Annotated in this window: 54 protein-coding genes (1 of these 54 only partly in view); 45 read left to right on the top strand and 9 right to left on the bottom strand. The window is 45.3% G+C overall.

The features are described 5' to 3' along the window. Positions 1-201 precede the first annotated feature (201 nt). From desA to AC1DOV_RS29250, 5 genes are all read left to right on the top strand, one after another. A complete protein-coding gene (desA, locus tag AC1DOV_RS29270; RefSeq protein WP_477551714.1) occupies positions 202-1,257 on the top strand; it encodes a Delta(5) desaturase DesA in 1,056 nt (351 codons plus the stop codon). A 155-nt stretch (positions 1,258-1,412) separates the two neighbouring features. Beyond that, on the top strand, positions 1,413-2,531 hold the full coding sequence (locus AC1DOV_RS29265) for a sensor histidine kinase (protein WP_477551713.1): 1,119 nt from the start codon (positions 1,413-1,415) through the stop codon (positions 2,529-2,531). 31 nt (positions 2,532-2,562) lie between these two features. Continuing rightward, positions 2,563-3,162, top strand: a complete 600-nt coding sequence (locus AC1DOV_RS29260) for a response regulator transcription factor (protein WP_339207155.1) — start codon at positions 2,563-2,565, stop codon at positions 3,160-3,162. 138 nt (positions 3,163-3,300) lie between these two features. Further along, positions 3,301-4,743 carry a nicotinate phosphoribosyltransferase gene (locus AC1DOV_RS29255; RefSeq protein ID WP_477551712.1) on the top strand — a complete coding sequence of 481 codons (1,443 nt, stop codon included), beginning with the start codon at positions 3,301-3,303 and terminating at the stop codon, positions 4,741-4,743. 203 nt (positions 4,744-4,946) lie between these two features. After that, positions 4,947-5,972, top strand: coding sequence for an S-layer homology domain-containing protein (locus AC1DOV_RS29250; protein WP_477551711.1), 1,026 nt, complete (start codon positions 4,947-4,949; stop codon positions 5,970-5,972). Between the two features lie 46 nt (positions 5,973-6,018). Here the strand turns inward: AC1DOV_RS29250 and AC1DOV_RS29245 are convergent, their stop codons facing one another. Together AC1DOV_RS29245 and AC1DOV_RS29240 are read right to left on the bottom strand one after the other, a co-directional pair. Then, on the bottom strand, positions 6,019-6,897 hold the full coding sequence (locus tag AC1DOV_RS29245) for a tetratricopeptide repeat protein (RefSeq protein ID WP_477551710.1): 879 nt from the start codon (positions 6,895-6,897) through the stop codon (positions 6,019-6,021). Positions 6,898-6,924: 27 nt separating this feature from the next. Then, entirely contained in the window at positions 6,925-7,890 is a 966-nt protein-coding gene (locus AC1DOV_RS29240; RefSeq protein WP_477551709.1) for an ATP-binding protein, read from the bottom strand. A gap of 224 nt (positions 7,891-8,114) precedes the next feature. Here AC1DOV_RS29240 and AC1DOV_RS29235 point away from each other — a divergent pair, with 224 nt between their 5' ends. From AC1DOV_RS29235 to AC1DOV_RS29210, 6 genes are all read left to right on the top strand, one after another. Then, positions 8,115-9,026 carry a Gfo/Idh/MocA family protein gene (locus tag AC1DOV_RS29235; protein WP_477551708.1) on the top strand — a complete coding sequence of 304 codons (912 nt, stop codon included), beginning with the start codon at positions 8,115-8,117 and terminating at the stop codon, positions 9,024-9,026. A gap of 14 nt (positions 9,027-9,040) precedes the next feature. Continuing rightward, complete coding sequence (locus AC1DOV_RS29230) at positions 9,041-9,835, top strand: alpha/beta hydrolase (protein ID WP_477512493.1); 795 nt, start codon at positions 9,041-9,043, stop codon at positions 9,833-9,835. Positions 9,836-10,051: 216 nt separating this feature from the next. Then, entirely contained in the window at positions 10,052-10,420 is a 369-nt protein-coding gene (locus AC1DOV_RS29225; protein WP_076271901.1) for a GntR family transcriptional regulator, read from the top strand. Beyond that, the gene (locus tag AC1DOV_RS29220) at positions 10,417-11,295 is read left to right on the top strand and encodes an ATP-binding cassette domain-containing protein (protein WP_477551707.1); all 879 of its coding nucleotides are present in this window, start codon (positions 10,417-10,419) and stop codon (positions 11,293-11,295) included. Before AC1DOV_RS29225 ends, AC1DOV_RS29220 begins: the two co-directional genes overlap by 4 nt. Beyond that, positions 11,295-12,041 (top strand): hypothetical protein, encoded by a 747-nt coding sequence (locus tag AC1DOV_RS29215; protein WP_477551706.1) that lies wholly within the window; start codon positions 11,295-11,297, stop codon positions 12,039-12,041. Before AC1DOV_RS29220 ends, AC1DOV_RS29215 begins: the two co-directional genes overlap by 1 nt. A 152-nt stretch (positions 12,042-12,193) precedes the next feature. Then, positions 12,194-14,113, top strand: a complete 1,920-nt coding sequence (locus tag AC1DOV_RS29210; protein WP_477551705.1) for an ATP-binding protein — start codon at positions 12,194-12,196, stop codon at positions 14,111-14,113. 41 nt (positions 14,114-14,154) lie between these two features. Here AC1DOV_RS29210 and AC1DOV_RS29205 read toward each other — a convergent pair whose 3' ends face one another. After that, complete coding sequence (locus AC1DOV_RS29205) at positions 14,155-14,400, bottom strand: NHLP leader peptide family RiPP precursor (protein WP_477512489.1); 246 nt, start codon at positions 14,398-14,400, stop codon at positions 14,155-14,157. A 115-nt stretch (positions 14,401-14,515) separates the two neighbouring features. After that, positions 14,516-15,448 carry a hypothetical protein gene (locus tag AC1DOV_RS29200; RefSeq protein ID WP_477551704.1) on the bottom strand — a complete coding sequence of 311 codons (933 nt, stop codon included), beginning with the start codon at positions 15,446-15,448 and terminating at the stop codon, positions 14,516-14,518. A 374-nt stretch (positions 15,449-15,822) separates the two neighbouring features. Between AC1DOV_RS29200 and AC1DOV_RS29195 the strand changes: the two genes are divergently transcribed. The 15 genes from AC1DOV_RS29195 (at position 15,823) to trhA (ending at position 32,911) form a co-directional block, all read left to right on the top strand. Further along, complete coding sequence (locus tag AC1DOV_RS29195) at positions 15,823-16,392, top strand: C40 family peptidase (RefSeq protein ID WP_076269627.1); 570 nt, start codon at positions 15,823-15,825, stop codon at positions 16,390-16,392. A gap of 85 nt (positions 16,393-16,477) precedes the next feature. Beyond that, positions 16,478-17,560 carry a Gfo/Idh/MocA family protein gene (locus AC1DOV_RS29190; protein ID WP_477512487.1) on the top strand — a complete coding sequence of 361 codons (1,083 nt, stop codon included), beginning with the start codon at positions 16,478-16,480 and terminating at the stop codon, positions 17,558-17,560. 239 nt (positions 17,561-17,799) lie between these two features. Next, entirely contained in the window at positions 17,800-19,251 is a 1,452-nt protein-coding gene (locus AC1DOV_RS29185) for a polysaccharide deacetylase family protein (RefSeq protein WP_477551703.1), read from the top strand. A 27-nt stretch (positions 19,252-19,278) separates the two neighbouring features. Further along, positions 19,279-20,592 carry a nucleotide sugar dehydrogenase gene (locus AC1DOV_RS29180; RefSeq protein ID WP_477512758.1) on the top strand — a complete coding sequence of 438 codons (1,314 nt, stop codon included), beginning with the start codon at positions 19,279-19,281 and terminating at the stop codon, positions 20,590-20,592. Between the two features lie 21 nt (positions 20,593-20,613). Further along, complete coding sequence (locus AC1DOV_RS29175) at positions 20,614-22,485, top strand: glycosyltransferase family 2 protein (RefSeq protein WP_477527900.1); 1,872 nt, start codon at positions 20,614-20,616, stop codon at positions 22,483-22,485. 38 nt (positions 22,486-22,523) lie between these two features. Further along, the gene (locus AC1DOV_RS29170) at positions 22,524-24,185 is read left to right on the top strand and encodes a polysaccharide deacetylase family protein (RefSeq protein ID WP_477512760.1); all 1,662 of its coding nucleotides are present in this window, start codon (positions 22,524-22,526) and stop codon (positions 24,183-24,185) included. A gap of 37 nt (positions 24,186-24,222) precedes the next feature. Beyond that, entirely contained in the window at positions 24,223-25,317 is a 1,095-nt protein-coding gene (locus AC1DOV_RS29165; protein ID WP_477551702.1) for a glycosyl hydrolase family 18 protein, read from the top strand. 153 nt (positions 25,318-25,470) lie between these two features. Then, positions 25,471-26,334: an iron uptake system protein EfeO gene (efeO, locus tag AC1DOV_RS29160; RefSeq protein ID WP_430057374.1), complete on the top strand. Its 864-nt coding sequence runs from the start codon at positions 25,471-25,473 to the stop codon at positions 26,332-26,334. Between the two features lie 4 nt (positions 26,335-26,338). Then, a complete protein-coding gene (efeB, locus tag AC1DOV_RS29155) occupies positions 26,339-27,646 on the top strand; it encodes an iron uptake transporter deferrochelatase/peroxidase subunit (RefSeq protein WP_477512762.1) in 1,308 nt (435 codons plus the stop codon). A gap of 66 nt (positions 27,647-27,712) precedes the next feature. Beyond that, positions 27,713-29,524: an FTR1 family iron permease gene (locus AC1DOV_RS29150; RefSeq protein WP_477551701.1), complete on the top strand. Its 1,812-nt coding sequence runs from the start codon at positions 27,713-27,715 to the stop codon at positions 29,522-29,524. Positions 29,525-29,710: 186 nt separating this feature from the next. After that, positions 29,711-30,040 (top strand): LapA family protein, encoded by a 330-nt coding sequence (locus AC1DOV_RS29145; RefSeq protein WP_339207192.1) that lies wholly within the window; start codon positions 29,711-29,713, stop codon positions 30,038-30,040. 27 nt (positions 30,041-30,067) lie between these two features. Beyond that, positions 30,068-30,985 (top strand): TRM11 family SAM-dependent methyltransferase, encoded by a 918-nt coding sequence (locus AC1DOV_RS29140; RefSeq protein ID WP_477551700.1) that lies wholly within the window; start codon positions 30,068-30,070, stop codon positions 30,983-30,985. 32 nt (positions 30,986-31,017) lie between these two features. Next, positions 31,018-31,221 (top strand): hypothetical protein, encoded by a 204-nt coding sequence (locus tag AC1DOV_RS29135; protein WP_179089865.1) that lies wholly within the window; start codon positions 31,018-31,020, stop codon positions 31,219-31,221. Between the two features lie 273 nt (positions 31,222-31,494). Further along, the gene (locus AC1DOV_RS29130) at positions 31,495-32,190 is read left to right on the top strand and encodes a lipase family protein (protein ID WP_477551699.1); all 696 of its coding nucleotides are present in this window, start codon (positions 31,495-31,497) and stop codon (positions 32,188-32,190) included. Between the two features lie 73 nt (positions 32,191-32,263). Further along, positions 32,264-32,911: a PAQR family membrane homeostasis protein TrhA gene (gene trhA, locus AC1DOV_RS29125; protein WP_477551698.1), complete on the top strand. Its 648-nt coding sequence runs from the start codon at positions 32,264-32,266 to the stop codon at positions 32,909-32,911. A 100-nt stretch (positions 32,912-33,011) separates the two neighbouring features. Here the strand turns inward: trhA and AC1DOV_RS29120 are convergent, their stop codons facing one another. Further along, positions 33,012-33,827, bottom strand: coding sequence for a lipase family protein (locus AC1DOV_RS29120; protein ID WP_477512767.1), 816 nt, complete (start codon positions 33,825-33,827; stop codon positions 33,012-33,014). A 150-nt stretch (positions 33,828-33,977) separates the two neighbouring features. On the opposite strand from AC1DOV_RS29120, the gene AC1DOV_RS29115 reads away from it, so the two are divergent. Further along, positions 33,978-34,946: a Gfo/Idh/MocA family protein gene (locus AC1DOV_RS29115; protein WP_477551697.1), complete on the top strand. Its 969-nt coding sequence runs from the start codon at positions 33,978-33,980 to the stop codon at positions 34,944-34,946. Positions 34,947-35,017: 71 nt separating this feature from the next. On the opposite strand, the gene AC1DOV_RS29110 is transcribed toward AC1DOV_RS29115, so the two are convergent. Then, positions 35,018-36,208 carry a magnesium transporter CorA family protein gene (locus tag AC1DOV_RS29110; RefSeq protein ID WP_441877422.1) on the bottom strand — a complete coding sequence of 397 codons (1,191 nt, stop codon included), beginning with the start codon at positions 36,206-36,208 and terminating at the stop codon, positions 35,018-35,020. 193 nt (positions 36,209-36,401) lie between these two features. Between AC1DOV_RS29110 and AC1DOV_RS29105 the strand changes: the two genes are divergently transcribed. Next, a complete protein-coding gene (locus AC1DOV_RS29105) occupies positions 36,402-36,956 on the top strand; it encodes a hypothetical protein (protein ID WP_477512769.1) in 555 nt (184 codons plus the stop codon). A 149-nt stretch (positions 36,957-37,105) separates the two neighbouring features. Here AC1DOV_RS29105 and AC1DOV_RS29100 read toward each other — a convergent pair whose 3' ends face one another. Further along, positions 37,106-38,335, bottom strand: a complete 1,230-nt coding sequence (locus tag AC1DOV_RS29100) for an NAD(P)/FAD-dependent oxidoreductase (protein ID WP_477551696.1) — start codon at positions 38,333-38,335, stop codon at positions 37,106-37,108. Positions 38,336-38,436: 101 nt separating this feature from the next. After that, positions 38,437-39,306: an AraC family ligand binding domain-containing protein gene (locus AC1DOV_RS29095; protein ID WP_477551695.1), complete on the bottom strand. Its 870-nt coding sequence runs from the start codon at positions 39,304-39,306 to the stop codon at positions 38,437-38,439. 205 nt (positions 39,307-39,511) lie between these two features. On the opposite strand from AC1DOV_RS29095, the gene AC1DOV_RS29090 reads away from it, so the two are divergent. The 4 genes from AC1DOV_RS29090 (at position 39,512) to AC1DOV_RS29075 (ending at position 44,011) form a co-directional block, all read left to right on the top strand. Beyond that, positions 39,512-40,684, top strand: coding sequence for a galactokinase (locus AC1DOV_RS29090; protein WP_477551694.1), 1,173 nt, complete (start codon positions 39,512-39,514; stop codon positions 40,682-40,684). Positions 40,685-40,727: 43 nt separating this feature from the next. Further along, a complete protein-coding gene (gene galE, locus AC1DOV_RS29085; protein ID WP_441877407.1) occupies positions 40,728-41,714 on the top strand; it encodes a UDP-glucose 4-epimerase GalE in 987 nt (328 codons plus the stop codon). 33 nt (positions 41,715-41,747) lie between these two features. After that, positions 41,748-43,337: a UDP-glucose--hexose-1-phosphate uridylyltransferase gene (locus tag AC1DOV_RS29080; RefSeq protein WP_477551693.1), complete on the top strand. Its 1,590-nt coding sequence runs from the start codon at positions 41,748-41,750 to the stop codon at positions 43,335-43,337. A 221-nt stretch (positions 43,338-43,558) separates the two neighbouring features. Further along, positions 43,559-44,011: a hypothetical protein gene (locus tag AC1DOV_RS29075; protein ID WP_477551692.1), complete on the top strand. Its 453-nt coding sequence runs from the start codon at positions 43,559-43,561 to the stop codon at positions 44,009-44,011. A 115-nt stretch (positions 44,012-44,126) separates the two neighbouring features. Here AC1DOV_RS29075 and AC1DOV_RS29070 read toward each other — a convergent pair whose 3' ends face one another. Beyond that, positions 44,127-44,354, bottom strand: coding sequence for a DUF1128 domain-containing protein (locus AC1DOV_RS29070; RefSeq protein ID WP_441877401.1), 228 nt, complete (start codon positions 44,352-44,354; stop codon positions 44,127-44,129). A 110-nt stretch (positions 44,355-44,464) separates the two neighbouring features. Here AC1DOV_RS29070 and yyaC point away from each other — a divergent pair, with 110 nt between their 5' ends. From yyaC to AC1DOV_RS29005, 13 genes are all read left to right on the top strand, one after another. Next, positions 44,465-45,085, top strand: a complete 621-nt coding sequence (yyaC, locus tag AC1DOV_RS29065; protein ID WP_477551691.1) for a spore protease YyaC — start codon at positions 44,465-44,467, stop codon at positions 45,083-45,085. Between the two features lie 14 nt (positions 45,086-45,099). Then, complete coding sequence (locus AC1DOV_RS29060; protein WP_477551690.1) at positions 45,100-45,963, top strand: alpha/beta fold hydrolase; 864 nt, start codon at positions 45,100-45,102, stop codon at positions 45,961-45,963. A 21-nt stretch (positions 45,964-45,984) separates the two neighbouring features. Continuing rightward, positions 45,985-46,647, top strand: coding sequence for a DUF6483 family protein (locus AC1DOV_RS29055; protein ID WP_441877392.1), 663 nt, complete (start codon positions 45,985-45,987; stop codon positions 46,645-46,647). A 53-nt stretch (positions 46,648-46,700) separates the two neighbouring features. After that, a complete protein-coding gene (locus tag AC1DOV_RS29050; protein ID WP_477551689.1) occupies positions 46,701-47,888 on the top strand; it encodes a class I SAM-dependent methyltransferase in 1,188 nt (395 codons plus the stop codon). A gap of 124 nt (positions 47,889-48,012) precedes the next feature. Then, positions 48,013-49,689, top strand: coding sequence for a histidine kinase N-terminal 7TM domain-containing diguanylate cyclase (locus tag AC1DOV_RS29045; RefSeq protein ID WP_256710986.1), 1,677 nt, complete (start codon positions 48,013-48,015; stop codon positions 49,687-49,689). 121 nt (positions 49,690-49,810) lie between these two features. Continuing rightward, positions 49,811-50,893, top strand: coding sequence for an HD-GYP domain-containing protein (locus AC1DOV_RS29040; RefSeq protein WP_441877386.1), 1,083 nt, complete (start codon positions 49,811-49,813; stop codon positions 50,891-50,893). 201 nt (positions 50,894-51,094) lie between these two features. Next, positions 51,095-51,964 carry a YitT family protein gene (locus AC1DOV_RS29035; RefSeq protein ID WP_076269656.1) on the top strand — a complete coding sequence of 290 codons (870 nt, stop codon included), beginning with the start codon at positions 51,095-51,097 and terminating at the stop codon, positions 51,962-51,964. A 237-nt stretch (positions 51,965-52,201) separates the two neighbouring features. Further along, positions 52,202-53,305, top strand: coding sequence for a thiamine-phosphate kinase (gene thiL / locus AC1DOV_RS29030; protein WP_477551732.1), 1,104 nt, complete (start codon positions 52,202-52,204; stop codon positions 53,303-53,305). Positions 53,306-53,318: 13 nt separating this feature from the next. Further along, positions 53,319-53,807, top strand: coding sequence for a tRNA (adenosine(37)-N6)-threonylcarbamoyltransferase complex ATPase subunit type 1 TsaE (tsaE, locus tag AC1DOV_RS29025; protein WP_076269657.1), 489 nt, complete (start codon positions 53,319-53,321; stop codon positions 53,805-53,807). Next, a complete protein-coding gene (tsaB, locus tag AC1DOV_RS29020; protein WP_477551688.1) occupies positions 53,804-54,622 on the top strand; it encodes a tRNA (adenosine(37)-N6)-threonylcarbamoyltransferase complex dimerization subunit type 1 TsaB in 819 nt (272 codons plus the stop codon). The genes tsaE and tsaB overlap by 4 nt, the downstream gene beginning before the upstream one ends. Further along, complete coding sequence (gene rimI, locus AC1DOV_RS29015; protein WP_339207222.1) at positions 54,619-55,107, top strand: ribosomal protein S18-alanine N-acetyltransferase; 489 nt, start codon at positions 54,619-54,621, stop codon at positions 55,105-55,107. The genes tsaB and rimI overlap by 4 nt, the downstream gene beginning before the upstream one ends. A 38-nt stretch (positions 55,108-55,145) precedes the next feature. Continuing rightward, positions 55,146-56,189 carry a tRNA (adenosine(37)-N6)-threonylcarbamoyltransferase complex transferase subunit TsaD gene (tsaD, locus tag AC1DOV_RS29010; RefSeq protein WP_144376825.1) on the top strand — a complete coding sequence of 348 codons (1,044 nt, stop codon included), beginning with the start codon at positions 55,146-55,148 and terminating at the stop codon, positions 56,187-56,189. Positions 56,190-57,152: 963 nt separating this feature from the next. Continuing rightward, positions 57,153-57,671, top strand: the beginning of a protein-coding gene (locus AC1DOV_RS29005; protein ID WP_441877373.1) for a 2-isopropylmalate synthase. 1,047 nt of this gene lie beyond the right edge of the window; the window shows 519 of its 1,566 coding nt (coding positions 1-519); the start codon lies at positions 57,153-57,155; its stop codon lies off the right edge, out of view.

Raw genomic sequence — 57,671 nt, 5'->3', positions numbered from 1 at the left:
TCTTCCCGGTAGCTTTTTTCTGTTTTATGGGTTCTTTTACTTAAATAAGACAACTTCCCAGATGGCTATATGACAAATGTCATGCCATCGTATTGACGTTTATGACTACAATGACCTGACAGTTTTCTTTACAATAAAGTTAGAATACTGCGTTAGACGTCCGGGATACTCTCCAAGCGTCATATTGAGGAGGAAAATGCGATGACAGAGCTTAAACATGCTCACTTGAAAAAAGAAGTTGCCCCATTTGAGAAAACGGATTTAAAGTCGAGTATCAGACAGCTTATTAACACCTTAGTGCCACTCGTTCTGCTCTGGTATGCCTCTTACTATAGTCTTTCCATATCGTACTGGCTTACTGTTCCGTTGGTGCTGCTTACTTCTGGTTTCGTCATTCGTACATTCATCATCTTTCATGACTGCTGTCACGGATCGTTTTTCAAAAGCAAAAAAGCAAACGATATCATAGGTACAATTACAGGCGTCATTACGCTTGTCCCTTATAGACAGTGGAAAAATTCACATTCTATCCATCACGCAACAAGCAGCAACCTCGATAAACGGGGCGTTGGCGATTTGTGGATTTTAACGGTGGAAGAATACGCAGCAGCGCCGCTTATGCGCCGGTTTGCCTATCGTATGTATCGTCATCCGCTAGTTATGTTTGGACTTGGTCCAATCGGTGTTTTCCTTATTCAATACCGCTTTAATATTAAAGGTGCTAGACGCAAGGAACGGATGAACACTTATTTAACAAATGCTTTGATCGTAGGCTCTTACGCGCTGCTTATCTGGGCAATCGGTTGGCAAGCATTCCTGCTTGTTCAAGGTCCTGTGTTTTTTGTATCGGGTCTGCTCGGCATATGGTTGTTTTATGTACAGCATCAATTTGAGGATTCTTATTTTGAGAATGAAGACGAGTGGAGTTATGTGAAAGCTGCTGTTGACGGAAGCTCTTACTACAAGCTGCCTAAAGTGCTGCAATGGATTACAGGCAACATCGGCTTCCACCACGTTCATCATTTGAGCCCAAAGGTTCCGAACTATAACTTGGAAAAAGCGCATAATGCAACGCCGCCGCTTCACAAAGCGACGACGATTACGATCAGCGAAAGCTTAGAATCACTCCAGTTTCGTCTTTGGGATGAATCAGACAAAAAATTTGTCAGCTTCAAAGGGATCAAGCATCGTCTTCGTAAAGCAAAAGCATCATCTGAGAAAATAAAAGCGACACAAGCAAGCTTGAAATTTAAATAACTCCATATAAACATACACCAGAAGCCACGCCCTTACAGGCTGGCTTCTAGTGCATACAGCATCAAGGAAAATAAATACTTGAAATGTTGTATATGCTAAAATGATTATAAAATAATCATAACCATCGTATGGCATGGGATAAAGGATGGACGACCATGAACAAGTGGTATCAGATTTTTCAGAAAAACACAGGTCTAAGCCCATATGTGTGGGTCGTCTTCTGTATTTTGCCTTTTTATTTTATTTTTCGTTCGTCTTCCCCTTATGAAGCCGTATCCGGTATCATCATGATTATTTTGTTTTTTATTTGTTACCGGCTATCGTTTGTCTCTAAGGGCTGGCTAGTGTATTTCTGGACGAGTGTGCAAATTATTATATCGATTGCGATGACTTTATTGTTCAGTTACGTTTATTTTTCGATATTTCTAGCTTTTTTTATCGGACATATTCAGAATCGAGCTGGATTTTTTACTTTGTATACGATTCATATTGTCAGTACGTTCGTAACGGTCAATTACGGATTTGCTACACAGAACACGTTGTTTTTTACACAGTTTCCGTTCATACTCATTAGTCTCATCGTCGTTATCCTGCTTCCCTTCAACACGTACAACAAAAACAAGCAGGGTCAGCTCGAAGGGCAGCTTGAGGACGCGAATAAGCGGATATCGGAACTTGTGAAGCTTGAGGAGAGGCAGCGAATCGCGCGTGATTTGCATGATACGCTGGGACAGAAGCTGTCGCTAATCGGTTTGAAGAGTGACCTCGCGGGCAAGCTGATGGTCAAGAACCCAGCGCAAGCCCAAGCGGAAATCAATGATGTTCGCCAGACGGCGCGAACCGCGCTTAAAGAAGTGCGGGAAATGGTTACGCAGATGCGCGGAACAAGAATTGAGGATGAAATGTTTCGGGTAAAGCAGATTTTGAAGGCTGCCGAAATTGAATTCGAGCTCGTGGGAGAATTGAAGCTTGGTACTGCGAATTTGCTCACTGAAAATGTTCTCAGCATGTGTTTGAAGGAAGCGGTAACGAATGTTGTCAAACACAGCGGGGCAACGACGTGCACCGTAACGATTCAATCAGCGCGGACAGAGCTGTTGCTGAAGGTGCAGGACAATGGTGTAGGAATTCCTGAGGAAGCTAGAAACTACGGAGGCCATGGTCTTCAAGGCATGAAGGAGCGTCTTGAGTTCGTGAACGGAAGCCTAGATATCATTTCGAATGATGGAGCGACGCTCATTATTAAGGTGCCAACCGTTATTAAACAAATGTAATGATTTATTAAAAAGGGGATTGAGGGATAATATGATCAGAATCGTCATTGCCGAGGATCAGCGCATGCTGCTGGGCGCCCTCGCTTCCTTGCTTGATTTGGAAGAGGATATGAAGGTCGTCGGAAGAGCAAGCAATGGAGAACATGCCATAAGTCTTGTGCATGAGCACAAGCCTGATATTTGTATTATGGATATTGAAATGCCGGCCAAGACTGGGCTTGATGCTGCTGAGGAGCTGAAGGGACAGGGCTGCAAGGTCATTATTTTGACGACATTTGCAAGATCCGGTTACTTTGAGCGTGCTCTCAAAGCGGGAGTTAGTGGCTATTTGCTTAAGGACAGCCCAAGCGAGGAGCTTGCCAATTCGATTCGTAGCGTCATGGCTGGACGACGGATCTTCGCATCGGAGCTTGTAGATGAGGCATACGGACAAGAAAATCCGTTAACAGAGCGCGAGAAGGAAGTGCTTGTGCTCGTAGCAGATGGGAAAAACACGAAGGAAATTGCAAGCGAGCTGTTTATTACGACGGGTACCGTTCGCAACTATATATCTGTCATTCTTGATAAGCTTGACGTCAGCAACCGCATCGAGGCGATTACTCGGTTTAAAGAAAAGGGCTGGTTCAAATAATGTACCAGTACAAGAGCACCGAAGTGAAAATATGATGCGTTATTGAGCGGAGTTATTCGATCTCAACGGCGCTTTTTTTGTTTTCAAGAGTTAAAGGAACGGGTATTGGAGAGAGTACTAGGGAAGGGAGTTAATGGGATGAGTTATACAAATTTGACACTTCATACAGATAAGTACCAAGTAAATATGATGTACGCGCATTGGCTGCAAGGAAGCAAAGATGAGAGGGTTGTATTCGAGGCGTATTTCCGCAAGCTTCCCTTTAATAACGGCTTTGCTGTATTCGCAGGTTTGGAGAGAATTGTGGAATACATTCAGTCTCTTCATTTCGGAGAAGAGGAAATTACATATTTGCGTACGCAAGAAGAGAACTACAAAGAGGAGTTTCTTGATGAGCTGCGCAGCTTTCGGTTTACAGGCAATATTTATTCGGTAGAGGAAGGAACGCTCGTTTTTGCGAATGAACCATTGTTCTGCGTTGAGGCACGCGTATTTGAAGCACAGCTCATAGAAACGGCTATCCTCAATATGATGAACTATCAGACGTTGATCGCGACGAAGGCTGCTCGAATTAAGCAGGTTGCTCCAGATGACGTATTGCTTGAGTTCGGAACGAGGCGTGCGCAAGAGGCAGATGCAGCGGTTTGGGGAGCAAGAGCTACTTATATTGCGGGCTTCCATGCGACTTCTAATATGAGGGCTGGCATGCTGTTTGGCATTCCTGCCAAAGGCACGCATGCCCATTCTTGGGTGCAGGGGCATGATACGGAGGAGGAAGCATTTCGAGCTTATGCGGAATCGCTGCCTGACTATGTAACTCTGCTGGTAGATACGTACAACACGCTCAAAAGCGGAGTTCCCAACGCGATTAAGATCGCCCATATGCTAGAGAGCCAGGGGAAACGAATGAATGCGATCCGCCTTGATAGCGGCGATTTAGCGTATTTATCACAAATGGCGCGGAAAATGCTCGATGAAGCTGGCCTGCCTTATGTGAATATCGTTGCCTCCAGTGACTTGGACGAAGCTATTATTTCTAACCTAAAGTCGCAAGGCGCAAAGATTGATGTATGGGGTATCGGTACGAAGCTGATTACCGCAGCGGATCAGCCTTCACTCGGCGGTGTGTACAAGCTTGTCGCGCGTGAGAAAAACGGGAGCTACGAGCCGGTTATCAAAATTTCAGCTAATCCAGAGAAGATATCCACACCGGGGTTCAAGCAGCTTTACCGTATCATTAACACATCAACTGGAAAAGCAGAAGCGGATTATATTACGCTGAGGGATGAGCAGCATGTAAACAGGGGAGAGCGAATTAAACTGTTTGACCCAGTTCATTCTTATATCCATAAATTTATTACTCATTATGAGGCGATAACATTATTAAAGCCGATTTTTGCAGATGGCGAATTAGTATATGATATGCCGAGCTTAGATCGAATTCGCAGCTATCATATGGGACAATTTGAACTATTTTGGCCGCAATATTTGCGTAAGCTCAATGCGGAAGCATACCGCGTTAATTTAAGTGAAGCGACGTGGGAGCTAAAGCGGGAATTGATACAGAAGCACCAGCAGTAGCTGACTTCTTAGAAAATAGGGTGCTATTTATTAATAAAAGACATTTGTTGCACACTCGTGCACAAATGTCTTTTGCTGTTTATGGCAGCGCAATCTTAATGACTAACATGATAAATGAGGAGATTTGTCGAAAATAAAGGAGATTACACCTATATTGTGGAAATAGTAGCAGTAACAAAACAACATAATTTGGAGGTAAGGATATGAAGAAAGGTAAAAAAACGATACTTATATGGCTGACAGCATGTTTAATGCTATTTTCTTTCGTGATGCCGGTGGCTGCTGCTTCTGAAGTTTCGAAGGATAAGTATACGTATTCGTTATCGAAGAAATTTGGCGATGTAACGGAATCGCTGACGTTCAATGATTTGGGAGAAATTTATGAGGATGAAGTGGTTACTTCAACACTCGTTCCAGAAAATGCAGTCTTAAGTTTCACAGCGAAGGTTAACACTAGCGTTGTTGTGTTAGGCTATAAATTGGATAAAGGGATGTTGGTTTCAGAACCAGTACCTTGGACGATAAACGGCAAAAAAGAGCTAATCAGTGAACTAGCTGCGAATACGACGGGAACTGTAACTTTTGAATTTGGCGCTCCTTATTATGAATTATTTATTTGGGATGAAGCAACCGGTGACATGACAAGCTACTTCTTAAAAATTGATAAGGGTGCAGCTACAGGCGAGCAGCCCGATGCTTGGGCGAAGGAGGAAGTAGACGCAGCTATTGCTGCTGGGCTTGTACCGACGGAGATGCAAAACAACTACAAAAAACAAATAACGCGTGCAGATTTTGCAAAAATTATTATTAGATTGCTCGAAGTTAAAACGGGTCAAACAATTGACGACATTTTATTGGAAAATGAGGTCAGCCTCAGCGATAATCCATTCACGGATACAAAGATTAAGGAAGTAATTGCCGCTAATCTGATGGGTATCGTAAACGGCAAAGGAAACGGCAAGTTTGATCCAAGCGGCAGCATAACAAGGCAAGAGGCAGCCGTCATGCTCGCGAACACGGCAGAGGTGCTTGGTTATGAAGTTGCAGCGGATGTTTCGGTGTTTGCTGACAACAGCAGTATAGCTAGCTGGGCTATGCTAAGCGTTGATTTCGTATCGATGTACGATGTTATGAAAGGCACCGGAAATAATATGTTTAGCCCGAAGGGCACATATACACGTCAACAAGCTTATATGACTATAATGCGTTTGGATTCCGTGCTTGAATAACATCTAAGCGTGCCCATAATAAAAGAAGAAGGTGAGCACATGCTGCTCACCTTCTTCTTTTCCAGCCAAACACTTTTACATGCACGAGCAACCTTGTTATCCAGTGTGTGGCGACATAGAGAATGATAAATAAAATAACGAGTGGTCTAAATACGATCCATAACACAATCCAACAGAGAAGAACCTGCCAAGGCTTTAGCTTCTTCAATAGATTCCCAGGCAAGAGCATAAAACGATAGAATTTATAATTTTTTTGTAGACCTTCGAGAAACTCTTGGCGAATTTGCTTGTCTTCAGGGTCTAGTCTGATGGCATTCTTGAGCATGAGCAGATAGTCGTCGTAGTCGTTCCGTCTTTCCGCTGACCATGCCAAATATAAGTAAACCATATCAGACTCGACATCGAGCCGCAAAGCTTGATTAGCCAGCATTTTTGATTCGGCAAAATGATTCAATAACGCTTCGTTATAGCTTAAATTAGCGAGATACAATGAATTTTCAGGAGAGATTTCAAGTCCTTTCAATAGCAAATCCCGGGCTTCTTCATACCTTCTCGTTTTATTGTATATGTTAGCCAGTAAGAAATAATAATGTGGTTCATAAGGATCAATTCGCTGCCCTTCGGCAATCGATTCCAAGGCTGCTTTCCAATTTTCCATCGAATAAAAAGCATTGCTGCGAACAAACCAGGCTAATTCATTTTCCGGGTCGCGTAGAAGCGATTGTTCTGTCCAGTGAAGGGCTTGATCCAGATTATCCATGTATAGACTAACCTGCCCGAACAGTGCATAGGCATAGGGGTCCTCTGGAGTATCCTGAATTAGCGCAAGCGCCTCAACAGAAGCTTCCTTAAACTTTTTCCAACCCATGAGCTGTTGTATTCGCTCGTATCGTTTACTGGTCATTTCCTCTTCTATTTCCATCATAACTATGTCTACCTCGCTATATCGGATTTATTTCAAACCGCTTTGTTTCATATAATCGAGAACGATTTGATAGTCCTGATTAATATCGCTGAACGTAGCATAGTTTTTGGCTGTGGCAAACCAATCGAGAGTGGTCGCCTTTCGATGTTTTGCAGCTTTTTTCAAATCGTCCTGCGATATGGGCTGAATTTCTCCAATATCGAGTGTACGCTCCAGTGCGCTCTCAACGGCATCCTTCACGATTTGCTCCAGATCCGCTCCAGAGAAATGTTTGGTCTCCTTCGAGATTTTATTTAAATCAAGCGAGGAAAGCGGCTTTCCAGCTAGCTTTAGCTGCAGGATGGTTGTACGCTCCGATTCTTCAGGCGGCGGTACAAAAATCATATGGTTAAACCTTCCGGGTCTGCGCAGCGCGGAATCAAGGTACCAAGGCGTATTCGTCGCTCCGATGACAAATACTTGATCATTGAACGTACGAAGTCCATCGAGCTCCATCAGAAGCTGATTGACGAGTATGCGGTCATGATGCTGACGCATCTGATTGCGGCTGCCGCCCATCGCGTCAAGCTCATCAATAAAGATGACGCACGGTTTATTTTCCCGAGCCTTCTCAAAAATGTCATGCAAATTGTTTTCGCTTTGACCGACGTACATGCCTAGAATAGCCTGCAGCTCAATGTGCATGAAATTAGCATCTATTTCTCCGGCAACCGCTCGCGCAAGAAAGGTTTTGCCGCAGCCTGGAGGCCCGTACAGCAGAAGGCTGCCGCCCGCTTCCTTGCCGTAGGCTGCAAACAGCTCAGGCTGCTTCAATGGTAATATGAAATTCATACGTATTTTTTTCTTAACATCCTCAAGCCCGCCTACGTCCGCAAAGGTTTCATCAGGCTTTTCGGATTCAACTAAATCTTTACCGTTATTATCAAATCGAAGCACCTTCAGCTTACTGCGGCGTCGATCAGCAAGATCATCACGGTCGTTATGATCGGACATGGTCATCATCCTTTTTTAAAACAAATTTGCTACTAGTGTACCAAATTTTGAGAGTTTACAGTGTGTTTTTATATAGAAATGTATTTATTCAGGTACTATAATTTTCGTATTCAAATGCCAGCCCACGCAAATAAGTGTATAGTTTAGGAAGCGAGTTAAATGGATTATTGCTAATAGCTTGAAGTAATCCTGTTAATAATGAAACTATGAAGAGGTGGTTTAAAATGACCAAACCGCGTATTGGTATGGTTGGACTTGGAGGAATTGCACAAAAGGCCTATCTTCCTATTTTATCGAAAGCTGTAGACTGGAATTTTGTTGGTGCTTTTTCACCTAATGCAGAGAAGCGTGCAGTAATTTGTGAGCAGTACCGAATTTCATCCTATGGAAGCTTACTTGAGCTGGCTGACCGCTGCGATGCTGTTTTTGTACATAGCGCTACTGACACTCATTATGAGGTAGTGTCAACTCTGCTCAAACAGGGTAAGGATGTATATCTGGATAAACCGCTGGCAGCTACTTTGCATCAGGCAGAGCAGCTTGCGGAGCTCGCAGAAAAGTTTGGCCGGAAGCTGATGGTTGGCTTTAACCGTCGTTTTTCTCCTTTATACATAGAAGCAAAGAACCGAATGACAGACACGGCATGGGTTCGGATGGAGAAACATCGGACGAATTCAGTTGGTCCACAAACCGCAGATTTTACGATGCTGGACGATTATTTGCATGTAGTTGATACAGCACGCTGGCTTGCAGATGGGAAGGCGACTGTGATGAACGGCGTCGTTAATGTTAACGAGCATAATCAGCTGCTTTATGCACAGCATCACTACAGTACATTCGGTGGTTACACGTTATCGACTGCGATGCACCGACATGCAGGAACGAACTTGGAGCAGCTCGAAATTGTATCGGCAGGCGAAATTATTCGTGTAAAAAATATGAGTTTGCTCGAAGTAGAGCGTGACGATACAGTAACACAAACGTTGCCGCCATCTTGGCAAACGACTCTGAAACAACGAGGTTTTGAGGATGCTGTTCTTCACTTCATTCAATGTATCGTACAAGATAAGAGTCCAAGCGTGAATGGTGAAGAAGCTCTGGAATCACAAAAGCTGCTAATGAAGATGCTGGAATAAAGGGAGTGCACGAAATGAGTCACGATTCAAAGGCATTGGCAAAACCGAAGCAAGCGCGAAAAAAGAGGGTGCTTATATGGACGTTAGCCATTGTTTTGGTATTACTATTGTCACTGGCTGTCGCGTATCAAATGATGGTTTATTCACCATCTGCTGAGGCAAAAGCTGCCATGAAGAGCGATGAACAAGTTACGGTCAGCATTGGACAAGCAGGCTATCGCTTTGAACCGACCGCTGGAGCAGCCGGGATTGTTCAGCCTAATGTTATTTTTTATCCAGGTGGATTAGTAGATCCAAAAAGCTATGCACCTTTAGCTCACAAGCTCGCTGACGCTGGCCACCGTGTATACATTGCAAGTATGCCGCTTAATCTTGCTTTAATGGGGCAAAATAAAGCGGATGATTTTATTGCTGAGCATCCAGAGGAAAGTTACGTTATAGGCGGCCACTCGCTTGGCGGTGTTTTTGCTTCACGATATGCTGCGGAGCATTTGGATCAACTTAAGGGTATCTTTTTCCTTGCGGCCTATGCAGAAAAAGCTGGAACTCTTGAAGATGCTAAGCTGCCAGTATTGCAAGTCACTGCGTCTAATGATGGCGTGTTGGATTGGGAGGCATGGGGCAAAGGAAAACGGTATATGCCTAGCTCAACGCAGTATGTCACGATTGAAGGAGGGAATCATGGTCAATTTGGTTCCTATGGCACGCAAAAAGGGGATCGACCAGCAAGCATTAAGCCGGAGGAGCAGCTGGAGCAAGTAAGCAAGGAGCTGATCGGATGGATGAAGGGAATTCAAGCAACCAAATAACGGACTGTCCAGTTACTCGGACAAACGTACTGCTTATCATAAGAGGACAAGAAGCTGTCTCACGGTTAATACCCGGAGGCAGTTTTTTTTGTTCTCAACGTTTAGCCTCAGAGGTCTGTATCACATGCTGTAATGAAATAGGCTTGACATTTATTGGTCACGGTTGTATGGTTAGTTATATAACTAATGAACCATGTAACCTAAAGGGGTGATGACGTGTTTGATGATCGAAGTCCCATTTACCAACAAATAGCAGACAAAATTAAAGACGACATCATAAGCGGCATTTTGCAAGAAGATGAGCAGGTCATGTCAACAAACCAGTATGCTGCGTTTTATCGTATAAACCCTGCTACAGCAGCGAAAGGCTTTCATTTATTGACGGAGGAAGGCATTTTGTATAAGAAAAGGGGAATCGGCATGTTTGTAAATGGCGAAGCTAGGCAATTGCTGCTGGCACAGCGCAGAGATCGTTTTTTCGAAGAGGTCGTCGATCAAATGCTTGCGGAAGCTGAGAAAATTGGTGTCCCTCTTGCAGATATCATTGGTCGCATCGAACAAGTGAAAGGGAGGACTGACGTATGACGCTAGGTATCGAAGTGAATCAATTGGGGCAGCGTTATGGATCATTTTCAGCGCTACACAATATTTCGTTCAAGCTCGAGGGTGGCAAAATATACGGTTTGCTCGGTAGAAATGGTTCTGGAAAAACCAGTCTATTATCGATCATAGCATCCTATCGACAGCAATCAGATGGTGAAATATCGATAGATGGTGAAGCGCCATTCGAAAATGCACGCATCATGGAGCAAGTATGCTTTATCCAAGAAAGCGGCCATATGCCGGACACTTTATACGTTCGTGACGTATTAAAGCTTTCGGCTAGCTGCTGGCCCAATTGGGATGCAAACTATGCGGATCGACTCATTCGTCACTATGAGCTCCCGATTAAGAAACGTATATCTACCCTTTCGAGAGGAATGAAGTCGGCGCTTGGCGTGACGATTGGCCTTGCTAGCCGCGCACCGGTTACGATTTTTGATGAGGCTTATCTTGGCATGGATGCTCCGTCCCGCTATACCTTTTATGAAGAGCTGCTTAATGATTATATGGAAACGCCTCGTACTTTCATTTTATCTACGCATTTAATTGAGGAAGTAGGCAATTTGTTTGAAGAGGTGCTTATTTTGGATAAAGGTCGCCTAATCATGCATGAGGAAACAGATGCGCTGCGGGCGCGCGGCTCATCTATAACTGGACCGAGTGAAAGCGTGGATCGTTTTGCAGAAGGATTGACGGTGCTTGGGGAGCAGAAGCTTGGTAAAACGAAGTCAGTTACTGTGTTCGGAGAGCTCACTGATGTGAAGCGCAAGCAAGCATTAGCAGCAGGGCTTGAGCTTGGTCCTGTATCACTGCAAGATTTATTCGTTCATTTGACGAAGAAAAGAGGGGATGAATAATGAGCAGCAAGAGAAAACATCCCGTGCTTAATGTGGCACAGCATATGATGTACACCTTTCGTTGGACGATCTTTTTTTATTGGGTCATATTTATTCTGATCTATATTGGTATAGGCATTTTAACGAATGCTGAGGCTATAGTAGGACCTGATTTTGAAGGGCAAGAGGTTTGGGAAAGCACGACCATATCCCCGAGATTATTTCTGCTTGTCATTGGCATACTGCTGACCCCTGCATCGCTTGCAAGCTTTGTTTCCAGTGGAGTAACGAGAAAGCACTTTATTGGAGGCGTGAGTTTAGTACTAGTCCTATTTTCAGCCATATTCGCCCTTATATTAACGATAGGGTATCCCGTCGAGCAGTTCATTTATGACAAAAACAATTGGACATTAGAGCTGAACAATCCGCATTTGTTTTCTTCTTCTTTAGAGCTCGGCTGGATCTTTTTTGAATATTTCTGTTTGTTCTTTGCCTACTTTGGCAGCGGTTGGCTCATTGGCTCCGGATTTTATCGATTTAATTGGAAGATAGGCGTACTAATTTCAGTTGCTGCCCTGCTGCCAATGATGGCGATGGAGGCTGTTCTATCGTCAGACTGGATAGGCAATCTATTGCAAACGGGATTAGAGGTAGAACGAGCATCGCTAGCAGCAGTCATTATTCTTGCCTTTGCTGTCATGCTGTGTATTGTAGCTTTGAATTTTATGATGCTTCGCCGTGTATCAATAAGAAAAAAGTTATTTTAATCCAAGTATTCAAGCCGTTTCCAAAGATCGTAATGATCTTTGGAAACGGCTTTATTTATTTTGTCAACAACCAAATTTTTGAAGGAGGCTTATCGAACATTGTCGAAATATAGTATGATATGAGCATTAACATTATCGAGTTTTTGAGGTGTATGATGAAAGTACTACGTAAATTTTTGTTGATCTTCGTGTTTTTGCTCTGTATTGTTACTCCTTTTTTTGCTACGGCTTCTTATGCTGCTACTTTCCAAGCATTAACGAATGAACCAAATATCAGGATAACAGAATGGGAAATGATCTGGGAGGAGAATCCATCTGGAATTTCGGATCATAGTGAATTTCTGGAGAAAAAAGGCGCTTGGATCCCGTTTACCTACGGCGATCCATTACCTACTAAGCCTGCTAATATTACATCGGCATGGTTGAGATTTAAACTACCTGAATTTTACTTTTCAAGACCCGCTCTAATGATTAGCAGTCTTACTGCGAAGGATGTAATGATTTTTATTGATAATGAACTCGTATATAAGTCTGATCGTAATTATCCATATAATAGGAATGAGATTTTATTATCTTTAAGCTCGTATGAATCTAATAAAATGGTATACGTCTTTCTTCATACAGATGCAGACTGGCTAGGATTAAAGAAGCAAATCTTAGTTGGCGAGAATCAAACGCTCAGTAAAGATTTTTTGAAGCACGATATGCTGGATGTTGTATTGGGAGCAGCCCTTTTGTTCGTTTCATTGGCTATGTTCCTTATTATTATTTTTTTGAGAAAACCATATTTAGCTGGATGGAGTTCACTGTGCGTAGTTATTTTATCAATCGGTTTAATGATTCTCTCATATTCACCTTATCTACATACTATTTACGGGGAGTATGGATTTTATATTTACTATCTATTCGATTTAGCATCAAGCCTATTGATGCCTGCTATTTATTTCTTTTTCGAAAAGATTTTTGGAAGAGGCCCTTATGGGTTAATATTATTGTTTAGAAGGCTCCAGGTTATTATTTTAATTATAACAGTTATATTATTGTTTGCTTCTTTTATATCAGTTGAGATCAAAACTATGTATACTATGGTTACTATAATATCTTTCGGTGGCTCAATAATAATTGGGAATTTGCTTCTCGTCGGCTTGCTTATAAATTATTGTTTTCAAGGAAATAAAGAAGCTATTGTTTTAACGACTGGCTTCGGAATCTTCTCAGCAGTCGGGGTATCCGAAGTTATTTGGTATTTTATCAAGGGTATGAGCTATGATTTGTTTTTCTGGAAATGGGGCATTCTTAGTTTTATTGCTGCACTTGTTGTGATTCTTGCAAGGAGAATTTTAGAAAACTACGAACAGGTTGTTAAATATTCAAAACAACTTGAAGTGTTTAACAATGATCTTCAACGGTCTGAAAAAATGGAAATCATTAGTCAGTTAGCAGCTTCAGTAGCTCATGAGGTTAGAAACCCGTTGCAGGTGACGAGAGGTTTTTTACAACTTCTTCGTGAGAAAACTACGAACGATAAGGAACAAAGTTTTATGGTACTTGCAATAGATGAATTAGATCGCGCATCAGAGATCATAACTGATTTTCTTACGTTCGCCAAACCACAGCTTGAACAAACAACGCTTTTAAATATTTCAGAGGAGCTTCAACAAATTGAAGGTATACTGGTTCCTCTTGCTACAATGCAAGGTGGAGTAATCAATGTTGAGTTGGCAAATGACTTATTTGTAAGAGGTAATTCATCAAAATTTAAGCAGGCTCTAATAAATATTATTAAAAATAGTATTGAAGCACTGGACAAAGAAGGTGTTATATTAATTAGAGCTTATATGGATAATTCTAATAATGTCGTTATTTGTATAAAAGACAACGGTGAGGGAATGAATGAGGCTGATCTCGCAAGATTAGGAGAGCCGTATTATTCGAAGAAATCAAAAGGAACTGGTTTAGGGCTGATGGTTACTTTCCGAATTATAGAGGTAATGCAAGGGAAGCTTGAGTTTTTTAGTAAGAAAGGTTTAGGAACCGAAGCAATAATTCATATCCCATCTGCAGAAAAATAGCGCTGGTTGCTTTTAAAACCAGCGCTTTTTTTTATTTTTATTTATTGCCACATAGCGCCTTGTGCTTGGATCGCTTCTTCTTTAATTGTTGTTGGGTTTTCTGGAATTACCAAGTAGTATTTATTAGCCGATTCTTCCACAACCTCTACTTCGATTGTATCCGGAACATCGATTCCGAAAGCTTCTTTTATTGCTTCTTTCGGATTGGCGATAAGTTGTTTCTTGAATTCGGCATCTTCCCAAGCTTTTTGAATGATTTGATCTTTTAACGATTGTACATTGGACACAATAATCACCCTTCCGAATATGTATAAGTTTACCATACTCAGTCTATCATGCCCGTTCGACAAATTCTATATGAATTTTCAATTATTCGACAATTAATAGATTATATAGTACCTATTAAACTGAAATTTTAGACAAAAAGTAGTTAAATCCGCCCTCCAGCAGCAACTTTTTATTTGATTCTATCGTCTCATGGGTATGGTTCAAATGTTTTAGTATAAAACTATGGAATGCGACTAGCTCACTAGATCCCACTTCCAATTCGATTAGTCGTTTTTCATTATCAATTGCAAGCTGAACATAAGGTCCGAGGCATCCTCGAATAAAGATTTCATTTTCAACCTTTTGTTCAGTTAATGCTTCTTCCGCAGTTCTATTTGCGGTGATCATCGCAAGCAGGCCATTATAGCTGCCTTCAGCCAGATCTTCTTTCCAATCCTGATAGTCGTCAGACATCTGAAGCGACATCAGCACAATATCGATGGCGAGCTCCATCTTCTCAATGAGCTCTGGGCGTTCTGCTAACAACAACGCGCCAGTGCTTGCGATTTTGACGGGACCTGCTTTGCCAGCTGTGCGGATAGGGTCGTTTATAAAGTAATCATCGCGATCCTCGTTGGTTACACTCTCGGCCCAGTTCGTTACATAATGGTCGTAATACGCCCAAAATGGTGAAGCTGAAGGGAACAGCTCACGGAATACACGGAACATTTCGAGCATGAGCAGGTTGCCTAGAGCAAGCTGTTCCTTCCAATTTGATGCCGGCATGCTGTCCATCACGTCATCCTGAATAAAAAAATAAAGCATTCCATATACATTAGCTAATGCAAGCGCTTCGCATTGCGAATCATTAATTCCGCTCGGCTCTTTCATCCAGAAGGGGAGAAGGCTGCATATGTAATCCTTATTGCTGTCATGCTTCACAGGATTGAACTTATGCGCATAGGCCAGACCAAGGCTGCCGAGCGGTGCCGGGAAAGCTGCAATACGTTCTTCGGCTTTGGCATAAACAAGTTCCAGCTGTGTGGTATAGCGAGTAAACCATTCCATTTAAATGTCCTCCGCTGCAATAGAATGTAAGCCAAACGACCATACTAAATTAAGATTTGGTGCATATAAATAGTATATGAACGGTGTCAATCTTTTCCTACTATATCATTTTTGGAAAAAGAAAATCTTAACATATTTTTAAGCATGAGGAAGAAAAAAACGAAGTCTGTATTGAGTAAAAGCAGAAAATCCAGTAAAATGGATTAAGGTTATAAAAATAGGTGAAGTTAGTAGATGATCCTCTGTCACGCTATGCTTACAGAACTGGACTTAGGTCGGGGATGAATCTATTACCTGAGCAGGTTTAGAATTTAGTTCTCCTGCATTAAAGTTAATACCTAGATGAGAGTTCTTTAATGTGGAGGTAGTATGGCATGAATAGAGATGTTGAAATTTATGTTCTCTTAACGAATACGGGAACCTTATTTTCCAAGACAATTAGATGGTACACTAAAAATATGCTGAATCACGCTTCAATCGCATTTGACAGAGACTTGAATGAGGTTTATAGCTTTGGCAGAAAAAATCCGAACAACCCATTTTTTGCGGGATTTGTGAAAGAGGATGTACGAGGCGAGTTTTTTGAGAACTCAACCTGCGCTTTGTATAGATGCACGATTAGTCATTGCGCCTATATAAACATACGAAATCAAATTCATTACATGGAGAAAAATCGCGATCAGTATAAATACAATTTGCTAGGCATGTTAGGCATCATGCTTAATATTGAGATGAAACGAGAGTACGCATACTTTTGCTCGCAGTTTGTAGCCTCTGTTTTTGAGGAAAGCGGCGTAAATCTTGTTAATAAACCTTCCTTGTTCGTAACACCTGCTGATTTGGAGAATACAACGCTGCTGGAGCTCGTTTACCATGGTAAGCTGCAAGCTTATACAGGTGTTCAAGAGGAAATAAAGGCAACTGGAACCTTCCGCACTGCGTAAAGAAGATCTCACGTGTTGAGATCTTTTTCTTTTTTATAATGATCATTATGACGAAAACGGATTACATCCAGGAGGCTGGTTCACGATGTCTATTATTAGCTTTGGAATAGTTGGCGGAGGCTGGCGCGCAGAGTTTTACATACGTATCGCCAAAGCATTGCCGGAGAAATTCAACATTCATACGATACTTGTTCGTGACGAGGAGAAGGGGCGGCTGCTGGAGGCAAAATGGGGCATTCGTACGGTTCGCAATATGGCTCAGTTTACGGCTGAGTCCAAGCAGTTCAGCTTCGCTGTTGTATCTGTCCCGCGAACAGCGGCTCCGGCTATTATCCAAGAGCTAGCTGAACGGCAAATTCCAGTGCTGGCAGAGACGCCTCCGGCTGCTGATTTGGAAGCACTAACCGACCTGTATCAATCGCTGCCTAAGGATGCAATGGTACAAGTAGCCGAACAGTATTTATTTCAGCCGATGCATGCGGCTCGGATTCAGATTGCCCGCTCCGGGAAGCTGGGTGAAGTATCGCAAGCACAGGTATCTGCTGCCCATGACTATCACGGGATTAGCTTAATTAGACAGCTTCTTGGCGTCGGCTTCGAGCATGCCAGCATCATTGGACAGACCTTTGAATCGAAGATCATGCAAGGGCCAAGCAGACAAGGTGATCCGCTTGAAGAACGAATGGTTCAATCTGTGCAGCGAATTGCAACGCTCCGATTTGGCGACAAGCTGGCTGTATATGATTTTACGGGGGATCAGTACTTCTCTTGGATACGGCGCAGCCGCATGCTCGTAAGAGGCAGCAAAGGTGAGCTAGTAGACTCAGAAGTCAGCTATTTAAAAGATTACGCCACGCCCATTCATACGGAGCTTCGCAGAGTCGATACCGGTCAGCACGGGAATTTGGAAGGTTATTATCATCGCGGGGTTATTGCGGATGGCGAATGGCTTTACCAGAATCCAGTTGCTCCCGCAAGGCTTAGTGATGACGAGATCGCAATAGCGACTTGTTTGCTGCGAATGGGGCTGCTCGCTTCCGGTAAAGGAGCTTCCTTCTATAGCCTGGCAGAAGCAGCACAGGATCACTACTTGGCGCTCCTTATGGGGGAAGCAATGGCTTCGGGACAAACGGTGCATACGGAGAAACAAGTGTGGATGCCAGAATAGTTATAATCACCAATTAGGACAATTAGCACTAAACAAAATTGGTACCAATTACATGCAGGTGTAAGTCTTCGGCTGTGCTAAAATTGTATGATAAGTAGAAGACTCGTAGTCACTATTTTTGTGATAGAGTCTTTTTTTGTTTTGAATATTCGGAATTTTCTGGAAATTATTATTTTTTTCTTGGAAAAACATATTCGATTTCTTAATTAATGGGTAATCAAGTTATAAAGGAGAAACAGATGCCATTTTTAACGAATAGAAAAAAGAATCCTGTCATTTTATTGCTGATGTTCGTGTTGCTGGCTCTTTCGGTTACAGGGTGCGCTTTGCTTACAAGCAGCGGCAATTCGGGCGAAGAGAATAAACCAATAGAGACGGAAAAGCCTGTCGTGCCTGTAAATGGTGAAAAGAGTAAAGTGATTCCATTTGTCTATACGACAAAAAAGGAATTGTCTCTTACTTTCAATGGTATGGGTGATGAGAATCTCATGACTAAGCTGCTCGATGAACTTGATCGCTACGATATTAAGGCGACCTTCTTTTTGCCGGGCATGAGGGTGGCTGAAGAGCCGGGAATCGCCAAGGAGATTTTGGCTAGAGGTCATGGCATTGAGAACAACACGCTTAGTCGGCTCGATCTAACTCATTTAAGCTATGAGCAAGTGTTTAAAGAGATCAATGTCAGCAATGAAGTGATCGAGAGGGAGCTAGGAGTAAAGCCTCAATATATGCGGACGAGATCCGGCGATTACAATGATACCGTTCAGCTGGCTGCAGCGCAGAGCGGGCTTTCGGCTGTTGTATCTTACAGTCTTAATTTGCATGAATGGCAGCAGGAATCGGAGCAAGAGAAAGCGGACTATATTCGAAAATATGTAACTCGGGGCGGCATTATTGCCTTGGATACGGAGCTGGATGGACAGGTTCTTGAAACGATACCGCTTATTGCGAAGGCAGCTGCCGAGGTTGGCTACAAGCTCGTTCCGCTTAAAGAGCTGGTAAGCAGTGGTCAAGAGAGAAAACCGCTTGAACAAATACCGGGATTTGATGCTGCTCGAAAAAATTCAAACGACAAACAATCGAGCTACAAGCTTATTTATAACTGGGAAAATAAAAAGAAGGTTGTGTCACTTACCTTTGATGATTGGGGTACCGACTACACGATTACAAAGCTGCTTGATATTTTGGAAAAGCATGACGTGAAGGCTACATTCTTCTTGCGTGCCAACGGGGTAGAGAAAAATCCGAATTTAGCTAAGGCGATAGCGGAAGCTGGACATGATGTTGCTAATCACACATACAGTCATCCTGTCATTACCAAGTTAACGCCTGAGGAATTGCAAGAGGAAGTCGTCAAGGCTCATCAAGTAATAACCGAAGCGATTCAGCAGCAGCCTACCATGTTATTTAGACCCCCGACGGGTGAAATTGATGATGAACGGGCGAGAATTGTAGCTGCAACAGGCTACACCTCCATTGCGATGTATGACGTAACGGTGTTCGACTGGGACTCTGCCAATGACGCCGACCATATCGTGAAGGGTGTTCTGGATCAAACGGTTGATGGGAGTGTTATTCTTCTTCACATGCTGGATAACATTCATACGATTGAGGCGCTGCCAGATGTTATTGAGAAGCTGAAAAGCAAGGGCTATACATTCGTTCCCATGTCGCAAATGTCTCTAAAATAACTTTTTCTTACTAGATGGAGATGACATATGACGTTATACGAGGAAATCGTTACAAGGCAGAAGAAAATAGCGGTCATTGGATTAGGTTATGTCGGATTGCCGATCGCAGTAGCTTTTGCGAAAAAAGTGGACGTTGTCGGCTTCGATGTCAATAAAGATAAGATTGCACAATATTGCAGCGGGATTGATACAACCGGCGATATAGGCAGTGATGTGCTCAAAAATACCGAAGCGCAGTTTACTTCAGATCTGAATGAGCTTAAAGATGTTTTTTTCTTCATTGTGGCAGTGCCTACACCGATTCAAAGCGGTAATATACCGGATTTGAATTATGTGAAGAGTGCGTGTCAATTGGTGGGCAGGAAGCTCAAGCATGGCGCAATGGTTGTGTTTGAATCGACCGTCTATCCGGGGGTGACGGAAGAAATATGTATTCCGATTTTGGAGGCAGAGTCGGGTCTTGTTTGCGGCGTCGATTTTAAGGTAGGTTATTCGCCTGAACGAATCAATCCCGGTGACAAGGTTCATCGACTAGAGAACATTACGAAGATCGTGTCCGGTATGGACGAGGAAACGCTGGAAACTGTCGCGAGCGTGTATGAGCTGATTATTGATGCAGGCGTATTTCGGGCGGAGAGCATCAAGGTAGCTGAGGCTGCAAAAGTCATTGAAAACGCACAGCGAGATGTAAATATTGCTTTTATGAATGAGTTGTCCATGCTGTTTAACGGTATGGGGATAGATACAAAAGCCGTGCTGCAAGCAGCAGGCACCAAATGGAATTTTCTTAACTTTAGCCCTGGGCTGGTTGGTGGTCATTGCATCGGAATTGATCCTTATTATTTGACCTATAAGGCTGAGGATACCGGCTATCATTCCAAAATTATATTAGCGGGACGCCAAATTAACGATGGGATGGGCAAGTATGTCGCTCAGCAAATCATTAAGAGGCTTGTTAAGCAGAAGGTAAATATAAATACAGCCAAAATAGGCTTTCTTGGCTTTTCTTATAAAGAGGACAGCTCCGATATTCGCAATACGAAGGTGACAGACATTATCGAAGAGCTTCAAGAGTACGGGATAACAACACTTGTGGCAGATCCAAATGTGGACAAGCAGCAGGTTTATGGCGAGTATGGCATCGAGCTATGCGACATTGAGGAATTAAGCGGGTTGAATGTTGTTATTGTAGCGGTTGCCCACACTCAAATTACGAAGATGAATGTTGAGGATTTTGACAAGCTGTATGACGACAACAAAACGAAGTTTTTGGTTGATATAAAAGGCGTATTTGATAAGCGGTTATTCGAGCAAAACGGATACGACTATTGGAGCCTATAGTGCCGGATTGGAGACAGCAGCGTGTTTAGACGACAGAAAAAAAAGCCGATAGAAGTGCTGACTGTTCCAAGAGCGGACAGACGCACCCTTTGGAGCGTTCCCGATCCGGAGCATTTGCGGCAAAAGGTTGATCGAAGAGGTTATGCCGAAGGTCAAAGCAAGGACGGCCGTGATGATGCGGCAGCGATGCATAAGCTGCGTGAGCTAAGCCTGAGATATGAGGCAAGCTTTGACGTGCGGCTGCTTCGCAATGGCCGGAGGAAGCAGCAGGCAATAAAGGGAAAAGCGGTAGACATTTCTTCTACAGGCATTTTGATTGAACTGGACGCATCCGTAATTGGCGATTCGTTCATGGAGGGGGCAAAGTATAAGCTGAGCTTTGAGATTCCACCTGGGACGATGCCTGAGGGTTATGAGTCTGCCGTGAAAATAGAAGCTGTTATTAAAAGAACATTTACGCGAGATAGCGAAGAGGGAGCGAAGCAGCTTATCGCTTTCCAATTTGAGAGGCCATTATCCACGTATCTTCAGAAGAAGCGTTGGGGTTATTCTGTCTATGCGGCGAGCACCCTGCTGTTTGTAGCAGTTGGTATTATTATGCTTATGCGTGTGGAGAGCATCATTTATTTTAAATACAATTTCATCTTGTATTTATACAGTATTACGGCAGCGGCTTTCTTGCTCACTCGTTACTTCTTCGGCGCGCTGCACCGCGATGTGCCGGTTAATCCGCATTATACGCCAGGCGTATCGATTATAATTCCTTGCTTTAATGAAGAGGAATGGATTCATCGAACGATTTTGAGCTGCATGAATCAAGACTATCCGATCGACAAGCTGGAAGTGATTGTCGTAGATGATCGCTCTAAGGATCGTTCTGTGGAGCAAATTCAGAAGGTTATCGACCTTGTTCACAAAGAGGCGCAGAGGTACGAAACGAAGGATCGTCTGAAATTGCATGTATTGTCCGAAAATGGGGGCAAACGCGTAGCGCTTGTAAAGGGCGTGGAGATGGCAAAGCATCGTTTGGTCGTATTTGTGGACTCTGACAGCTTTCTAGAGCCTACGGCGATTAGAAATCTCGTACAGCCCTTTCAGGACCCGCGAATGGGCGGTGTCGCTGGACGCACGGATGTGGAAAATAAATATACGAACACAGTTACTAAGCTGCAGACGGTACGCTACTATATTGCATTCCGAATTATGAAGGCTGCTGAATCTTGGTTTGACAGCGTAACCTGCTTGTCTGGGCCACTCTCTTGCTACCGCAAGGATTTAATTTTGAAGCATAAGGATGCTTGGCTGACTCAGAAGTTTTTGGGGCAGCCAGCGACCTTTGGCGATGACCGCAGCATGACTAATTTTATTTTGAAAACACATCGTACCGGCTATCAGGATACAGCGATTTGCTCCACGATCGTCCCCTCAGAGATGAACGTGTTTTTAAAGCAGCAAATGCGCTGGAAACGTTCATGGCTGCGTGAATCGCTGCGAGCAGGGGGCTTTATTTGGCGGAAGGAGCCGTTTATGGCTTTGTTCTTCTACATTGGGCTTATTGTTCCCATTGCAGCGCCGATTGTGGTTTTGTACAACTTGGTTTATGTACCGATCATGTATCGGATCTTCCCAAGCACCTTCCTGATGGGACTGCTGCTGATGGCGCTGTTGATGAGCTTTGCCCATCTGTTGTTTCGTAAGAGCAAGCTGTGGGTTTTTGGATTCGTATTTTGTATTTTCTACGAGTTTGTGCTGCTGTGGCAAATGCCTGTTGCATGGGTTACCTTCTGGAAATCAACCTGGGGGACAAGAGAAACGCCGCAGGACATTGAAGCTAGAAATAAGAAAGCAGCGAGAAAGAACAAAAACAACAAGAATATGGACATGCCGCTTTAAAGCGGCCATGGTCTATTTCATAGATAAGGATGACCGCTATGAATAAGTGGTATACGAATGGAGTTTTCGATTATAAGCGGAAAAACAAAAGAAAGGTGATCAGAACGACCGTACAGATGATCATCTTGCTTGTTTTGGGCTTCATTCTTTTCCATGCTGTATTTGATATCAAGCAATATGCGGAGCCGGATAAGGCGCAGTGGACCAATCAAGACGGGTTTATTGCGCTATCTTATTTTGGCGTAGCAAGAAACGGTACATCGGAGCTGATTTCCAAAAAACGGCTGAATCAGCAGCTGAAGGCACTGCACGATCAAGGTTATGTAACCATTTCGCAGCAGGATGTCATGGACTATTACAAGCATGGAAAACCTTTGCCGCCTAAAGCGCTGTTTCTATCCTTCGAGGATGGACGAAACGATTCCAGTTTATTTGCTCAGCCTTTGCTGGAGAAATACAATTATAAAGCGACCATTTTGTCCTATGCGAATAAGGTTGGGAGCAATGAATCCAAATTCCTTCAGCCTAAGGACATGCTCAGTATGATGAAAAAGGGCTATTGGGAGCTTGGAAGCAACGGCTACCGGTTGTCTTATATTAATATTTTTGACAAGGAAGGCAAGCTCATTGGTGTGAAGGAAGAGAATGAGTTTAAAGATCGGGCTAACACGAGCTACTACACTCATTACCTGATGGACTTTATCCGGGATGAGAACCTAGTGCCTGCAGAGCATCGAGCCGAAATGGAAGCGCGCATCAATGCAGACTACAAGTCGATGAAAGAAATTTACAACAAGACGCTTGGCTTTGTTCCTAACGTGTATATGATTATGCACGCGAACATTTTGTACAATGGCATGAACCGGCTTGTTGAGAATGTGAACGACCAAAATATTAAAGCGATGTTCGGCATGCATTTTAACCGTGAAGGACTTTCCTTGAATAAAAGCAGTGACAGCCTTTATAATTTAACAAGGGTGCAGCCTGCTTCCTATTGGTATACGAATCATTTGCTTATGAAAATTAGTAAGGATACTGGTCAGAAAGTCAGCTTTATTGCAGGGGATGAGCGGAGATCGGCAAAGTGGAAGCTTATCAGCGGTGCGGCTGAGTTTACGGATAACCGGATTGCTTTAACCTCTGTTCCAGCAGGAAGCGGCATGCTTTTATTGAAAGATATTCATGCTGCCGACGTAAAACTTACTGCGGAGCTTGGCGGTCATGCAGTCGGCAGCCAATCGATTTATGTTCGATACGATCAGAATACGGATTCATTTGTTCGAGTGTCGATCGAGGATAATTCGGTTATTGTGGAGCAAAAGGCACCCGGAGGCAAGGTTGAACGGCTGCTAGCAAGCAAGCTTGGGGACAAGGCTGCTGAACGTGCGAAGCAGCTTGAAGTTAGCGTATCGGGCGATCAATTAACGGTGATTGTAGATGATGTGCAGCTCTCTTTGCAGCAAATTAGCAGCTCGATCGTCGGCGGAAATATTGCGCTTGCTTCCAAAGCAAGCCTTAACAACGAAAAAGATGATATTTACGACGCTGTTTTTGATAATATAAAAGTAACGACCGTCAATGAGGACGGTACAGAGCATGAGTCATTATACAAGAACGGTTATGTTGGGATTGAGGGGTTAATCAGTAGAGTGAAGAACGCGATTAATGCATCATTCGACTGGGCGATCGATACGTTTTAGCTTAATCAGAACCTAATAATTCGAGGAGTTTGAATCAATGCGGAAACGAAAAGGTCTTATTGCAGCATGTTTGCTTGTGGTGCTTGTAGGCGCAGCAATGTATTTTTCCAATCTTACAAATCGCGCAAAGAAAGCGGAGCAGTCGTCTATTGAAGACGTACTGCAGGCTGCAGCCAACGTACTGCCTGAATTGTCAGCTTGGATTGTGGACTGGCAGTGGAAGCAGGGAATTGAGGACCTGAGTATTATTAAAGGTGAATTAACGAGCTTGCAGTTGTTTGCGGCCTATTTTGATTATAAGGATAGTCTTTATTTTACGGATAAGTTCCAGCAGGCGTTGCCTGAAATCATGAAGATTTATAAGAAGAACGAACAGATGCAGCTCTATCTGACGGTAGTAAACGACCAGTTTAAAGAAAATGGCGAGTCTGTTCAGAAGGATTCGAGTTTAATTACGCGGCTAGTAGAGACGGAAAAAAGTCGCAAAAAACATGTAGATGAATTGATTGCAGCCGTTGATCAATTTGGGTTGAACGGAATTGAGATCGATTATGAGCGAGTCGAGGAAGAAGACTGGGAACGGATGCTGCTTTTCTACTCGGAGCTTCATACTCGTTTGCAGAAAAGCGGGAAGTCGCTTCGAATCATTTTGGAACCAAGAGCTCCTATTGAACAATTAAAGCTTCCGGAAGGCCCGGAATATGTCATGATGGCTTATAACCTATATGGCTCACACAGCGAACCAGGACCAAAAGCGGATGAAGCTTTTATTGAACAATTGGCAACCAGAATGGAAGTACTGCCTGGCAGTCCGTATATGGCTTTCTCGGTTGGCGGGTTCGATTGGCATGAGGATGGCAAGGTTGAAGCTTTGACTGAGGAGCGAGCGGGGCTGCTGTTAAAGCAAACGGGCAGTAAAGCGCAGCGCGATCAAGCGAGCGGCAGCATGTTTTTTGAATATACTGATGCTGAGGCCAACAATATGAAGCATACCGTGTGGTACGCAGATGAAGTGACATTATCTCGTTGGATAAATACTGCAAAAGCGAACGGAATTAGCAAGGCGGCGATTTGGAGATTAGGCGAAATAGAGATGGAATCTCTGACAAATTTGAAGCTGTATATGCAATAAAATAGGGAATAACAAAGTGCTTCTGAAGCTTATGAGAATAGCTGCGGAAGCACTTTTCTTTAGTACTGAAATATTCCATTGACAATGATTATCAATAGCGAATATACTTCATTTTAGGACAAAAACAGATCCAATTTATTGGAGTGGGGAGCAATTTTAATGAAGTATAAATTAATGACTTTTTTATTGGCTTGTACGGTAGTATTTACAGGCTGCGGCTCAAATGATGCAGTTAAGAATGAGCCTAAACAAGCAGAGGGCAATTCCGCAAGCGGTGCTGTCGTCTCGGACGAGGTTTGGGCACCTATTCTGGAGAGCTATCGTCAGTTTACTATTGAGCAAGCCGATACTTTCATATTAGAAACAGAGAAGTTTGTAACAGCTGTGAAGAGCGGGGATGTTGAGGCGGCGAAAAAGCTGTATGCGCCGACACGCATGTACTTTGAACGTATTGAGCCAATAGCTGAAGCGATTGGCGACCTCGATCCAAATATTGATGCGCGTGAGAATGACGTGGAAGACAAGGACTGGCGCGGATTCCACCGCATTGAGCAGTCGCTGTGGGAGAAGAACTCAACCGAAGGTATGGGTGAATATGCAGACCGCTTGCTGGAGGATGTAAAGCTGCTTCGCGCTTTGATGGAAACCGTTGAAGTTGAGCCAAGTTTGCTTGTAACGGGAGCAGTAGAGCTGCTTAATGAGGTATCCGCTTCGAAGGTGACTGGCGAGGAAGAACGTTATTCACACACGGATCTGTACGACTTTGCAGCTAACGTGGAAGGTGCAGATAAGATCTATCAGCTGGTTAAAGCTGAATTGAACAAAAAGGATGCTGCGCTGGATGAGCAAATCGGCAAAGGATTTGCTGATCTTGAGCAAGCCTTGTCAGCTTACAAATCAGGTGATGGTTATGTGTCCTATCTAGATTTGAAAGAGGAAGATACAAAGAAGCTAAGCCAGCTTATTGATGCGCTTGCCGAGCCGCTTTCTCAAATGGGTACAATATTGGAGGCTTAACAACATGACGGAATCTTTTAATTCCAATCAAAATGAGGGCAAGCCCAACATAGATGCTAAAAAAATCAGCCGTAGAGACCTACTACGGCTGGCAGGTGTTGGCGGGGCTGGACTGCTGCTCGGAGCAGCTGGAGTCGGAAGCTTGTTCCAAACGCAGGAACGCAGCGCGGCTAAGCCTGCTTCGAAGGCAGTCAAAGTAGATAAAGACCAAATTGTTAGCTTTTATGGCAAGCATCAGGCCGGAATCACGACGCCGGCACAAGACTTTATTTTATTCGCTTCCTTTGATTTAACGGCGAGTACACTTGATGAGGTGCGCAAGTTATTTCAAGCATGGACGAGTGCAGCAGCATCCATGACAAACGGTGAGATGCTCGGCAAGACTAACGATAATTTAAATCTTCCTCCTTCAGATACGGGTGAAGCAGAAGGTTTGCTGCCATCTCGTACTACGATTACTTTCGGTGTGGGTTCGTCATTCTTTGATGCAAGATATGGATTAGCGGACAAAAGGCCAGCTGCTCTTGTTGATATGCCTGCTTTTGGCGGTGACGAGCTGCGAGACGAATGGTCAGGCGGTGATATTGGCGTTCAAGTGAATGCTAATGATATGCAAATTGCATTCCATGCGATCCGCAATCTAGCTCGTATAGCTAGAGGGAAAGCGGTGCTCCGCTGGACGCAGGAAGGTTTCCAGCGTACGAGCGGTGCTGATCCAGCGAATGCAACGCCTCGCAACCTGATGGGCTTTAGGGATGGAACAGGCAATCCAGACGTTAACGATGATGGGGAAATGAACAAGGTCGTGTGGGCAGCCGCAGCGGATGGTACGCCGTGGATGGATAAGGGCAGCTATATGGTCGTAAGGCGTATTCGCATGCGCATTGAGGTATGGGATCGTTCGACGCTCGGGGATCAGGAGTCAACCTTTGGCCGCCACCGAGACAGCGGTGCCCCGCTTGGCGGAGCGCATGAGTTCGACAAGCTTGATTTGGAGAAGAAGGACGAGAAGGGCAAACCGGTGCTTCCGATGAATTCGCATGTGCGTCTAGCTCATGGCGATGGCACGGTAAAAATATTGCGCCGCTCCTACTCGTATTCAAGTGGAATGGATCACAAAACCGGGCAGCTGGATGCAGGCTTGTTGTTTATTTGTTTTAACCGCGACTCACGGAAACAATTTATTCCGATGCAGACTAAGCTTGGGCAAAGCGACCTAATGAATGAGTATGTCGTTCATACGGGCAGTGCGATGTTTGCTTGTTTTCCAGGTGTTCGTGAAGGCGGATATATCGGAGAAACGTTATTTTAAATCATAATGTTGCTCGGTTAGGGTTGGGTAGAAAATAGCTCTTGATGATGAAAGGGGCGGACGTCTATGTTCGCACAAAATGGCGGAATGAAACAGTGGGGTATTCGTTTCATTTCTTTTTTTGTACTGATGATATTGATGTTAGGGAGCAGCGGATTATATACGTTTGCTGAAGGTGCGCAATCCACCGAGCTTGATCGTTTGCTTCCGCTCGTTGGCGGTGCTCTTGTTGAAGTAGGTCAAGGAAAGTGGAAGGAAGCGGCAGCTCATATTGATGATGCTTCGGCTAAGTGGAAGCAGCTTGAGCCTGCGGCAACGAAGGAATCGGCAGCGGTGGATTCTGCGCTTGCGGGAGCTGTAAAAGCTTTAGCAGCGCCGGAAAGCGATGCTGATGCTGCCAAAGCTACGTTATCCCTACTCGCGAAGGCACTTAATAAATACGTGAAGAGCGTTCAAGACGCACCAGCGACTCAGCTAACTGGTCAAGATGCGGCTGTCAGCATACTTCCTTTGGCAGAGAAGCTGCTTGCAAGCATTCAAGCAGGCGACATGGAGAAGGCATATGCTGAATATCGTGAAATGAATAATAGCTGGCTTAAAGTTGAGCCTGCTATTCGAGCGGATCATTTCAACGTTTACAGCGGCTTGGAAACGAAGATGAGCATGCTTCGCATTGCTGTTCAAGCTGATCCTCCGAGAACCGAACAAGCGAAAACAGAAGCGTTGGCACTCATTCAGCTTATTAAGGATTATCGCGATGGGAAAATAGCGACTGTGGCTAAGGAGTCGGGCATAACGGTAGCCGATGCTGTGGACATCCTAAATCAGGCGTTAAATGATGTCCAGCAAGGGCATTATCCAGAAGCGGCTGGACAGATGGAAGCATTTATCGTGCAGTGGCCTGCGATTGAGGGTGTGGTTGCCCTGCGATCGGCTGCTATCTATAGCAGTATGGAGATTGGAATGGCTGAAGCGGGCGGTTATTTGCTCTCCGATCCTCCAGCGGCAGATAAGGCGGAGCAGCTTATAGCTGAGATGCTGGGGCAGCTAGAGCCAATGATGCAGGATACCCGTTACACCGCCTGGGATGCGGGGATGATTTTGCTGCGCGAGGGTCTTGAAGCTATTCTTGTATTATCTGCTTTACTTGCGTACTTGCAGCGTACCGGCAATCAAGATAAGCGCAAATGGGTATGGTCTGGCGTATGGGTTGGACTTCTGCTTAGCGGTATTATGGCTGTTGTGCTAACGTATGCCATTGCTCAGGTCGCAGCTGGAAGTGCGCGTGAGTCGATTGAAGGTATTGCTGGCTTACTATCCGTTATTCTAATGATTACAGTTGGCAATTGGCTGCACAATAAGTCTAATATGAACAATTGGAATCAATACATCGACAAGCAAATGGGCAGTGCGCTCGCAAGAGGAAGCCTATGGTCACTATTTGCAGTTTCGGGTCTAGCGATCTTCCGCGAAGGTGCGGAGACGACGATTTTTTATGTCGGGATGGCGCCGTCTATCGATCCGCTGCAGTTGGCTCTCGGATTTGGCGTTACTTTCATCTTGCTGATTGCACTTGGCTTTGCGATTATTAAATTTAGCGCGAAGCTTCCCATACGGCCATTTTTCCTTGTTGCATCCGCATTAATCTATTATCTCGTTGTTCGCTTTCTTGGCGAGAGCACACATTCCTTGCAGGTATCAGGGTGGGTTCCGTCACATACTGCTTCAGGCGTACCGACTATAGGGGCGTTAGGCGTATATCCGACTTGGGAAACTACACTGCCTCAGCTTGCGGTGCTAGTGTATATTATCGTAAAGATAAGTATAACGCAGCTGCGCAAAGCGGCATCACCCGGTAAAGCAGCAGAAGCTAAATAACGATGTAATGGAGCTGTTTCAAGAGCAGATACAATCTGTTTTTGGGGCAGCTCATTTTTTATTGATGCTTCATTATTATAAAATTGTGGTTAAGTTTAGTATGTAAGGAAAAGTAATTACTCATAGCTTGCCAATAGGCGAATGGATTAGGTTTGTGGTATGATTTTTGAAAAGGGAGGAATCGGTATGAAAGGTCCGGGAATTCTTATTTCCGCATTAGTATTCGCGCTTCTTATCGCGATATTTGCGGTTATCAATATCGATTCGGTACATGTAAACTTTTTGTTTACGAAGGCAACCCTTCCGCTCATTCTCGTCATATTGGGATCGACGCTGCTTGGCGGCTTAACCGTAGGCCTGCTGGGGATGATTCGTCAGATTCGCTTGCAGCGAACCGTCAAATCATTAGAAAAGCAGCTTGCTGAATTTACAACCGAAGCGGAGCTGCTTGGTTTATCCAAGGCAACGATCCGAACGGAGCCGAGCGAAGAGGCGGCTGTATCACAAAAGGAATAATATAGTTATCAGATCGTGAGGCCATTAATGTTTATTTATACGTATGCATGCCATGAGGATGAAGCGGCTTTGTGTGAGCTGGAGCTGCAAGTCTTATTTGGCGAGAAGCCCAAACAAGGCGTTGTCAGAAGTCAGCATAAGCTATCGGTTGATCGCAGCCCTTTCGTAAAACGGCGTATAGCCGTCATGCTGGAAGCTAACAGTATGGAAGAACTGATCGTTATGCTTCCGTCAATTGAGCTGGGTGGGAAAACATTCAAGGTTGTTTATACGCAAGGCGATGAAGCCTTTACCTTCAATGAGCAAAGACAGCTCGAGAGAGCTGCCGGCGCGGTTATTCATGGCAAAGCCGATATGCGCAAAGCGGAGCAGCTGTTTGGTTTAATGAAGCTTTATGGACGCTGGTACTTTGGACCGCTGGAAGAGAACGGAGCTGTATGGCTGAGGCATCAGAATAAGCCGCAAAATTATTCAACCGCACTGCCAACAAGAGCAGCTCGTGCGATCGTGAATCTTGCGGCTGGGCAAGCAGCTGAACAGCTTAAGCTTATTGATCCGTGCTGTGGAATGGGAACCGTTCTGATTGAAGGCATGTCAATGGGAATCGACATTGAGGGGTTGGATATCAATCCGCTTGCCGTGCGAGGCGCGCGCGTAAATCTTGCTCATTTTGGTTATCCAGACCGAGTAAGACTTGGCGATATGCGGCTTCTCGAAGGTCATTACGATGCTGCCATTGTAGATATGCCATACAATTTGTGCTCTGTCTTGCCAGAAAGCGAGCAGCTTGTTATGCTTGAGAGTGTAAGAAGGTGGGCGAAGCGAGCGGTTATTGTCACAACTGATCCAATGATGAGGCAGTTAGAGCTGGCATCTTGGAGGATCATAAAAACCACAACCCTGAGTAAAGCCTCTTTTACCAGATATATAAGTGTAGTAGAATAAGAATTATGTAGCGCATGAAACGAGGTGAACCTATGTCTACAATCGAACAAAACGAATCCCAAGAGGAGCCTAAGAAGCTGACTCAAGCGGAGAAAGCGAAGCAATTGCTCGCTCAGAAGAAACAAGCGAAAGCTGGAGGAGCTCCAGGCCAATCGCATCTTTCTACGGGGACGCAGGCACTGAAGAGCCAGAACACGAAGAAAGTTAACAATCAGCGTAAAAAAATGGGTGTATAGCTGTCGGTTCCAACTTATTTTGAAATGCAGCAATAGCAACAATGAAGGACGCCAGCTGGTAACAGCTAGGCGTTTTTCTTATATAATAATATAAGAAGCAGGTTAGTCAGCTTGGAGGTTCACGGGGTTCTTGCCTAAATTTACGGAAATTACAACAAAAGGCAAGAATGAATCAATCAACTATCCCGCATAATGAATATACACGGATGAATTAGAAAAAATAATAAAACATGAAAATGAATATCGTTTAAGTTAATTACGGAGGGATTCGTTATGACGGCGACCAAACCATCACGAATGAGTATTTATTTGCTTGCCGGTGTCGCAACATCCAATAGCATATTTACGGAATGCAAGGTTAAGCTGGAACAAATGTTTCAATCCGATGGTGTCGAACCAGCTATCCACGTCATATTTCCTTATGGCGATGCCAGTCGCAGCTTGGTTAGACAAGTGCTAGAGGTGAAGAGCGACTTGTCCAACCGTTTAACGGCTGGTCGGATCGGCGGACAACATGCGCTGGAGAAAATCAAACAAACGATGAGCAGCGAGCGTTTATTGTTGATTGGACACAGCGGCGGCGGTGCCGCTGCTTATCAAGCGGCAAAAATGCTTTATGAGCAGGATCAAATCGAGGATTTTCGAATTGTGCAAGTTGGATCACCAAGAACGCCGATCGAGCCAAAGCTTCAAGAGCGCGTTAGTTATTTTCATTCCATTGACAGCTTAGGCAAGCTTAATGACCCGATTAGCCGAATTGGTACTTGGGGCGGATGGAGCATAAGCAAATATGCGATGCCAAGGTGGAATCGCATGAAGTATGCGCCAGGCTATGTTGAAGGAATTCCTACTGTGGGCGGACATGCGGATTATTTTCGCCATACGGAGGATTATAGCGACCAAGAGGCCGTTTGCAATCTAGATAAAACAGTGGACCGCGTGCGGGGTTGGTTGAAAGGGTGGGTCTGATCCTATACACTAAGGTGAGAGTAAGCAGCAGCTTCTAAAGTGAGATGCTTACGACTTAGGAGGTGAAGGACCCATGGCCAATACACATACGTACACAAAGAAAGAAGAAATTGCGAATGCCGTCACACATGGGATTGGGGCTGCACTCAGCATTGGGGCACTCGTCGTGTTGATCGTATTCGCGGCAACGAGGGGAACGGCCTTTCATGTTGTCAGCTTTACTATATATGGATCAGCCATGCTACTGCTGTATGCGGCCTCTACGCTCGTGCACAGCTTCCCCGAGGGAAAAGCGAAGCGGGTATTTGAATCACTTGATCATTCGTTTATTTACGTCTTTATAGCAGGAACTTATACGCCGATATTGTTCCATATCGTGCAAGGTACGCTTGGCTGGGTACTGTTTGGGATTGTTTGGGGAGCGGCATTAATCGGTGTAGCGTTTAAGGCTTTTTTTGCATCACGATTTTTATTCACATCAACGATCATTTATATCGCAATGGGATGGATTATCGTATTTGCTTGGAAGCCGCTCACAACGCATCTAGCTCCAGGAGGGGTGCAGCTGCTCGTAACAGGGGGATTGCTGTACACATTCGGAACGATATTTTATATGTGGCGTGCCTTTCCTTACCATCACGCCGTATGGCATTTGTTTGTACTTGGCGGTTCAATTGTCCATTTCTTCGCTATACTGCTATATGTTCTCCCAGCGAAATGACAAAGATTATTTGGGCATAGAGAAGCAAATCTTACTCGCATGAAGCAAGCTGTGCGGGAGATGAGATTTGCTTTTTTTGTTTTTTTGCAGCAGCTCGGAATTAAACTTCAATTGCTGGGCACCAGCCTGGCGGCTCCGCGCAAATGGCCAGGGCAAAGGCAGGATCTTCTTGGGCAAGATCAGCGAAGTAGTTTGATAATATATGGTTTCCTGAGACAGAGCCCATACGGAACGAACGTTTCACCTCACCCTTTGCGTGCATATAGTAGTAAGTTTGTTTAGTCTTTGGCGATTGGTAAACAAGCGTAGGCAGATGGGGGACGATATCAAATTCGTTTTGAAAACGCCAATGGGTACCAATGGATGCGTTATAGCTGCTTGCAAACTTCGGATCTCCGACTCGAGGTGCTCCATACGTATATACAATGGGATCTATAAATGAGGTGTTGTTCGCAAGGTCGAGGGCAGCAAGGGTTGCAAGTGCTCCCCCAAGGCTGTGTCCTGTTATAAACAGCGGTCTGCCCTGTGGAAGCTGATTTATGATTTCAATGATTTGAGTACGTGCTGACATATAGATGTCAGTAAACCCCTTGTGCGTTAGACCGGCATTTTTGACTGGGCGGTAAGTCGTTTGCTGGGCAATGAAATCAGATACCCAATCCACTGCAGAGTTGCTGCCGCGAAAAGCGAGCACGGATGCACCTTCAGATGTTAAAACAAAACCGAATCGTTCATCGCTGTCGTCATATGCTCTAGCCGTAAATTCACTTACTAAGCTGTAGGTTCTAGGTACAAGAAATAATCCGTCTTTGTTGTTGTATTGCATGTACGTTTGTCCGCAAACCGCAGCCAAAAACAAAGCCGTTCGATAATCGAGATCCTGCGTGGTTAACGTACCTCTCGTATTTGCTGTCATACCATCCCTCCGCTCATACAACTCCGGTTCTCCCGATGTTTGTAATATATGATCAGCCCTGCAGATGGGTACCAGCGGAAAAAAATGGACTTCATAAGGCAGCTACAAGTATAATCGGGGAATAACGCGATTATGAAAGGGGATTCATAAATGACTCTTCAAATAGGTATTGCAGGTACAGGATGGTTTGGCATGATGCACGCGGAGAAGCTCGCTAAGCTTGCCGGCATCAAGGTAACTGCTTTCTTAGCAACTAGCCAGCAAAAAGCAGATGCAGCAGCACAGCGCTTTGAGGGTGCACGCGGTTATGATTCTATACATCGCATGCTGGATGATCGTAAGCTTGATGCGGTATATATTTGTGTACCGCCATTTGCGCATGGCGAGATTGAATCTGCATTGCTTGAAAGAAGCATTCCCTTTCTTGTAGAGAAGCCGCTTGGAGTGGACGAGCAGCTGCCGTCTGAGATTTTGAAAGGAATCGAAGAGAAAAAGCTGATTACATCGGCTGGCTATCATTTCCGTTATATGGATGGAACCGACCGTGCAAGAGAGCTGCTGCGCGAGCGCACAACATTAATGGCGCTTGGCTATTGGATGGGCTCCATGCCGGGGGTAAGCTGGTGGCGCAAGATGGAAGGATCAGGCGGTCAATTCGTAGAGCAGACAACACATATTGTGGATCTGCTAAGGTATACGGTTGGTGAAGTAAGTGAGGTTTACGCAGCTTACGGCAATCGATATATGAGCGGTGTTGAAGAAGGTGTGACGGTTCCTGATGTAGGCACAGTTACACTGAAGCTAGTGGGTGGTGCAGTTGCTACAATTAGCAATACTTGCGCTATCCCAGCTGGAGATCGTTCCGGACTGCATATTTATACGAACAAAGGCGTGCTGGAGCTTGGCCATAGCGGATTGATCGACACGGAGGCTGGCCGCAAAACAGAGTATGCTAACCAAACGGATCCCTATGAGTTGGAAAATGAGGCTTTTCTTTATGCGATCCGAACCGGGGATGTTTCCCGCATTCGCTCCAGTTATGCGGATGCAGTAAGAACACATCAAGTGACCATTGCTGCTAATGAATCTGCTCGTACTGGATTGCCAGTTAAGCTTTAGAATATGATGTAAAAAACCGTCCATGAAGGTCATTGACCCTAGTGGACGGTTTTAATATGGGCTGACTATCATTATTGGCTTCGTTTTCTTTGGGAACGCGTTTGAGCTTGAGGGGGTTCACTTGAAGCATTCGCAGAGGCTTTCTGCGAACGGCTGCTCTTCGAACGCTTGGAACGTTTTGCCTGAGAGGAAGAATCAGTAGTAACAATCTCCTTCGGATTGCGTCCATTTAACAAGTCGCCAGTCCAGCCTTTCTTCCAAAGCCATAAATACATGAAAATCGTTACGAATAAAATAAATACGTTCATCGCTGTAAAGCTCCACTTATTATCTTTAAATGGCAGGATCTCGAAGTTAACGCCCCATATACCGCCTATAATCGTAGCAGGCAGGAACAAGACAGTAAATATCGTGAGCGTCTTCATAATATCGTTGCCGCGAAAGTTTGAGATGGCATCGTCCATTGAGATCAAGGTATCTATTTCCAGTGCGTAATGCTTCAGAAGCGCTTCGATTCTCTCCAGCTTATGCGTAATGCGCTTAAAGCTGTCCGTCTCGGTGAGTTCATCCATGAAAGCTTCCTGTGCAGCACTATGTACTTCTCTAATCGGAATGAAAAGATGACTCCAATGAAGCAAATCGTAACGCCTCTCAAAAATAGTATCGATAAGGCCGGTACGATTCTCATTGCGCATCGTCGTTTCAAGCTCTCCGAGTCTTTTTTCAAAACCATCAAGACCAGCATGGAACGTTTCCAAAATAATGCTAAGCATAATAAATAACGCTTCAGGAGCTGATTCGCAGCTCTCGAACTTTAGGTTATGGTCAATGGACTGAAGTCGGAGCGGAATGCGCATGTCATCATGCATCGTCAGCAGCCGGTCTTCTGTCAGCCAGAAGTGAAAAGGTTGAATATCCGATTGGTCGTCCGACACTTGGAACATAACAGTGCCATATAGCAGCTTCTGCGAATGCGTCGCACCGCCAACGGATATATTGTTTGTTCTTCTGCCTGCGCATTCATCAATCCATGACGCACATTCCGGAAATAGCTGCTTGAGCTCATCTCTCTGCTGCTGAGCCGCTTCCTGTTCCTGTTTGGTAATGGCTTTAATGGTCTTTTGTCCTTCGCTTGAAGAAACGGTTTGCCTTTGTGCACCTTTCCTGCTGGGCAAGGGCTCATTCCTTACGGTTTGCTGCCTCGCTTGCTGCAGTACATGCCATTCCCATCCTGCGGGATAGCGAAGCATCCGATGAATCATCGCTCTGCCTCCTGCTTGTCCGATTTTCCAATATCTATTCCTCCATCATACCGCGAACTTCAATGATGCACAACCTGATCATTTGATAACACAAAACCTTCGTTATTTCATGTCAAATTTCAACATAATACGACTTAATCCGCCATAAGAAGGGCATACCAAGATTAGTATGCAACATAAGGAGGATAAGGCAATGGCAAAAAAAATAGGCATATTTGAAACGGAGCAGCAAGTCATAACGGCTATTGAACAGCTGGAGCAAGCGGGCTTCGTTCAAGGCGAGCTAAAAGTCATAGCGAAAGATTCTGAGCATTCTAGGCGCGTAGAAGCAGAGAGCGATGTCCATGTGGACGAGCTTAGAGAGCTCGAAGATATACCTGACCGTCAAGGTTTAGGTAGTCTTGGCATGGCTGCTGCTGCTGGGTTTGCAGGAGCTGGCATGAATGCTGTTTATGGCATGACAGGTTACGGGACAGCGCCTTATGCTGCCGGAGGTTTTCCTTTTGCAGCGGCAATTCTGCTTGGCGATGACGATCACAGTGGAACGCTGCAGTCGCTTGGTCTTGAAAATGAAGAAGTTCGATTGTGCAGTGATGCTCTGCAAAGCGGTTCATTAATCGTTATTGTTGAAACTCTGGAAAGCAAATCGTTGTTTGACAAGGATGGCGGTCCAGATTTATCACGGCTGGGGGCGGCAGAAGCTGTTTTTCGCGCCTGCAATGCCTCCAGCGTTATTGCTGGCGAATAGCTGCTGGTAACATCAGAAAGATAATATAGAGAAGTCTCACTAATCGCGCAGAAGCTATTTTTGCCGATAGGTGAGGCTTTTTAATTATGTATATAAGCCGTCCGACGGACGGCAGCCGCAATGAAAAGTTGTATCATTTATGTTGTGGATCATACATTTGCTAAGGATTTGCGATCCAGCTTTACGATTTCAGTTAATGGATGCTCTTCACCGACAATTAGATTACGCAGCAAATGGGATGCAAGCATGTTGTATACGGTACCGTTGCCTCCATAACCTAAGCAATAATAAACATTTTTCCATGCAGGATCAGCACCTATAAAGGGCAAGCCGTCACGCGATTCGCCGAAGGTGCCGCACCATTCATAGGCAATGGGAGCCTGCAGCTCGGGAAATAAAGCCTTTAGCTGGCTGTGCAGCTTATTGCTGCGTTTCCTAAGTTCTTTATCGCTGTGAATGGGATTTTCAGTATGCTCATCCAAGCCGCCGACAACAACGCGGCCATCAATAGTCGTTCGCATATACAAATAGGGACGGGCGGTTTCCCATACGAGGAAGCGTTCATGCCAGCTTTGAAGACTTGGTTGAACTTCAGTGACAAGCGCGAAGGAGCGATTCAGCTCCGCCTTGATCAGCTTGCCGCGAAGCTCTTCAGGCTCATACCCTACAGCATAAACAACATGCTCTGCTTCAATTTCATAACCGTCAGCGGTTTTTAAAAGATGGAGACCGCTTGGCAGCGTTTCATGTGCTACGACATCGGTTTGCTCATAAATCTCAAGCCCAGCTTCAGCGGCATCGTTTGCTACACCGTTTACGAACTGATAAGGATTTACCTCTGCGTCGCCGTGTGCAACGATCGCACCTGGCTTCTGGAACGGAAAATGTTTGGCGATGTCGCTCGGGGACCAGAATTCGACTTCAAGTCCACAAGCCTTTAAAGCCTCATATTCCCTTTTGAGTTTAGGAAGCTCCTGCTCTGATGAGGCATAATATAGGCTTTTTCTTCTAATGAAACCTACATCGACAGAAAGGGATTTAGCAGTTTTTTCGAGCATTTGGACTGCATCTCTGCACGCTTTATAGAAGATTTGGGCATCCCGCTCCCCGATTTGGTCGATGAGATCGCAAAGCATAATATCGTTGCAAAATTGCAGGAGGCCTGTATTTGCTGAGGTGCTTCCGCCGGCTACCTGTCCCCGTTCAAGCATAATGGTGGAAAGGCCGCTTTTATTGAATACAGAAGAACAAATCGTACCTGACATCCCGCCGCCTATAACAGCTACTTGTGTTTTTTTGTTCTGCCGCAAGGGCGCATACACCTTGGGATTGTTTAATGTAGCCGGCCAATATAAGTTACCGGTATGCAGCTCTTTCATAGATCATCACTCCCTACGATAGTATTACCCGAATTTACGAATATGAAGCGATCGGGAGCTGATACTAGCAAGAGGATGGATATTCAGCTAAACGGCGCTGCTTAGTCTCCTAAATTCCGCATCGCCATGCGGTATGCTGTAGGAGATTGGCCATGAAGCCGGCGGAATTGTTTGGAGAAGTACAGAGCATCCTGTAGACCGACTGATGCGGAAATTTGTTCGATGGTCAGCTCTGGCCGTTCCCTCAGCATGCGGCGTGCCTTATCGATTCGGAGCTTGAGCAGGAAAGTAACGGGAGATACGCCAATGCGCTGCTTGAACAAACGGGACAAGTACGCTCTATTGTAGCCAAGCGATTCCGCCATTTGTTCAATGGAGACTGGATGGGCATACTGCGTTGATAAGTAATGGATGACTTGTTGAAGCAAGTGATCGCCTTCTGCTTGAGGGGTACGGATTTCATTGCCGTTTTGGGTATTAAGCACGCTTTTGTATTCTGCAAGGAGCAAATGCAAATAACCTACGGCTCTCATATCAGACGCAGCGCCTCCCCGCCGAAAGGTATCATAGATTTGACGAAACAATGCAGCGGCTCGCCGCTTATCTGGCGTAAACACTACCTGCTGCTCGGCTGTTAAGCCAGCGGTTGCAACGAGATCGGCGGACAATGTTCCATGAAATGCGACCCAGCGATATTTCCATGGCGTGTCACCGTCAGATTCATAACTGATTAATTGTTCCGGCTCAATTAAGAACGTATGCCCTGCACGAAGTTCATGCTTAACCTCATCACAAATAAAGATGCCCGTTCCTTCCAGTACGATGTGCATCAAATAGAAGTCATAAACCTTGGGACCAAGCCGGTGGTACGGCTTCGTTTGGCTCTCGCCAGCAAATAATACATTGAGTGGGGAGTTTTTGCCATCACTGATAACGGGATTGGAGGCTACGGTATACATATCCTGCTGCATTTTACTTTACACCTGCTTTACAGTGGAATGCGAAGATGAACAATTGTAGAGTTTATACTATCATAGCATGTCCGATGTTTATGCGAGAAGTCACATTAATCCATATAAAAAGCACTTGCCGCCATTTAGTTTTACTGCTGCTTCCCGTATACTAAAGTTGTTATCCAAACATACAAAATCGATATAAAAAGGAACGTGATAGCAAATGGCAAACATTGAAGCGCTAACACAGCAGTTCATACAACAATACGGCGGAGACGCAAGCGACATCGCTGTATTTCATGCTCCAGGCCGCGTAAACTTGATCGGTGAGCATACAGATTACAACGGCGGCTACGTATTCCCAGCTGCACTTACTTTCGGAACGACGCTTCTTATCCGCAAACGCCCAGATCATCAGCTTGGTCTGGCGACAACAAACTTCCCAGCGTCAAAAAGCTTCTCGCTCGACACGATTGTGTATGACGAGGCTGACGACTGGATGAACTATCCTAAAGGAATTGTTCATGAGCTTTTGCAAGCAGGCGTGAAATTCTCCAGCGGCTACGACTTGCTGTATCATGGCGAAATTCCAAATGGTGCAGGACTTTCCTCCTCTGCATCCATTGAGGTCGTAACAGCTTTTGCACTGCAAACAGTTGAGGGACTTCCAACTGATAAAGTGAAAATCGCATTGCTGTCACAAAAATCCGAAAACGAGTTTAATGGCGTGCAATGCGGCATCATGGACCAATTCGCGGTAGCAAACGGCAAAAAGGACCATGCCATCCTGCTCATGTGCGATACGCTGGAATATGATCTCATTCCATTTGATTCCGGCAGCTATAAGCTGGTAATAGGCAATACGAACAAACGCCGCGGCTTGGTTGACTCCGCTTATAATGAGCGCCGCGCACAATGCGAGCAGGCGGTAGAGGATCTTAAAGCAGCATTCCCTGAGCTTACGCTTCTTGGACAGATTAATCTGGAGCAATTTAACTCTGCAAAACATCTGATCAAGGATGAAACAGTTCGCAAACGCGCACAGCATGTTGTAGAGGAAATTGACCGTGTACTGCAATCAATCAAGGCATTGAAAGCAAACGATCTTGCGCAGTTTGGACAATTAATGAACGGCTCACACGATTCGCTGCGCGATCTTTACGAAGTAACGGGTGCTGAGCTGGATGCCATGGTTGCGGCTGCTCGCCTCGTACCAGGCGTACTAGGTTCGCGTATGACGGGCGCAGGCTTCGGCGGATGTACGGTTTCGCTCGTTCACGAAGACAGCGTTGAAGCGTTCCAAGCAGAGGTAGGCCGCAAGTATAATGAAGCAACAGGCTTAACTGCTGACTTCTATGTATGCACAATCGGAAATGGCGTAGAGCGCCTAGTATAAATAGCATGATCATGCGACACCAAATGGAGAGGGGAAATGAATCATGGCAGTATTAGTAACTGGAGGGGCTGGCTACATCGGCTCGCATGCAGTAGCGGCATTGCAGGAACGCGGCGAGGAAATCGTTATCGTCGATAACTTGCAGCAGGGTCACCGCAAGGCATTGCTTGGAGGCAAGCTGTATGAAGGTGATCTTCGCGATGCAGCTTTCATGGATACCGTCTTTAAGGAAAATGAAATCGATGCAGTGATCCACTTTGCAGCGAATTCGCTTGTTGGCGAAAGCATGAAGGACCCAGGCAAATATTATCACAATAACGTATTTGGTACGCTTTGTCTGCTTGAGAAAATGAATGAATACAATGTTCGTAAAATCGTATTCTCTTCGACAGCTGCTACTTACGGCGAACCGGAGAACGTGCCGATCGACGAGTACGATCGCACGCTTCCGACGAATGCTTATGGCGAAACGAAGCTTGCGATGGAAAAAATGATGAAATGGTTCGATGTTGCTCATAACATCAAATTTGTTTCGCTTCGTTACTTCAATGCGGCGGGCGCTCATGAGAGCGGGAAAATCGGCGAGGACCATAGCCCGGAAACCCATTTGATTCCTATCGTGCTCCAAGCAGCGCTTGGTCAACGTCCTCATATTTCGGTATTTGGAGAAGACTATGAGACGCCAGACGGTACGTGTGTCCGTGATTATATTCATGTAAGCGACCTTGCCGATGCCCATGTGCTTGCAGTGGATCGTCTTCGCAGCGGAGCTGAAAGCTCTGTATACAATTTAGGCAACGGAACAGGCTTTTCTGTCAAACAAGTTATTGAAATTGCGCGCACAGTGACTGGCAAAGAAATCCCTGCTGTGTTCGAAGCTCGCCGTGCGGGCGACCCTGCTATTCTTGTTGCTTCATCAGATCGTGCTCGCAAGGAGCTGGGCTGGAATCCGAAGCGGGATAAGCTTGAGGACATTATCAAAAGCGCTTGGAGCTGGCATGAAGCGAATCCAAATGGATACAACGACTAGGGTTGACGCTTAAAGGAAAGGAGCTGCATCACCTTGGAAACTAAACAACAAGCAACATCAGCAAACGATGCGCTGATTCTTATAGAACGCTTGCTGCAATTTGGATTGCAGCGCAATCTGCTGAACGATCAGCTTGATACGCATGCAGCGAGAAACGAACTGCTAGATCTCTTTCACTTTACTGAGCCTTTTGAAGGCCAAGTGCCGGAGGAGCGACTCGAAAGCGCAGTACCGCTTCTGGAGCCGCTGCTTGACTATGGTTACGCAATCGGACTCATTCCAGATAATACGACGACATATCGCGATTTGCTTGATGCTCGCATTATGGGCTTCTTGCTGCCGCGTCCTTCTGAAGCCAGCGCTGCATTTCAGCGTTTGGCGAAGGAGCAGGGGCTAAAAGCAGCTACGGACGCATTCTACAACCTGAGCATCGATTCGAACTACATTCGGATGGACCGCATTCGCAAAAACCTTTATTGGCTGCACGAGACAGAATTCGGAAATCTTGAGATTACGATTAATCTCTCGAAGCCCGAGAAAGATCCGAAGGAGATTGCGCTGCTCAAAACGATGCCGCAGGCGAAATATCCGAAGTGCTTGCTCTGCGTAGAAAACGTTGGTTATGCTGGCCGTCCTGATCATCCGGCTCGTCAAAACCTGCGTGTCCTGCCGCTCACGCTGCAAGAAGAGCAGTGGTATCTGCAATATTCACCGTATGTTTATTACAATGAGCACAGCATCATTTTCAAAGGCGCACATGAGCCGATGGTTATTTCGCATTCTTCATTCGCGAGACTGCTCGACTTCGTGGAATTGTTTCCGCATTATTTCATTGGCTCGAACGCTGATTTGCCGATAGTCGGCGGATCGATTCTAAGCCATGATCATTTCCAAGGCGGCCACCATGTGTTTCCGATGGAAGCTGCATCAACAGATACGCTGTTTACTGATCCTAAGCTGCCAGGCTTGCGCTTTGGCATCGTGAACTGGCCAATGTCAGTCGTTCGGGTTAACGGGACGTCCAAAGCGGATGTTCATCGTGCAGCTTGCCGTATTCTCGACGAATGGCGTAATTATAGCGATGAGGCTGTAGATGTGCAGGCATTTACGAAGCAGCCCGATGGCACAAATACTCCGCATAACACCATTACGCCTATTGCACGTCTACGGGACAATGGCGAGTATGAGATTGATCTAGTGCTTCGCAACAACCGCACGAGCGAAGAGCATCCGGACGGTATTTTCCATCCGCATCAGCATTTGCATCATGTGAAGAAAGAAAATATCGGTTTGATCGAAGTCATGGGACTTGCAGTACTGCCAGGACGCTTGAAGGATGAACTGGAGCAAATTGCAGCTTATTTGTCAGGGGCATCAGCTGCTGTTCCAGAAGAGCTTCATGCGGACTTTCATCCGCTCCATAAGCATGCGGAGTGGCTGCTAGCTCTAATCGATCGTTTTGGATCTTCAAATACTGCTGAACAAGCGAAAAAAATCGTTGAAGCTGAAACGGGCAGCAAGTTTCTAGAGGTGTTGAAGGACGCAGGCGTATACAAGCGCACAGCTGATGGCTCCGCAGCCTTCGAACGTTTCTTAACGTCTATAGGGCTCCAAAGAGCATAAAATTATAAAACCTTTATCCACGCGGGCCACTAGCGATTGGATGGAGGTTTTTTGTTATCAAGCTTAAAAATGAAGCAATTTATATAATGTTTTATAATCATGCATTGTGAAATTATATTAATTTGTAAAGTGACAAAATTTATGGTATTTTTTATAGAATAAACAAACCTTTTTGAATTATATTTTTATTTCTCTATAAACTATTTATCGGAGGGGTCAAGATGTCCGAAAAAATGCTGCCGTTGGACGACTTTTTGCAGCTTAGCACTGATGAGCAAGTGGAAAAATTAAAGCGTTGGAAGATGGATTACACGCTTAAAGACATTCGGGAAGCTTGGAACTTCAAGCATTCCGCGCAATATTATATGCTGCTGAAGAAGCTTCGGATTTACGAAAGAGTTGTTAATAAATCAGATAAGTTTTATCCCGTCCAAGAGCAGCTCATAACGAGAACGAATGCTGGCGGAGAGCGCGGCTGGACCGGGCAGTCTGCTTTCGCGGAGCGCAAGCTTCCGTCGGATAGCTTCGATTACCATTTAAATACGACGCTAAGCGGACCTGCACTTGCAGACAAGCTGGAGCGAATCGCACATTTTCTAAAAGGCGAGCACAAAGAAGTATCAATAAAGCTGTCTATAGAAGCTGCGGAAATAGAAGTGGAAGAGCGGGAGTAAATACTGAATGAACAATAAAAAGAACCGAGTTCGGCGAAGTTGCCTGGCTCGGTTCTTCTTTTGTAGAAAAATGAAAATAAATGTCTGATACTGGAATATTATGTTTGTAAATAGTTTATTGCAAACGCAGCTTTCCAAGCTCGGAAACGAGCGCTTCTACCTCGCTGATGCTGAATTTCTCTTTTGAAGCGACTACTTCGTACAGATCTTTTATATCCTCATATTTATTGAGATCAAAGTTAGATGCCTGCATCGCTGCAGCGGAAGCCATTTTCAGCTTTGTTTTGATAACTTCAATCATAAACGCTACATTTTCTTGCGTTTGTAAGTCTAAATTCGTCATGGAGTGCCTCCTAAAGTTTTTGCGAGCCGAATTCGGCTTCGGAAATGGGCTTGTTCGAACGTTTTGCAATGCTGCAATTGTAACATGTTTCAAACGAGAATGACCACAAATTGAACAGTATCTTAAAATTGGATACAATTGAACAAGATACGATTGGCAATCGAAGACAGGGCAGGTGCAATACGACGGAACAGCTAACGAGCAGTGAATTGGAGTCCTTTTTTTGTGCCATTGCAAATAAGTATATGAATCGCAGCGGCATTGTATTTGTATGTATAGGAAGTGATCGTTCCACAGGGGACTCTCTTGGTCCATTAGTGGGAACGATGCTTAGGGAGAGAGGTTGGCCGAATGTCATTGGAACATTGGACAATCCATGTGATGCGCATGCGGTTCAGCAAGCCGCTCAGTCGCTGCATAAAGATGACGTTGTCATTGCCATTGATGCATGCCTTGGCAAACCAACCTCCATCGGACGTTTTATTTTGCACGAAGGACCGCTTGAGCCAGGAAAGGCAATCGGCCGCAGACTTCCAGCAATTGGGCATTATAGTATTGCAGGCGTAGTAAATGCTAACGGACCCAAGGCTTACTGGATGCTGCAAACGACTTCACTTTACCAAGTGATGCGTATGGCAAGCGAGATCGCGTGCGCGGTAGATTCAGCTTGGGGCCAGCATTCGGATAGCTTGTCATATGTTAATCAAGCATTACAAATTCCATCCGTGTAGAGGAGCATGAACAAATGACAAATGAAAATAGCAAAGAAGTATACTCAATCGCACAGCGTAAGCTTTTTTTGAATAACGGATTGGAGCTTGCATATTATGATTCCCATCCGGATGACGGAGGCGCGGCGGATGGCATTAGCGAGGTTGTCGTTTTGCTGCATGGCTACTGCGGAAGCTCTTCCTATTGGGAGCATATCTTGGATGGGCTAGAGCAATCTGTACGTATTATTGCGCCAGACGCACGCGGGCATGGAAGAAGCTCTGCGCCAAGTGATGAGGTTTATACGATGGAGTTGTATGCGGAGGATATTGCTGAGCTGCTTATCAAGCTGCAAATTCATAATGCAGTATTGCTTGGGCATTCCTTAGGGGGCTATATTACTCTTGCATTCGCTGAAAAATATGCGAAGAAGCTTTCTGGCTTTGGCCTGATCCATTCAACAGCGCTAGCAGATAGTGACGCTGCCAAAGAAAACCGTGATAAAGCAGCAGCGGCTCTCGAGCAAGATGGCGTGAAGACATTTGTTGATGGTCTTATTCCTAAGCTGTTTGCTCCCGATAATGTGGAGGCTTTGTCCGCTGAGGTTGAGCAAGGGAAGAAAATAGGCTATGGCACATCCCTGCAAGGCGCAATCGGCACTGCAAAAGGAATGAAGGCACGTCCAAACCGGACGCAGGTAATCGAGCAATCTGAGCTGCCTGTACTTCTTGTTGCAGGGGTGTCAGATAAGGTTATTCCGGTGGAAAGTGTTTTTGCAGCATCAAACGGCTGGGCCGTGAAAGTGGAGCTTGGCAGCGCAGGTCATATGGGAATGATCGAAGAGCCGAAGCAATTGATCAATGCTATTCTTAGCTTTGTAAAGAATAAGCAGCAGTAGTTTGGCGAGAGGGGGAACCAGATGTTTCAGCGCGATTATTTCATGCGAATGATTGAGCAAATGACAGAAGCAGTCGGTCAAATTATGAATTTGAGGCGAGAGCGCAAGCACGAGGAGGCTTTGCTCTACATCGATGAGCTTCTTGATACAAAGTTTAGGCTAAGCAGTAAGCTTATTCGTTCCCTTTCGGATGAAGACTTACTAAAAATGATGACGACGAACGGAATCCTGGAAACGGATCATTTGCAAGCCATCGCTCTTCTGATGAAGCAGGAAGCTGAATTGACTGCCGACTTGGGACGTGAGGATGAGAGCTTCATCGCGTATGTGAAGTCGCTGCATTTGTTTCTAAGATTATCGCTAGTAGATGCGGCGCCAACGATTACCGAGCCCCGCGAACAAATAAAAGAGCTGCTTGAGCGGCTGAAGCCTTATGAATTGCCCCTAGCAACGAAACGTTTGTTAATGGAATGGCTTGAAGCAGAAGGGCGTTATGACGCTGTTGAAAATATGATGCATGAGCTGCTTGAAGATAACGCGCTGACGAACGAGGAAGCAGAAGCAGCCTATAAACGAATATTGTTGCAACCAGACGAACGGCTTGAAGCGGGAGGGCTGCCGCGCGAGGAGATAGAGCAGGGAATTGAAGACCTTGCCAAGCAGCAAACAGACGATATAGCATAAGCGTACGTATAATGAGCTTAGCTTCAAAACTGATTTAGGAGTGATTGGACAGCATGACGGAACAATGGCAGCAAGAAATTACGAAATGGATCACTGGCAAAGAGCTGCTGCAGGCTACGCTTAGCCAGCCGAAGCGGAAGGACGGAACCGCAGCGCCTAAAACAATCATTCGTCCCATTGAGATGAAGAACGGCTTGTTTTATCAATTTGAATATCATTTTGCGAACAAGGTTACGCATGACAATATTGCTGAGCCGCAAGCGGCTGAGCGAGTCATCGATTTGCTGCAGGAGAACTACCGTCAGGCGCTTGTAAAAACGAACGAGGCTGACGTTCAATTGCTCTTTAGCAAAAAAGGGAAAGCGGCTATTTTAAAGAAACCGCCAACTGGTGATTCGAGCAAAGCGAATTTGCAGCATAATCGGCAGAAACAGCGTATTTTGTCCGAGAGTCAAGCGGCCCCTTTTCTTGTTGAGCTTGGCATTATGACGCAGGAAGGGCTTGTCCACGCCAAAAAACAGGATAAATACAGACAAATCAATCGTTTTCTAGAGATGGTAACGGATGTGCTTGCGTATTTGCCAACGGACAGGGAAATTACGATCGTTGATTTTGGCTGCGGCAAATCTTATTTGACGTTTGCGCTTTACCATTTGCTTGCAGTGGAGCAGAAGCGGAATATTAACATTATTGGACTTGACTTGAAAGCCGACGTCATTGCTTTCTGTTCGGAGCTTGCGGAGAAGCTGGGTTATGACAAGCTTAAGTTTCTCGTAGGAGACATTGCTGAATATGAAGAGCTGCAAGCTGCTGATATGGTTGTCACTCTGCATGCATGCGACACGGCTACGGATGCTGCGCTTGCCAAAGCTGTTAATTGGGGAGCCTCCGTTATTATGTCGGTACCTTGCTGCCAGCATGAGCTGTTCAAGCAGGTAAAGAGTGATGTTCTATCTCCGTTACTTTCTCAAGGCCTGCTGAAGGAGCGTTTTTCCGCACTCGCCACGGATGCCGCAAGAGGAACTTTGCTGGAGGTTTTGGGGTATAAGGTTTCGATGCTGGAATTTGTAGATCCAGAGCATACGCCAAAAAATCTGCTCATTCGCGCGGTCCGTTCAGAGCAGCATGGGCTTTCTATGAAAAAATGGGAAGAGTATGAGCAATTTCGTCAGTTTCTGAACATTTCCCCGTCGCTGGAGCATATGCTTTCCGAACGATGGCCTAATCATATCTCCAAATAATATTGCTTATTGGCGAATGTTACACTTTGAATTTTTTGAGGGTAAGCAATTGTCGATAGTATTAACATTTGCTACAATGGAAGAAGATGGCTATCAAATGAATGGGTGAACCGTATTGGAATGGATGATCTGGCTAGACTTTAGTATGTTTCTAGTGCTGCTCGGCTTGTTTTTCTACGTGTTTGCCTCCAGCAACGTTACGATTTTGCATCGTATGTATTTGACTTTGCATGTCGTTTTTATGTGTTGGACGCTTTTTCAATTTGCGTCCCAGACGACAACTTCTGCGCTCTTTAGACTATTTTACGTTTCCATATCGTATGTAGGGCTTTCTCTGCTTGGAATTGGATGGTTCGTATTCATCGTATATCTCACCGGCCAGTCGTATGTTATACGAAAGAGCCGGTTGTTCATTTTAGCGATGCCCGCGCTTATTTCTGTAGCTGTGGTTATCATTAACCCAAATGGCATGTTTCTACGAATTAACGATCAGCTAAGTCCGCTCAAGCAGCTAGAGCAAGGGCCGTTGTACTGGATTATGATTACGCAATTAATTGTTTATGTAACCGTTTCTTTTGTTATTATGTTCTACAAGCTGCGCGGCGAAAATTCGGTACGGCAGCGCACATTAATCAAAACCGCAATAAACGGTATGTTTGTACTCGTTTCGTTTGCTATTACAGATTTATTTATCAATGTTCTATTAATTGAAAAAATGAATCAATATATTCCGCTTATTTCAGTAGGAATGGCTGTTGCCGCTGTTTATTTGGTACATGCCATTAGACGGAACAAAGTACTCGATATTATTCAAACCGTACAAAGAGATGTAATGAATACGATGTCGATGGGTATTATCGTGCTCGATGAGAACGATATAATCATTGATGTAAATAAAGTAATAAAGCCGATTCTGAGGCTGCGCATTGGCGATAAGTTTAATTCCGCTCATTTAGGACCGCAATTTAAAGGCGAGGTTACTAGAGATATTGCTGCTTTTTTTGAAGAGCAGAATAAGCGTCCGATGGACAGGCTTGAGATGGAAATTGCAATTCAGCATGACAAGCATAGGCATATTATCGTACAGTCTGCGCCTATATTGAACAATAAGAAGACATTGGTAGGCAGAGTACTGACCTTCCAAGATGTGACGGAGCTTCGCCTGCTAGTCGAAGAAACGAATGTTCAGAACGAGCTGCTTCAGGATCGGAATCGCGATCTGCTTATTATGCAGGACGAGCTGTTTCAAGCGAATAAGAAGCTGGAGCATATGGCGATTACTGACGGTTTGACCGGTTGCTATAATCGGCGTTACTTGCTTCATCAATTGGAGCAAGAAGTGATTGCTAATATTCGTTATGGCATACCCTTTTCTATATTTTTATTTGACCTCGATCATTTTAAATTGATTAATGATAAATATGGCCACTTAATTGGTGATGAGGTGCTTTGCGGTACGGTTGATGCCGTTAGAGGAGTTCTGCGATTTACGGATATATTAGCTCGTTATGGCGGAGAAGAATTTACGGTGTATTTGCCGCATACCAACCGAGACCAAGCCGATCAGATAGCGGAGATTCTTATGGAATCGGTTGAGCAAAATAAAATAAACACGGGAACCTCTGAGGAGCCGGTATCGGTAACGATAAGCATGGGCGTAATCTCTATTGAACATGTTGACCCAACCGATTTAGTAGATCCAAAAGCTTTTTTAAGAGAGTTGCTTGCACAGGCAGATGCCGCATTATATGAGGCCAAGTATAATGGACGTAATCGGATTGTTAAACGAAAATTAGCCTAGCAGCCTGAACAATATGTTTAGGCTTTTTCGTGTTTGCTGCATAGTCAGTTGGACATAGTTCTGATAAAATGGATTTGATCCGGTTACAATCGCTAAACTATCAAAGGCGGGAACTAATCTAATGAGAAAAACGCAGATTGGAATGGTCAAGCCGGGAGACAAGGTGGCTAAACCCATTTTTCAAGAAAACGGCAACGTGCTTCTAGGAGAAGGGGTTGAATTGAATGATCGTTACATCGATCGATTGCGGAACTTAGGCATCGATTTTCTATTCATAGAGGATGGGTTGACGGAGGATCTGATTCCTGAAGATACGATCCGTGATGAAACGCGTAAGCAAGCGGTCGATACTATTTACAAAACGATGAACTCCTTCAAAGACCAGACCGTAACAAAAGGGCGAACGATCGCACCGGATATGGGCCGCAATTTTCGGGCGGTATTCGGCCAAATTATGCAGGATTTATCCTCAAGACCAAACATGCTGGTTAATTTAACGAGCATTCATGCCATGGAAGGTTATTTATTTCAGCATTCCTTTAACGTTGCTGTGCTTTCAGGCATTATGGGCATGGCAAAGGGCTTTAATCGCAATCAGCTTGAAGAGCTTGGCATTGGCGCGCTGCTCTTCGATATTGGTATGACAAAGGTGCCGCCAAAGCTGCTGGCTCATACTGGCGGTTTATCGCTGGCGGAACGTGAAGTCATCAAAAGCCATGCGAAGGACGGGTTCGATATATTACGCAAGTATCACGATATATCTATCGTTTCTGCACACTGCGCGCTTCAGCATCATGAACGATTTAACGGATCAGGTTACCCGCGCGGGCTCAAGGAAAGTGAGATTCATATGTACGCTCAAATCGTAGGATTAGCGGACACTTTTGATGCATTAACTTCACCAAGACCTTATCGCAAACGGTACACGGCAAGCGAAGCGATTGAGTTTTTATTTGCTGCCGGCGGCACCTTTTTTGATCTGGACTTGATTAAGCTGTTCTGTCGGCATATATCAATATATCCAGTTTCGACTTCGCTTTTGCTTAGCACTGGTCAAGTTGGTGTCGTTTCAGAAAATACGGAGCTCGCTGTCCATCGTCCCCGTATACGAATTATTATGGAGCCAGACGGCACAATGCCGGCATCGCCTTATGAGATTGAGCTCAAGAACGAGCTTCATATTACAATCGTAAAGGAGTTGTAATTATTTTTTGTAGGAAATAGGCGCTATGTCTTTCGCGCTTACTTGAATATTAAACACGGATAGAAACCTTCTCTTAGAGGCAAATTGCTGCTAAAGTGGAAGGTTTCTTTTTTTGCAATAATGACAGAGTTGCTTTATATCTGGTACTTTTTAAGGTAAAATAATGAGAAATAGAGCTAATAGGGGGATGTGCGTACATTTATGGGATCATTACAGCACCACAAACTGTCCAAGCTCGAAGTGTTGCGAAGAGTGCTGTTTATTACACTAGGCGCTGCGCTCGTCTCAGTTGGGCTGGAAATCTTTCTAGTACCAAATCATATTATTGATGGTGGTATTGTCGGCATATCGATCATGGCCTCCTATTTAACGAAAGTGCCGCTTGGTCTTTTTCTCTTTCTTCTTAATCTTCCATTTTTGTTCCTTGGTTACAAGCAAATCGGCAAAACCTTTGCAATATCGACGCTGTACGGCGTTTCGGTCATGTCGCTAGGAACGTTTTTGCTTCATCCCGTACCGCCTCTTACGGTAGAGCCTTTTCTAGCTGCTATATTCGGCGGTGTCATTTTGGGCATTGGCGTTGGCATGGTTATTCGGTTTGGCGGATCGCTCGATGGTACCGAAATTGTTGCGATCGTGTTTAATAAGCGTATTCCTCTTTCGGTTGGCGAGACCGTTATGTTTTTCAACTTATTCATTCTCGGCAGTGCAGGCTTCGTGTTTGGCTGGGATCGGGCGATGTATTCGCTTATCGCGTATTATATTGCTTATAAATTGATTGATATTACGATCGAGGGCTTCGATGAATCCAAAGCGGTGTGGATCATTAGCGATGAAGCGAAGGAAATCGGCGCAGCGATTATGAGCCGTTTAGGACGCGGAGTTACTTACCTGCATGGCGAAGGCGGCTTTACTGGCGGCAGCAAACGCGTTATTTTTTGTGTCATTACGCGGCTTGAAGAGGCGAAGATGAAGTCGATTGTTCATGAGCTTGACCCTGTGGCGTTTCTTGCCGTCGGCAATATTCACGATGTGAAGGGCGGACGGTTTAAGAAACGGGATATTCACTAATGATGGTAGTAGGGCGTGTCTGAGAACTCTGAGGACAGCAAATTTTGCCGAATTTTCGTTCCATGCAAGGCGTGTTTGTGAAGGCGTACCAGGGGTACGTCAAGCAAACGGAACGAAGCAGGGGGCGAAAAGGCGGTGAAAGGTGCCACTGAACGGGTTTTCAGACATGCCCTAGTCAGTTTCTAAGAAATGCGAGGCCGATTTGGCTTGCACAGATCGGCCCACTTTTGCTTTGAGATGAAGGAGACCAGCAATTTGGATGAGTTTGCGAGTATTCATCATTGGACGGCAGGCAGGCAAGAAAGTGCTTGGCAGCGCGAGCGCGGCGTGGTTATAGGGATAGGCGATGATACCGCCGTAGTTGATCCCGCTTCTGCTGCGGATGGCATTGCTGCTCCAAAGCGGATGCTGCTGTCCGTCGACACGATGGTGGAGACGGTACACTTCAAGCCGTCGACGATGCGGGACGAGGATGTCGGCTATAAGGCGCTTGCCGCCAACATTAGCGATATTGCCGCGATGGGAGGCGTGCCTTTGCATGCGCTCGTCTCGGTCAGCGTGCCGCCATCGTATACGCCGGAGCGAATGCGGAGGTTGTATGATGGGCTGTACGAGTGCGCCGAGCGCTACGGGGTTGCCGTTGTAGGCGGCGATACGACGTCGGCGCCGGAGCATTTGGTTGTCGCTGTAACGGTGGTTGGCACCGTGGAAGCAGGGCGTGAGCTGTGTCGTTCGGGCGCAAAGCCGGGCGATGCAGTGTTTGTGACCGGCGCCGTAGGCATGTCGGCGGCGGGATTGCATGCGCTCCTTGCAGAGGAGGAGCGCGCGGTGCTGCAGCCCGCGGATTTCAGCGCGGGTAGGGAAGGTTTGCTTGTGCAGGCGCATCAGCGGCCAAATCCTTCAGTGCGTGCGGGAAGGCTGCTGCTTGAGCATGGGAGCTGTCGTTCACTTAATGATGTAAGCGACGGCCTGGCGAGCGAAGCATGGGAAATTGCTGAAGCGTCGGGGCTTCGCCTCGTGCTTTATGAGAAGCTTCTGCCAAAGAGCGGCAGCTTGGCCGCTTACGCTTCAAGTGCAGGAATAGATCCGCTGGAATGGATGCTGTATGGCGGAGAAGATTACGTCTTGCTAGGCACGATAGCACCAGAGCATGCGGAAGCGATGCGAGCAGCTTTTCATCAAGAAGGTATTCCTTTTTTTATTATTGGGGAAACCGAGATGGGAGAGCCCGCTGTTGAGCTCATTCGACATGATCAAGCTTTTAAGGAAAAAGAGTCGCTGCCTCATTTGGAGAAGAGAGTTTTGCTTAAGAAACGCGGATATAATCATTTTTCGACATGAACGGGTGAATAGCATGCAACAACAGATAAGCCATGCCACTTGGCTGGCACAAACGGAACAAGACACTGTAACGCTAGCTGAACAGCTTGCAGCTTGGGTAAAACCAGGTACATTGCTTGCATTGGATGGTGATCTGGGCGCGGGAAAAACTAGATTTTCACAAGCTTTTGCAGGTGCAATCGGCGTGAAAGGCATTGTGAATAGTCCGACTTTTACAATTATAAAAGAATATGAAGGGAATCAGCTTCCCTTTTATCATATGGATGTCTACAGGCTGTCGCTGGAGGAAGCGGATGAGCTTGGTTTGGATGATTATTTTTATGGTGATGGCGTAACGATTGTGGAATGGGCTAGCTTGATCAAGGAGCTGCTGCCAGCTGAGCGGTTGGAGCTGTATATTGAGCATCTTGGCGATGAAGCACGGCGCATACAATTGACCGGCTATGGTGAAATTTACGCAGGCTGGTGTGAAGCTTTAAGCAAGTTAGGAGCAGACAGATGAGTAATGAGCAGAGAAATCAAACGGGACCGATACTCGCTTTAGATACGTCCACGGCGTCGATGGCAGCTGCTATCGTTAGCGGTCATGAGGTGCTTGCGGAAATTCAAACGTTAGCGGAAAGAAACCATTCTGTACACGTTGTGACGCATATTCAAGAAATGCTGCGAAAAAGCGGCCTTGCTAATACGGACATCGAGGCGATTGCGGTTGGGAATGGACCAGGATCATATACAGGAATGCGTATCGCGATCTCTGTAGCAAAAACATTGGCATGGGTATGGAACAAGCCGCTGGTGAGCGTGTCCAGCTTGGAGGCCATAGCATATGGTGCTTGGCATCAGCAGGTGAACGGAATTGCGGAGCTGGAGAAAGCGCGTAATGGTGAGCATTGGGTATTTCCGATTATGGATGCAAGGCGCGGTCAGGTGTATACATCGGCTTTCTCGATGACGGATACATCTGAATGGACTCGCTGGCTGGATGATGGCGTTCGTATTATGAAGGATTTTGTAGATCAGCTTGAGCAGCGATTAGCGATTTTGCCGGCTGGAAGCATACGTAGCATCTCACTCGTCGGCGACCTGTCGCTTCACGAAGAAAGCGCGATGCGCTTGAAGCAGATTGGCGAGGCAGCAGGCGCTATCGTTCAGCTTCAAACCTTTATCCAAGAGGGCAAATGGATAGCAGAGCTTGGCCTCAAAAGACTGCAGTCAGGTCTATTAGAAGATCCGCATACTCTTATTCCTAACTACACTCAGCTAACTGAGGCTGAGGTCGTATGGAAGGCAAAGCAGGCAGGTGAAGCTAAGGCATGAAATTAGAAGTGAACAAACTCATTTTTCGAGCGATGACTATGGCAGACATACCCGCTATCGTTGCGATTGAACAGGAAGCCTTTACGAGTCCATGGACTGTGGAAGCATTCACGAATGAGCTCATGAACAACTTATTTGCTCGCTATATGATTATGGAATATGAGGAACAAATAATAGGCTACGGCGGCATGTGGGTTATTATGGACGAAGCGCATGTAACGAATATTGCGGTACGCTCAGATTATCGCGGGCAAGGTTTAGGAAACTGCTTGCTTAATGAGCTGCAGCGGACGGCAGTTTTCTTTGGCGCGGTAAAGATGACGCTAGAGGTTCGTCCCTCCAATGAAATTGCGCAAAACCTTTATCGGAAATACGGTTTTGAGCCTGCCGGCATACGCCCGCGGTACTACTCGGACAACAATGAAGACGCGCTTATAATGTGGGCTGAGCTAGACAAAGAGCGGTTGAAGGTAAGGGAGCAATGAATGTGAATCAATCGAAACAGGCAGTGAATGAACAGCCAATGAATGATCTTGTTTTGGCGATTGAAACGAGCTGCGACGAAACGTCAGCGGCGGTTATTCGCGGTGGAAAACATATTTTATCGAATGTCGTGTCCAGCCAAATTGAAATACATGAACGATATGGCGGTGTAGTTCCCGAGATTGCATCGCGTAAACATGTAGAGTCGATTACATTGATAATAGAACAGGCTGTCAAGGAATCAGGGCTGACGCTAAAGGATATGTCAGCTATCGCAGTCACACAAGGTCCCGGTCTTGTAGGGGCTTTGCTCGTAGGTATTGTAGCGGCCAAAAGCCTGTCTATGGCATTAGATATTCCATTGATCGGTACGCATCATATTGCAGGTCATATTTATGCAAATGAGCTCGTTCATGACATTATATATCCATGTATGGCACTAGTTGTTTCGGGGGGCCATACAGAGTTAGTGCTGTTAAAAAGTGAAGGTGATTTCCAAGTCGTTGGCCGTACTAGGGATGACGCAGTCGGTGAAGCGTATGACAAGGTAGCGCGGGCGCTGCATTTGCCTTACCCAGGCGGGCCGCATATCGACAAGCTTGCAGTCGAAGCAGAGGAATCGATTACTTTGCCTCGTGCATGGCTGGAACCGGATAGCTATGATTTTAGCTTTAGCGGCTTGAAATCAGCAGTACTAGCGGTTATTAATCAGACGAGAATGAAAGGTTTGGTCTTGAATGAGGCGGCACTTGCTCGCGGATTCCAAGAGTCAGTCACTGAGGTGCTCGTCACAAAAGCTCTGCGCGCAGTCAAACAATATGGCGCGAAGCAGCTGCTGCTTTGTGGCGGCGTGGCAGCGAATAAGGGCTTGAGGGCAGCTTTAAGTGCAAAGTGCGTGTCAGAACGTGTGCCTCTGCTCATACCGCCAAATTCGTTGTGTACAGATAATGCTGCAATGATTGGTGCAGCGGCTTATTTGAAGCTAAAACGGTCGCAATTCACAGATCTTGACATGAAAGCTGACCCTGGTTTATCGCTTGAGAGCTGGTCAGTGAGCAATATGCCACATTCATTGGCCGAATAGGGGTTAATAAAAAATATTTTCAATTGGAATTGACAGACAATTTATTAGAGCATATAATAAGCAACAATACTTCAAACTTCAACTTCATACGTTACAAACGCAAAGAACAGGAATAGTAAAGCTTGTCCGGGAATGTCTGAAACGTCACTATGAATGTGCATCATTCATACGTCGTTATGACACAAGAGAGCTGCGGGATGGTGCAACGCAGTCGAAGGATGCTTGAAACTCGCCTGGGAGCGGAACAGTGGAAACGATGGCAGCATGAGTTCATGCTGATAGCCATGCAGGTACATTGTTACGGTTAACCACCGTAATCGGGTGCATGTGAGTCAACATCCGGAGTTGGCCATATGCTTAAGTTGGGCGTCCCTGCTCGTTTGCGAACGTATGGGTGTCAACAAGGGTGGTACCGCGCGGGTCATAATAACCTGTCGTCTCTTGATTCAAGAGATGACAGGTTTTTCTTGTTGTCTTGAAGTGAAGGATTTAACGATTTAATGAGCAGCAACAATCCATATAGAGTAAAAACGCAATGAACAGGAGCAGTAGAACAGTAGGCTGGCAAAACGAATTTCAAGATATGTTCATCAAAAGCAGATGAACGAATTGAAATCGTACAGAGAGCTGCGGGGTGGTGTGACGCAGTCGAAGCTGAGGTTTGAATCTCGCCTGGGAGCGGAACGTGGGAAGCAAGCTGTTATAAAAGACAGTTTTTGTCTACAACGTTACGGTTAGCCGCCGTCATCGGGCATTTAAGCGGGCTCGGTTCCCGCAGCAAGCTATTCAATATTGCCTTTTTTGCAAGGCAGCATTGTTTAAGCTTCTGCAGTAAGAACCGGTCAATTAGAGTGGTACCACGGCAGCATAAGCGCGTCGTCTCTTACAAGGAGACGTCGCGCTTTTTTTTGTACCCAAAAATGAAAAAAATACATCCAAACGAATCCCTAGGAGGAATTAACAATGACAAACGAAATGAAAAAAATCCAAATTTTTGATACAACTCTTCGTGATGGCGAGCAGTCACCAGGTGCTTCAATTGATCCTGAACGTAAAATTATAATTGCACGCCAGCTTGGCAAGCTTGGCATTGATGTTATTGAGCCAGGTTTCCCGGTTTCCAGCCCAGGCGAATTCGCGGCTGTACAGCAAATTTCACGTGAGCTTCAGCATGTAGAGATCGCAGGTTTTGCGAGAGCGGTAAAGGTTGATATTGACGCTGCAGTGAAAGCGACACAGGATGCAGCACGCAGACGCCTTCACTTGTTTATATCCTCCTCCGATATTCATCTTAATCATCAGCTTCGCAAATCTCGGGAAGAGGTCATTAAGATTGCGAGAGATATGGTTGCTTACGGCAAGCAATTCGTAGATGAAATCGAGTTTTCTGCAATGGATTCCACACGATCTGGCAGAGACTTTGTCATTCAGCTCGTTGAGGCGGTTATTGCGGAAGGTGCGACTATCATTAACCTGCCGGAT

Source organism: Paenibacillus sp. 01T47, from assembly GCF_056398245.1.
This window is presented reverse-complemented; position numbering and strand designations above follow the sequence as displayed.

Coding starts and splice junctions, on each gene's coding strand:
- AC1DOV_RS29090 (WP_477551694.1), top strand. CDS start 39,512: ATGGCAAACATTGAAGCGCTAACACAGCAGTTCATACAACAATACGGC.
- AC1DOV_RS29220 (WP_477551707.1), top strand. CDS start 10,417: ATGACGCTAGGTATCGAAGTGAATCAATTGGGGCAGCGTTATGGATCA.
- AC1DOV_RS29200 (WP_477551704.1), bottom strand. CDS start 15,448: ATGGAATGGTTTACTCGCTATACCACACAGCTGGAACTTGTTTATGCC.
- AC1DOV_RS29035 (WP_076269656.1), top strand. CDS start 51,095: ATGGGATCATTACAGCACCACAAACTGTCCAAGCTCGAAGTGTTGCGA.
- AC1DOV_RS29250 (WP_477551711.1), top strand. CDS start 4,947: ATGAAGAAAGGTAAAAAAACGATACTTATATGGCTGACAGCATGTTTA.
- AC1DOV_RS29195 (WP_076269627.1), top strand. CDS start 15,823: ATGAATAGAGATGTTGAAATTTATGTTCTCTTAACGAATACGGGAACC.
- AC1DOV_RS29135 (WP_179089865.1), top strand. CDS start 31,018: ATGTCTACAATCGAACAAAACGAATCCCAAGAGGAGCCTAAGAAGCTG.
- AC1DOV_RS29255 (WP_477551712.1), top strand. CDS start 3,301: ATGAGTTATACAAATTTGACACTTCATACAGATAAGTACCAAGTAAAT.
- AC1DOV_RS29100 (WP_477551696.1), bottom strand. CDS start 38,335: ATGAAAGAGCTGCATACCGGTAACTTATATTGGCCGGCTACATTAAAC.
- AC1DOV_RS29215 (WP_477551706.1), top strand. CDS start 11,295: ATGAGCAGCAAGAGAAAACATCCCGTGCTTAATGTGGCACAGCATATG.
- AC1DOV_RS29105 (WP_477512769.1), top strand. CDS start 36,402: ATGGCAAAAAAAATAGGCATATTTGAAACGGAGCAGCAAGTCATAACG.
- trhA (WP_477551698.1), top strand. CDS start 32,264: ATGGCCAATACACATACGTACACAAAGAAAGAAGAAATTGCGAATGCC.
- AC1DOV_RS29045 (WP_256710986.1), top strand. CDS start 48,013: ATGATCTGGCTAGACTTTAGTATGTTTCTAGTGCTGCTCGGCTTGTTT.
- AC1DOV_RS29150 (WP_477551701.1), top strand. CDS start 27,713: ATGTTCGCACAAAATGGCGGAATGAAACAGTGGGGTATTCGTTTCATT.
- AC1DOV_RS29075 (WP_477551692.1), top strand. CDS start 43,559: ATGTCCGAAAAAATGCTGCCGTTGGACGACTTTTTGCAGCTTAGCACT.
- tsaD (WP_144376825.1), top strand. CDS start 55,146: ATGAATGATCTTGTTTTGGCGATTGAAACGAGCTGCGACGAAACGTCA.
- AC1DOV_RS29145 (WP_339207192.1), top strand. CDS start 29,711: ATGAAAGGTCCGGGAATTCTTATTTCCGCATTAGTATTCGCGCTTCTT.
- rimI (WP_339207222.1), top strand. CDS start 54,619: ATGAAATTAGAAGTGAACAAACTCATTTTTCGAGCGATGACTATGGCA.
- AC1DOV_RS29260 (WP_339207155.1), top strand. CDS start 2,563: ATGATCAGAATCGTCATTGCCGAGGATCAGCGCATGCTGCTGGGCGCC.
- AC1DOV_RS29110 (WP_441877422.1), bottom strand. CDS start 36,208: ATGATTCATCGGATGCTTCGCTATCCCGCAGGATGGGAATGGCATGTA.
- AC1DOV_RS29120 (WP_477512767.1), bottom strand. CDS start 33,827: ATGACAGCAAATACGAGAGGTACGTTAACCACGCAGGATCTCGATTAT.
- AC1DOV_RS29245 (WP_477551710.1), bottom strand. CDS start 6,897: ATGATGGAAATAGAAGAGGAAATGACCAGTAAACGATACGAGCGAATA.
- AC1DOV_RS29240 (WP_477551709.1), bottom strand. CDS start 7,890: ATGTCCGATCATAACGACCGTGATGATCTTGCTGATCGACGCCGCAGT.
- AC1DOV_RS29265 (WP_477551713.1), top strand. CDS start 1,413: ATGAACAAGTGGTATCAGATTTTTCAGAAAAACACAGGTCTAAGCCCA.
- AC1DOV_RS29115 (WP_477551697.1), top strand. CDS start 33,978: ATGACTCTTCAAATAGGTATTGCAGGTACAGGATGGTTTGGCATGATG.
- AC1DOV_RS29070 (WP_441877401.1), bottom strand. CDS start 44,354: ATGACGAATTTAGACTTACAAACGCAAGAAAATGTAGCGTTTATGATT.
- AC1DOV_RS29210 (WP_477551705.1), top strand. CDS start 12,194: ATGATGAAAGTACTACGTAAATTTTTGTTGATCTTCGTGTTTTTGCTC.
- AC1DOV_RS29055 (WP_441877392.1), top strand. CDS start 45,985: ATGTTTCAGCGCGATTATTTCATGCGAATGATTGAGCAAATGACAGAA.
- tsaB (WP_477551688.1), top strand. CDS start 53,804: ATGAGTAATGAGCAGAGAAATCAAACGGGACCGATACTCGCTTTAGAT.
- AC1DOV_RS29185 (WP_477551703.1), top strand. CDS start 17,800: ATGCCATTTTTAACGAATAGAAAAAAGAATCCTGTCATTTTATTGCTG.
- AC1DOV_RS29050 (WP_477551689.1), top strand. CDS start 46,701: ATGACGGAACAATGGCAGCAAGAAATTACGAAATGGATCACTGGCAAA.
- tsaE (WP_076269657.1), top strand. CDS start 53,319: ATGCAACAACAGATAAGCCATGCCACTTGGCTGGCACAAACGGAACAA.
- desA (WP_477551714.1), top strand. CDS start 202: ATGACAGAGCTTAAACATGCTCACTTGAAAAAAGAAGTTGCCCCATTT.
- efeB (WP_477512762.1), top strand. CDS start 26,339: ATGACGGAATCTTTTAATTCCAATCAAAATGAGGGCAAGCCCAACATA.
- AC1DOV_RS29095 (WP_477551695.1), bottom strand. CDS start 39,306: ATGCAGCAGGATATGTATACCGTAGCCTCCAATCCCGTTATCAGTGAT.
- AC1DOV_RS29170 (WP_477512760.1), top strand. CDS start 22,524: ATGAATAAGTGGTATACGAATGGAGTTTTCGATTATAAGCGGAAAAAC.
- AC1DOV_RS29040 (WP_441877386.1), top strand. CDS start 49,811: ATGAGAAAAACGCAGATTGGAATGGTCAAGCCGGGAGACAAGGTGGCT.
- AC1DOV_RS29230 (WP_477512493.1), top strand. CDS start 9,041: ATGAGTCACGATTCAAAGGCATTGGCAAAACCGAAGCAAGCGCGAAAA.
- AC1DOV_RS29130 (WP_477551699.1), top strand. CDS start 31,495: ATGACGGCGACCAAACCATCACGAATGAGTATTTATTTGCTTGCCGGT.
- AC1DOV_RS29060 (WP_477551690.1), top strand. CDS start 45,100: ATGACAAATGAAAATAGCAAAGAAGTATACTCAATCGCACAGCGTAAG.
- AC1DOV_RS29180 (WP_477512758.1), top strand. CDS start 19,279: ATGACGTTATACGAGGAAATCGTTACAAGGCAGAAGAAAATAGCGGTC.
- AC1DOV_RS29165 (WP_477551702.1), top strand. CDS start 24,223: ATGCGGAAACGAAAAGGTCTTATTGCAGCATGTTTGCTTGTGGTGCTT.
- galE (WP_441877407.1), top strand. CDS start 40,728: ATGGCAGTATTAGTAACTGGAGGGGCTGGCTACATCGGCTCGCATGCA.
- thiL (WP_477551732.1), top strand. CDS start 52,202: ATGAAGGAGACCAGCAATTTGGATGAGTTTGCGAGTATTCATCATTGG.
- AC1DOV_RS29140 (WP_477551700.1), top strand. CDS start 30,068: ATGTTTATTTATACGTATGCATGCCATGAGGATGAAGCGGCTTTGTGT.
- AC1DOV_RS29190 (WP_477512487.1), top strand. CDS start 16,478: ATGTCTATTATTAGCTTTGGAATAGTTGGCGGAGGCTGGCGCGCAGAG.
- AC1DOV_RS29235 (WP_477551708.1), top strand. CDS start 8,115: ATGACCAAACCGCGTATTGGTATGGTTGGACTTGGAGGAATTGCACAA.